Raw genomic sequence first — 57,671 nt, 5'->3', positions numbered from 1 at the left:
CAGGTTGTTGCACTGGGTTGTAGTCTTTTGTGCTGGCTGGTGCCGGTGTCTTCTTCTGTGGCGGGAATTCCACCCGTCTCTGCTCCGATTGTGCAAAGTATCAGCGTCTCGCAGAGTGCATCGCATATCAGCGGCTTGTTCTCTCAGGGGATGGCGCCGTTCTATCTGAAAAACCTTGCACCGTTGTATGCCAGTCGTGGCATGCAGCCAATGTGGCAGGATGAGCAGGCGGTAAAACAGTTCCAGCAACAGCTGGCTGAGGTCGCGATTTCCGGTGTTCAGCCGCAGTTCTCCCACTGGGTAAAACAGCTGACGGATCCGAATATTACTGGCATGGCACGTGATGTGGTGTTGTCTGATGCCATGTTGGGTTATCTGCAGTTTACTTCTGGCGTTCCCAGCAAAGGGGAAACCTGGCTGTACAGCAATGTACCTTATAAGATGGAGGCCCCGTCTGTCGCGGTGATTAATCTGTGGCAAAACGCGGTAGTTCAGAATCGTCTCAATGGTTTTGTTCTCTCACTGGCCCCGCAGCATCCGCAGTATGTGCGTATGCATCAGGCATTAAAAACGCTGCTGGCAGAAAACCGTCCCTGGCCACAACTGGTTGATAAGCAGACCCTGCGTCCTGGCCAGATCAGCAATGATGTGCCTGTGCTGCGCGATATTCTTAAACGTACCGGCATGATGTCGGCAGACAGCGAGCCACCAAAACCCACGGAAGAAGTGGTGGGCCCTATTGATGCGCCGTTGGTGCATGATGATGATAATGCCCAGCCTGATGCCCCTGTGCAGGCGAACGTTGATAACAATGTCGTGGTCAGCCCGTCTGCAATGCCGTCAGAAAATAATCCTCAGACTGCCGTTCCTCAGAATGTCGGTAATGTGCAGGGAACTGCCGCACCTATCAATGCTGATAATGTTTATACTCCGGACCTGGTCGCCGCACTGAAACGCTTCCAGACCTGGCAGGGGTTAGAGGCCGATGGTGCGATAGGTGCTCGCACCCGCGAATGGTTAAATGTTTCCCCACAACGTCGTGCATCGCTGCTGGCATTGAATATCCAGCGTCTGCGACTGCTGCCGGATGATATGCATAACGGCATTATGGTGAACATTCCTAATTACTCACTGGCCTACTATGTCAACGGTAATGAAATTCTCTCTTCCCGAGTGATTGTCGGCCGCCCTGACCGTAAAACGCCGTTGATGCGCAGCGCGCTGAATAACGTTGTCCTCAACCCGCCGTGGAATGTGCCCACCACCTTAGTGCGCAAGGATATTGTGCCGAAGGTCAAACAGGACCCGATGTACCTGTATAAGCACAATTATACGTTACTGTCGGGTTGGAGCAGTGATGCTCAGGTGGTTGATCCTTCGATGATTGACTGGAGCATGGTTTCTGCCGCTTCGTTCCCGTACCGCATTCGTCAGGCACCGGGCCCGACGAATTCACTGGGGCGCTATAAATTCAACATGCCGAGTTCGGATGCGATCTACCTGCACGACACACCAAATCACGGTCTTTTCCAGAAAGATATTCGTGCTCTCAGTTCTGGCTGTGTACGTGTGAACCGGGCATCCGATCTGGCTAATTTGTTGCTGCAGGATGTGGGCTGGAACGACACGCGGATTTCCAGCACCTTGAAAGAGGGGGATACACGCTATGTGTCCATCCGTCATCGTATCCCGGTTAACCTCTATTATCTGACCGCCTGGGTGGCAGATGATGGCCAGCCGCAATTTCGTACAGATATTTACAATTATGACAATACGGCACGTTCTGGTGCGCAGGTGCTAACGCAGGCTGGTCAATTATTGCTCTAATGATTGATTAATCAGCAGTTCCCGTGCAGGGAATAGTTATGCTAAAAAGCCGGTGTAAAGGGTGTGATGCCAATCTTTGCGCCGGTTTTACTTTTGTTGGGTTGACGTAGGTATTCTCCCCCGGTAAGGTTCAAAACGGTGTAATTAGTGCACTGTTCCGAATTCTTTAGCTGGGTAATACTGATTCATGGATAAATTCGACTCTCATCGCCGTAAGTGGCTGACGTTAGGCGGCGCGGCGCTCGGTGTGGCATTGCTCCCCGGGCAGGCCTTCGCCTCGCTTTCAACTTCCCGCCCGCGTGTATTAACGCTTAATAATCTCAATACCGGCGAAAACCTTAAAACGGAATTTTTTAACGGTAAAAGCTATGACAAGGATGAACTGGCACGACTGAATCATTTCTTCCGTGACTACCGGGCCAATAAAAGTAAAAGCATCGATCCCCATCTTTTTGACCAACTCTTCCGTCTGCAATCGCTGCTCGATAGTCGTAAACCGGTGCAGCTAATCTCTGGCTACCGTTCTCTCGGCACCAATAACTCATTACGGTCGCATACCCGCGGTGTAGCGAAACATAGCTACCACACGCTGGGGCAGGCGATGGATTTCCACATTGAAGGAATTTCGTTAAGCAATATACGCAAAGCCGCACTTTCGCTGCGGGCGGGTGGTGTAGGATACTACCCAAGTAGTAACTTTGTGCATATTGATACCGGGCCGGTTCGGAACTGGTAAAACGAAATTCCGGCACCCTGTGGTGACCGGTAACGGAGAGTTATGGACTATCATATTATCCCGGTCACTGCGTTCTCGCAGAATTGTTCGGTGATCTGGTGTACGGAATCAAATGAAGCTGCGCTGGTGGATCCGGGTGGCGACGCAGAGACAATTAAACGTGAAGTGGCTGCGCTGGGTGTTAACCTGACCCAATTACTGCTGACGCACGGTCACCTTGACCATGTCGGTGCCGCTGCTGAACTGGCCGCACATTATTCTCTACCGATTGTAGGGCCACATAAAGCCGATAAATTCTGGCTTGATAGCCTGCCGACACAAAGCCAGATGTTTGGTTTTGCCGAATGTCCTCCCCTGGTCCCCGATCGCTGGCTGGAAGAGGGTGAGACTGTGCAGGTAGGGCAGACCTCTCTGGAAGTGCTGCTTTGCCCGGGGCATACGCCGGGACACATTGTGTTCTTTGACCGTGCAGGGCGCCTGCTGGTCTCTGGCGATGTGATTTTCAGTGGCGGGGTAGGACGATCTGATTTCCCCCAGGGCAGCCACAGCGACCTGATAGCCTCTATTCATAACAAACTGTTGCCACTGGGGGATGACGTCACCTTCATTCCAGGCCACGGACCGATATCGACGCTGGGGCGTGAACGAATCAGTAACCCGTTCCTGCAATAAACGCATCTCGGCATTGGTGCCATAAAAAAGCCTGCTTAAGCAGGCTTTTTTGATCGCGATAAAGCTCAGCGGTGGGGCAACGAAAGACCCACCGGCTAAATTACAAAACCGCGACGATGGCTTCACACAGTGGAGACATATTGTCAGGTGTCATCCCCGCCACGTTCACACGGCCTGAATTTACCGCGTAGACGCCAAACTCATCTCGCAGGCGCACAACCTGATCTTTCGTCAGGCCGCTGAATGAAAACATCCCATTCTGATCGATGATAAAGCTGAAATCGCCTTTCGCGCCTTTCTCTTGCAGGGTATTCACAAACAGCTGACGCATCCGCTGAATACGCTCGCGCATGCTGGTCAGCTCCTGCTCCCACAAGGCACGCAGCGCGCTGTTGCCGAGAATGGTGGCGACGACGGCTGCACCGTGTGCGGGTGGGTTGGAGTAGTTGGCACGAATGGTGGCTTTCACCTGACTGAAGGCCGTATCCACGATGGCTGCATCAGCAGCGACCAGCGTGAAAGCACCGACGCGCTCATTGTAGAGGCCGAAGTTTTTAGAGTACGAGCTGCATACAATCAGTTCCTGATGGCTGGCAGCAAACGCACGCAGGCCTTCGGCATCTTCTTCCAGACCACGGGCAAAGCCCTGATAGGCAAAGTCGAACAGTGGCAACCAGCCTTTCGCCAGTGACAGTTCAGCCAGCTGGGCCCACTGAGTGGCCGTTGGGTCAATGCCGGTTGGGTTGTGGCAGCAGCCATGGAACAGCACGATATCACCCGCCTGTGCGGCGCTCAGGCTGTTTAGCAAGCCGTCAAAGTCCAGCGCATGCTGTGCAGCATCGTAGTAGTTGTATTCACACACTTCCAGGCCGGCAGCGGCAAAGACATTTTTGTGGTTTGGCCAGCTTGGGTTGCTCACCCAGATGCGTTTAGCGCTGGTCTGGGTGGCGATGAAATCGGCTGCTATGCGCAGTGCGCCAGTGCCGCCAGGGGTCTGTGCGGTACGTGCACGATGGTTGCTGATAAGGGCGCTGTCTGCTCCGAACAACAGCTCCTGGGTGCAGCGGCCAAAATCGGCGATACCATCAATGCTGAGATAGTTTTTGGTGGTTTCGTTTTCCAGCAGATACTGTTCAGCTTTTTTCACGCTGGTCAGTACCGGCGTTTTGCCGGTTTCATCTTTATACACGCCAATACCGAGGTTGATCTTATTTGTGCGGTCATCAGCGCGGAACAGATCGGCTAAACCAAGAATAGGGTCGGCGGGTGCAGCTGCAATACGTTCAAACATAGTCGAAGTCCGTTAGCTTAGTCTAAAGCGAAGTGAGGACTCAGGTTACCGCCACAAGTGGCAAATTACCAACCGTTTGCATCAAAAAAACAGCAGAAAGCGAGCGGGGAAGGGAGAAAAACAAAAAAGGGGCCGAAGCCCCTTTTTGATGCACATTTAATCGCGACCGGAGTCGCGATTAAATGGCAATTAGAACTGGTAAACCAGGCCCAATGCAACGGTATCACCTGAACCTATGCCCAGTTTGTTGTCATCACCGATCTGGTTGATGATGTAATCAACATAGGTGGACATGTTTTTGTTGAAGTAGTAAGTCGCGCCTACTTCGAAGTATTTGGTCAGATCAACATCGCCTACGCCTTCAATATCCTTAGCTTTGGTCTGTACATAGGCAATGGACGGACGCAGGCCAAAGTCAAACTGGTACTGCGCAACCACGTTGTAGTTCTGGGTTTTGTTAGCAAAGCCTTCGATACCAGTGGTTGTCACGCCAGCTGCATTGGTGATGCTTGCGCCAGTAATACGGGTGGCGTTACGACCTTCAGCATAAGATGCTGCCAGGTATACATTGTTCGCGTCATATTTCAGCGCAGTGCCCCAGAATTCAGCACGGTCACCACGACCCAGCACGGCTTCATTCTGGCCGTTAGTACGGTCCTGAGAGCTGTATGCGCCAGTGATACCTACACCAATTGGTGAAGTGTAAGTGGTAGAGAAGCCGTAGCCGTCACCGTTAGCACGGGTGATGTCATCAGCACGTTCGTTTTTGCCCTGGTATTGTACAGCGAAGTCCCAGCCGTCAACCAGACCAAAGAAGTTGGTGTTACGGTAGGTAGCCACACCGGTAGTACGGCTGGTCATGGTGTCAGACTGACCGAAGTCACCACCAAATTCTGGCAGCACGTCAGTCCATGCCAGAGCATCATAACCTACAGCATAGTTACGGCCGTAGTCGAATGAGCCGAAGTCTGCAAATTTCAGACCGGCAAAGCCCAGACGGGTTTTGTTACCGTCCTGCGCGTCGCTACCTTCAGAGTTGTTAGTCTGAACGTTATATTCCCACTGGCCGTAACCGGTCAGCTGGTCGTTAATCTGGGTTTCACCTTTAAAGCCGAAGCGCACATAAGACTGATCACCATCTGAAGCAAAACCGTCGTCATCAGAGAAATAATGCAGACCAACAGCTTTACCGTACAGGTCCAGTTTGTTGCCATCTTTGTTATAGATTTCTGCTGCGTTAGCGGCACCAGCAGCCAACAGTGCTGGGATCACTACTGCAAGAATGTTGCGCTTCATCATTTTGTTATTACCCTCATTGGAGTTATTTGGACACCTGCCACTGCCGTCAATAATTCTTTACAGAACCAAGATGAGAGTTTGGTGTCTTCCTGTGTCTGCACGCATCTTTCCATTCGCAGCCTGGTTAATCTAGCCCGAAAATGCTACTAATCTCTTATTCTGGTAACAAAGAGAAAATATGTATTACAAAATGTAAAATTTACGGAACTTTGTGAACCAACTCTAAATTTACAAAAATAAAAAAAGGTCAGCGAGGCTGACCTTAGTATATATATGAATTTCTTATATTTAATGCAGAAATCAGAACGTCGCGTTGCGTGGAGTACGTGGGAAGGCGATAACATCCCTTACATTTTGTACACCGGTGACATAGGCGATTAATCGTTCGAAACCTAATCCGAAACCTGAATGTGGGACCGTACCGTAACGACGCAGGTCGCGGTACCACCAGTAATCTTCTTTATTCAGGCCCATTTCGGCCAGACGCGCATCCAGCACATCCAGACGCTCTTCACGCTGAGAACCCCCGATGATTTCACCAATTCCTGGTGCCAGAACATCCATCGCGGCAACGGTTTTGCCATCGTCGTTCAAACGCATATAGAAAGCTTTGATATCTTTCGGGTAGTTCTTCACCACCACCGGTGCTTTAAAGTGTTTCTCTGCCAGATAACGTTCGTGCTCAGAGGAGAGATCAATACCCCAGGAGACGGCGTTTTCAAACGTCTGACCTGACGCCAGCAGGATCTCGACAGCTTCGGTGTAATCCACCTGCGCGAAATCGGTAGTCACAAAACGCTCGAGGCGCGAAATGGCATCTTTGTCTACGCGCTCGGCGAAGAAGGCCATATCATCAGCGCGCTCTTCAAGTACCGCTTTAAACGCGTACTTCAGCATGGCTTCTGCCAGGGCAGCGTTATCTTCCAGGTTGGCGAAGGCCATTTCCGGCTCCAGCATCCAGAATTCCGCCAGGTGACGGCTGGTGTGGGAGTTTTCCGCACGGAAGGTTGGGCCAAAGGTGTAGATTTTGGAAATCGCGCTGGCATAGGTCTCGCCATTAAGCTGACCTGATACGGTCAGAAACGCTTCTTTGCCGAAGAAATCTTCGTCGTAATTAACTTTACCTTCCGGCGTGCGCGGCAGATTTTCCAGATCGAGCGTCGATACACGGAACATTTCACCCGCGCCTTCGGTATCGGACGCGGTAATCAGCGGCGTGGACACCCAGAAGAAGCCCTGCTCATCGAAGAAACGGTGCAGTGCCTGTGCCAGCGTATGGCGCACACGGGCGACGGCGCCAATCAGATTGGTACGCGGGCGCAAGTGGGCCACTTCACGCAGATATTCAATGCTGTGGCGCTTAGCAGCCATTGGGTAGGTATCCGGATCATCAACCCAGCCGATGACTTCCACGTGGGTGGCCTGAATTTCAAAACTCTGACCTTCACCCGGAGATTCAACCACTTTGCCGGTAATAACCACCGAACAGCCGGTAGTCAGGCGCAATACTTCTTCCTGATAATTATTCAGAGAATTATTAACGACAGCCTGAACGGGATTAAAGCAGGAACCGTCATAAACGGCGATAAAGGAAATACCGGCTTTTGAATCTCTTCGTGTACGCACCCAACCACGTACGGTGACTTCGCTGTCAACCGCGACCCGGCCGTGCAGTACATCCGCTACAGGCACAACGCTCATATAAGTCTCTCACTATTAATCTGAATGAATTACCCCGAATTTAGGGTCTTGCTATGTTACTTGCCGGGCGATGATAAACAAGCGAAATTCCGGCAATAAAGGCAGATTTCTTTAGAAGAAGAGGGAATCTGGGGCCGACACGTGTGCCGACCCCTGAGGTATTCCTATAAATTAAGACAGGCATAAAGCGGAGTGGCCGACCTTCTGTTTCGGTCGGCCAGTGATGCTAGCTGGCTTTTTTGACCAGCGGCAGGTCGAAGGCTTTGCGCAGGGCGCGAACAAAGGCTTTATCCTGGCAAATGGTTTTACCCGGACTGTCCGACAGTTTAGCAACGGGTTTGCCGTTACACTCCACCAGCTTAATCACGATATTAAGCGGTTTAACCTGAGGAATATCGCAGGTCAGGCGGGTACCAATGCCGAAAATAACATTAATACGCTGACCGAAATGGCGGTAAAGCTCCACCGCTTTTTCCAGATCGAGGTTATCAGAAAATACCAGCGTTTTACTTAGCGGGTCGATACCCAGCTGTTGATAATGTGCGATGGCTTTTTCACCCCATTCCAGCGGATCGCCAGAGTCGTGGCGCAGTCCTTGATAAGCGCTGGCAAACTCAAGGCCGAAATCACGCAGGAAGGCATCCATAGTAATACAGTCTGTCAGGGCAATACCTAACTGGTCCGGGTACTCTTCAAGCCAGGATTGCAGTGCGGCGCGCTGGCAGTTAGCCAGCACCGGGCTAAGCTGCTGGTGGGCCTGGAACCACTCGTGTGCCTGGGTGCCCACCGGCATGATATCCAGCTGACGTGCCATCTCGTAATTACTGGAGCCAACCAGCCACGGGAAATCCTGTTTCAGCGTACTGACGATCGCCAGCTGAACATCGTGTGAGAAACGGCGACGCGTGCCGAAATCCATCAAACGAAAACGCGACATATCGAGATCGGCGGTCAGCGCTTTAAACTGTGCCAGTTTACTCTTCAACTGACTCACAGCCATTTCCGGCGTGACCTGCGGTGAACGATGGCGATGCACCACTTCGCTGATCAGCGCCAGCAGCGGCACTTCCCACATGATCACTTCACGCCACGGCCCGCTGATGCGGATATCCAGTTTTCCCTGGTGATTGCGCACGCGAACCTGAGCGGGGTCATAGCGGTAACTGCGCAGCCAGTTGAGGTAATCCGGGGTGAAAAAAGGCAGGCCAGAGAGATAAGTGAATTCATCTTCGGTCAGCGTTAATGCGGACATGGTTTCGATTTGTTGCTGTATTTCATCAACATAAATACCCAGCATGTCGTCACCCCGGCAGCGAAACTCGGCGGCCACAGTCACATCGTAATAACGATGGAATACCGCCTGCTGCATATGGAGTTTGTAGGCATCGGTATCGAGCAGCGTAGTCAAAATCGGGGAAGCGTGTCGTGTCATGGTGCGTTTCAGCATCCTCTGGCGAAGAGCGTTATCCCTGGTTCAAATGAAGAAAAAGTCGCAGGAGTATAACCCGAATAGATATTTAGTGAACCCAATCACAGCACAATTCAGGCTGAGAGGTCGAGGTAAATACGTGCGATTGTTAATGAAATGTCTTCTTTTATGGCAAAGGCCGCAATTGGCAGTGATTCAACGTGGCAACCTGGTGATAACAGGAATAGACTTGAAAAGGTTAACTAATTATCGACGTGAGAAGGACTTATGACGCAACTGCCACAAGCCAAAAATCGCCATGATTATCGTGCGCCTGACTACACTATTACCGACATCGATTTGACGTTTAATCTTGATGCCAGTACCACCCAGGTCACCGCCGTCAGCCAGATTAAACGGTTGGGAGCCAGTGGCGCCGAACTGCGCCTTGACGGCGAAGACCTGACGCTGATCTCGTTACATGTCGACGATCAGCCCTGGCCGCACTATCGGCAGGAAGAAGGGGCACTGGTGTTACAACAGCTGCCTGAGTCCTTCACGTTAAAAATCGTCAATGACATTCATCCGGATAAAAACACCGCGCTTGAAGGTCTGTACAAATCAGGCGAAGCACTATGTACCCAGTGTGAAGCGGAAGGTTTCCGCCATATTACCTGGTATCTCGACCGTCCCGACGTGCTGGCGCGTTTTACCACCACCATTATTGCAGAGCAGAAGCACTATCCCTTCCTGCTTTCAAATGGTAATCGCGTTGATGCCGGGCATATGGAAGATGGCCGCCACTGGGTTAAGTGGCAGGATCCATTCCCGAAACCTTGTTACCTGTTTGCCGTGGTGGCCGGTGATTTCGACGTGCTGCGCGACAGCTTCACCACCCGTTCCGGCCGTGATGTCGCGTTGGAAATCTTCGTTGATCGGGGCAACCTTGACCGTGCTGACTGGGCGATGACCTCGCTGAAAAACAGTATGAAGTGGGATGAAGAGCGTTTCGGCCTGGAGTACGATCTCGATATCTTTATGATTGTCGCCGTCGACTTCTTCAATATGGGGGCGATGGAGAATAAAGGGCTGAATGTCTTTAACTCCAAATACGTGCTGGCCAAAGCGGAAACCGCCACCGATAAAGACTATCTCGGGATTGAGGCGGTTATCGGTCATGAATACTTCCACAACTGGACCGGTAACCGCGTCACCTGCCGCGACTGGTTCCAGCTCAGTCTGAAAGAGGGACTGACGGTGTTCCGCGATCAGGAGTTCAGTTCTGACCTCGGTTCGCGTGCGGTCAACCGCATTGATAACGTGCGTGTGATGCGCGGTTCACAGTTTGCTGAAGATGCCAGCCCGATGGCGCACCCGATCCGCCCTGAGCAGGTGATCGAGATGAACAACTTCTACACCCTGACGGTGTATGAGAAGGGGTCTGAAGTGATCCGCATGTTGCACACCTTGCTTGGCGAAGAAAACTTCCAGAAAGGCATGCAGCTCTACTTCGAGCGCCATGATGGTAGTGCAGCGACCTGTGATGACTTTGTTCAGGCGATGGAGGATGCTTCCAATGTTGACCTGTCACAGTTCCGCCGCTGGTACAGCCAGTCGGGTACGCCCGTGTTGTCCATCCGTGATGACTACAATCCTGAGCTGGAACAGTACACGTTGCACGTGACACAGATGACGCCGCCAACCGCCGATCAGAAAGAGAAGCTGCCGCTGCATATCCCGCTGGATATTGAACTGTACGATGGGGAGGGGCAGGTCATTCCGTTACAGCACAATGGCCATCCGGTGCATCATGTACTCAATGTCACCGAGTCTTTCCAGACCTTCGTCTTTGATAAGGTTTACTTCCAGCCTGTGCCTTCCCTGCTGCGTGAATTCTCTGCGCCGGTGAAACTGGACTACAACTGGAGCGATGCGCAGTTAACCTTCCTGATGCAGCACGCACGCAATGATTTTGCCCGCTGGGATGCGGCACAAAGTCTGATGGCGAACTACATCAAAATTAACGTGGCCCGCCAGCAGCAGGGGCAACCGCTGTCGCTACCCTTGCACGTTGCGGATGCCTTCCGTGCGGTGTTGCTCTCTGAGTCCAGCGATCCTGCCCTGATGGCGTTGATCCTGTCGCTGCCGGGTGAGAATGAGATTGCCGAGCTGTTCGACATCATTGACCCGCAGGCAAATGCTGTTGTGCGTGAGGCGCTGGTTCGCACGCTGGCAACCGAGCTGGAAGATGAGCTGCTGGCGGTGTATTACGCCAGCCAGACCCCGGAGTATCGCATTGAACACGCGGATATCGGCAAGCGGTCGTTGAAAAATGTCTGCCTGAGTTACCTGGCCTTTGCGGATGTACCGCAAGCCGATAAGCTGGTCAGCGCACAGTATCACCATGCTAATAACATGACGGATACCGTGGCGGCTCTGTCGGCTGCCATGGCCGCACAGCTTCCTTGCCGTACGGCGCTGTTCGCTGATTTCGATGAGCGCTGGCATCAGGATGGTCTGGTCATGGATAAGTGGTTTGCCCTGCAGGCGACCAGTCCGGCAGCGGATGTGCTGGCACAGGTACGAGTACTGTTGAGCCACCGTTCGTTTACCCTGAGTAATCCGAACCGTATCCGCTCGTTGATTGGTGCATTCGCTTCGGCGAATCCGTCCGCATTCCATGCGGCAGACGGTAGCGGTTATCAGTTCCTGACGGAGATCCTTAGCGATCTGAATACCCGTAATCCACAGGTCGCGGCACGCATGATTGAGCCGTTGATTCGTCTCAAGCGTTATGATGCAGGCCGTCAGGCGCTGATGCGCCAGGCTCTGGAGCAGTTGAAAGGGCTGGATAAGCTGTCAGGCGATCTGTTCGAGAAGATCACCAAGGCACTGAACGCCTGATAAAAGCGGTCAGTGATAAACAAAAAAATGGGCGATATCTTCGCCCATTTTTATTTTTTAGCCATGTGCATAATGGCGGTCCTGTTGGACGGGTGAACGTTTCATCACGCGGTCGAGCACTTCCGCTTCCAGTTCCGCCAGTTTGACCGAGCCTTTACGGCGTGGACGTGGCAGCTCAACCAGCAGATCCAGTCCGATATTCCCTTCTTCAATCAGCAGAACCCGGTCAGCCATTGCTACCGCTTCACTGACATCATGGGTCACCAGCAACACGGTAAAGTGATGCTGTTGCCAAAGCGATTCAATCAGATCCTGCATCTCAATACGGGTTAAGGCATCCAGCGCACCGAGTGGCTCATCCAGCAGCAGCAAGCCCGGGCGATGAATCAGGGCTCGCGCCAATGCCACGCGTTGTTTTTGCCCGCCGGACAACGCAGCAGGCCACTCTTTGGCACGATCTGCCAGACCAACGGCATCCAGCGCCGCCAGCGCCTGTTCTTTCCAGGCTTTGCCTTTCAGGCCAAGGCCAACGTTATCGATCACGCTTTTCCACGGCAGCAGGCGCGCATCCTGGAACATCAGACGAATATCTTCCCGTGCTTCATTCAGTGATGCACTGCCGGCCAGCAGCTCGCCACTGCTGGCTTTCTCCAGCCCGGCCAGCAGTCGTAACAGGGTGCTTTTACCGCAGCCACTGCGGCCCACCACGGCGACAAACTGGCCCGAGGGAATATGCAGGTTGATGTTATTCAGTACTGTGCGCTGGTTATATTGCTTGCTGACACCATTGATCACCAGCGGCGTACCGGCATTAAGACGCGCCGGAGACGTGTTTAATTCGCTCATGCGTTTTCCTCTTTTAGTTGATACGCTGGATGCCAGCGCAGCCAGACACGCTCCAGCAGTTGAGCGCTGACGTCAGCCAGTTTGCCCAGCAGGGCATAAAGAATAATCGCCACCACCACCACATCGGTTTGCAAAAACTCGCGGGCATTCATGGCGAGGTAGCCGATGCCGGAGTTGGCTGAAATGGTTTCGGCAACGATCAGGGTCAGCCACATCAGGCCCAGCGCAAAACGCACGCCGACCATAATGGAGGGCAGGGCGCCAGGCAACACCACCTGGATAAACAGACTCCAGCCAGACAGACCATAACTGCGTGCCATCTCCACCAGCCCGCGATCGATATTACGGATACCATGGTAGGTATTCAGGTAAATCGGGAACAGCGTCCCCAGCGCAACCAGAAAGATTTTGGCCGATTCATCAATGCCGAACCACAGGATCACCAGCGGGATCAGCGCCAGATGGGGGACGTTGCGCAGCATCTGCACGGAGGTATCGAGCAGGCGCTCACCCAGACGTGACATTCCGGTGATTAACCCCAGTATCAGACCAATCGACCCACCGATGCTGAAACCAATCGCCGCACGCCAGCTGCTGATCGCCAGATGTTGCCATAGCTCACCGCTGGCAGACAGCTTCCAGAAGGTCACCACAATGGCTTCCGGTGACGGCAAAATGCGCGTTGAAAGCCAGCCCATTTGTGAGGCTAACTGCCATACCGCCACCAGCAGGATCGGCAGCGCCCAGGGCAGCAGGCCATTGCCGATACGATTAAGGGTCTTACTCATTCTCCACCTCTAACTTTGCGATACTTTTTGTGGGGCAAAATCATGCGCAACATGTTCCCCGTGCGCCTGAACGACCTGCGGTTGCGGTATCGAAGGGACATTAAGATCCAGATGTGGGAACAGCAGTTCGCCCACGCGATACGCTTCTTCCAGGTGCGGATAGCCGGAAAGAATAAAGGTCTCAATGCCGAGATCGGCATATTCCTGCATACGGGCTGCCACCGTCGGGCCATCGCCCACTAAAGCGGTTCCGGCACCGCCACGCACCAGGCCCACACCTGCCCACAGATTCGGGCTGATCTCAAGCTGGTCACGTTTGCCACCGTGCAGGGCAGCCATTCGCTGTTGGCCAACAGAATCTGTTTTCGCCAGTGCGGCCTGCGCTTTGGCAATGGTCGCATCATCAAGATGCGAGATCAGACGGTCAGCGGCCTGCCATGCCTCTTCATTGGTTTCACGCACAATCACATGCAGACGAATACCAAAACGCACTTTACGCCCTAATGCGGCGGCTTTCGCCTGTACCTGAGCAATTTTTTCTTTGACCTGCTCAGGCGGTTCCCCCCAGGTCAGATAGACATCAACCTGTTCGGCAGCCAGATCCTGCGCGACATCAGACGACCCGCCAAACCACAGTGGCGGACGGGGCTGCTGAACCGGCTTAAACATCAGACGCGCGCCACGCACATGAACATGTTTCCCTTCGTAATCAACCGTCTCGCCTTCCAGCACGCGGCGCCATACGCGGGTAAACTCGGCAGACTCTGCATAGCGCTCACGGTGATCGAGGAACACGCCATCTCCCGCCAGCTCTTCCGCATCGCCACCGGTGACCAGATTAAACAGTGCGCGGCCGTTAGAGAGGCGGTCGAGCGTGGCTGCCTGACGGGCAGCCTGCGTGGGCGAGATCACGCCGGGGCGCAGTGCCACCAGGAAGCGCAGACGCTGGGTGACCGGGATCAGCGAGGCGGCAACCAGCCAGGCATCTTCACAGGAGCGGCCGGTCGGGATTAGCACTCCGCCAAATCCCAGGCGATCGGCAGCCTGCGCGATTTGTTGCAGGTAAGCATGATCCACCGGGCGGGCACCTTCGTTGGTACCCAAATATTTCCCATCACCGTGAGTGGGAAGAAACCAGAATACGGAGAGACTCATTATGTTATTCCTCAATCAATGGGTTGACGGGCCATGCCAGATGCGGCTGGAAATATCGACTTTCACCGGCATCAGCTTGCTGGTGTAAAACAGATCGGCAGTTTGCTGCTGAGCCTTTGCTGTCTTCTCACTGACCAGGGTAATGGCGGTTGGCGGGCGATGATCGAAATAGGTTGAGATCACCGGTTTTGGCAGACCCATCGCCGTTGAAAGCAGGTCCACGCTCTGTTCACGATGGCTGCGCGTCAGGGCATCGGCCTGGCTGAAGGTGTCCAGTACCTGTTGCAGAAACACGCCATTCTTTTCGGTGAACGGGCGAGTTGCGAGGTAGAACGAGCCGGTCAGATTTAACGTGTCGCCATTTTTCAGTACGCGCACGCCGCCCTGCTGGATGGCCGCAGAGTAATAGGGATCCCAGATTGCCCAGGCGTCAACATCTCCCTGCTGGAAAGCGGCGCGGGCATCCGCAGGCGTCAGAAACGCAGGCTGAATATCATTGAAACCCAGTCCGGCCTCTTTTAATGCACGTAACAGCAGATTGTGGGAGCTTGAGCCCTTCTGGAAGGCCACTTTATGGCCCTTCAGGTCTGCCACGGTTTTCAACGGACTGTCTTCACGCACCAGAATCACTTCAGATCGTGGTTTTGGCGGTTCGGAACCGACATACAACAGATCCGCGCCAGCGGCCTGAGCGAAAATCGGCGGGATGTCGCCGGTGCTGCCAAGGTCAATGCTGTTGACGTTTAATGCTTCCAGCATCTGTGGCCCGGCAGGGAACTCTACCCATTTAATGGTGGTATGCGGGAAGCGCTTCTCCAGCAGCTGGTGGGATTTCGCCAGCACCATACTGACCGAGCCTTTTTGGTAACCAATACGGACCTGGTCGGGGGCCGGGATGGCGTCAGCAGCAATCGCCTGGCTGGCCAGCAGCCCGGTTATCAGCAGGGTGCTAAATATGCGAGCAAACAATGTCATAGACGGTCACCTTTTCAGACGGCAGCAGCCAGAGGTTGATGGCGGCGGGCAAGTGCATGCCAGAAGGTATCGATCGACTCTGCCAGCCGCTCAGCCAGAATCGGAGAGAGTTCAGGCGTCCGGTCGTAATGGCTGATCTGCGTATCGTCAGCGAATACCCCGTGCAGCACTTCCTGCGCTTTCAGTGCATTCAGAACGGGTTTCAGTGCGTAATCGACGGCCAGCAGATGGGCTACGGTGCCGCCTGTTGCCAGCGGTAACACCACTTTATGTTCCAGCGCACGTTCTGGCAGCAGGTCAAGCAGCGTTTTCAATGCCCCGGCAAACGATGCCTTATAGACAGGGGTTGCGACGATCAACCCGTCAGCCGATTCGAGGTCTTCCTTTAAGGCCAGCAGGGCGGGGGAATCGAAGCGGGCATACAATAAATCTTCGGGATTGAAGTTATGCAGATTCCACGGGATAACCTCGACGCCGCGTTTTTCCAGCGCATGCTGGCAAATGGTCAGTAGTGCGGTGGAGCGTGAAGGAAAACGGGGGCTTCCCGCCAGAGTAATAACGCGCATAACCTCTCCTTATAACCAAAAGTTATTGATAAACGAAATTCAAGAACCGATGGCTCATCCTGACAGAGCGCGTTTGGACGCTTAAATGATTTATCCGGCATATTTTTGCCAGTTTGCACATATAGCGCGGCATAACGGCCTTGATGAAGTAAAAAAACCGTCGATTCAGGCCCGCTTTTGCGCCAGGTCATTTCCCTTTACCCCATGAAACCCGGATAATACGACCCCGATTTTCCATCGGGACCTCAGGAGTGACCATGTATTACCCTTTCGTTCGTAAGGCGCTGTTTCAGCTCGATCCTGAGCGCGCGCATGACCTGACTTTGCAGCAGTTGAAGCGTATCTCCGGCACCCCGCTGATGGGTCTTATCCGTCAGTCGCTCCCTTTTAAGCCCGTAACCTGCATGGGACTGACCTTTAAGAATCCACTGGGCCTGGCCGCTGGTCTGGATAAAAACGGCGAATGCATTGATGCATTTGGTGCGATGGGGTTTGGTTCCATTGAAATTGGTACCGTGACGCCGCGCCCTCAGCCGGGCAATGATAAGCCGCGTATGTTCCGGATTGTGGCAGCGGAAGGGATCATCAACCGCATGGGCTTCAATAATATGGGCGTTGATAACCTGGTAGAGAATGTTAAAAAAGCCCATTTTGACGGTATCCTCGGCATTAATATTGGCAAGAATAAAGATACCCCGGTAGAGCAGGGTAAAGACGATTATTTAACCTGTATGGATAAGATTTATCCGTATGCTGGCTACATCGCCATCAATATCTCTTCACCTAACACCCCAGGCTTACGATCTTTACAATACGGCGAAGCGCTGGATGATTTGCTGGCGGCGATTAAAATCCGTCAAAACGATCTTCAACAGATCCATCATAAATATGTTCCTGTGGCGGTTAAGATCGCACCGGATCTTTCTGAAGAAGAATTGATCCAGGTGGCCGACAGTTTAGTGCGTCACAATATTGATGGCGTGATTGCGACCAATACCACCCTCGATCGTGAGCTGGTAAAAGGATTAAAGCACGCGGAAGAAGCGGGTGGGCTAAGTGGTCGTCCGGTACAGCTGCGCAGTACCGAAATCGTTCGCCGTCTGGCGCTGGAATTACAGGGGCGCATCCCAATTATTGGCGTTGGTGGGATTGATTCACTGGTTTCGGCGCGTGAAAAAATGACGGCGGGTGCTTCGCTGGTGCAAATATATTCTGGATTTATTTACAAAGGTCCGCCTTTGATAAAAGAAATTGTGACTCATCTCTAGGTTAATTTAGCGTTAAATATGCCAGGGGCTTTATTTTCGCTGCTCTCTCGTTTATATTTTGTGCTGTTCAGACAATATTCAAATTTTACAGAGCGAGCTGAGAGCGTTAACGAAGCCTCTGGTTTCCGGAAAGGGAATATGCTTTTCCGGCTACTTGTAACTAAGTATTAATACAGGAACCATCATGAGGATAAAACCAGACGATAACTGGCGTTGGTTTTTCGACGAAGAACATGACCGGATGATGCTCGACCTGGCGGACGGTATGTTATTTCGTTCCCGCTTTCCGCGCAAAATGTTAACGCCTGATGCTTTTGATGTTTCCGGTTTCTGTGTTGATGATGCTGCACTGTTTTTCACCTTTGACGAACGCTGCCGTGATACGCAATTGAATGCCGATCAGCGAGCTGAGCTGGTGCTGAATGCGCTGGTGGCCACGCGTTTCCTGAAACCATTGATGCCTAAAAGCTGGCATTTTGACAGCTATATTCAGGGAAACTGGCGTCCGGCTGACGGTGAACTGGTCAACGTCAAGGTCTCTGACAGCGGTGAATCGGCAAGTCTGCTGGTGGTAGAGTCTGGTGACAGCGCCGCACTGTGCCTGCTGGCGCAGGCGCAGTTAACTGTGGCTGGTCGTGGAATGGTATTGGGTGATGCAATTAAAATTATGCATGATCGCTTGCTTCCTCACGCCAGTGCAGATGGTATTCGCTTCGCACGCGCGGTGTAAGTCACCGCGCTTGCTATTAGCGCAGCACCACATCGCCCGCCGGAATACAGCTACAGCTTAATACGCTGCCGTCCTGACGTATCGCCCCTTTTTTCATCGCTTTCACTTCCCCACTGACCAGTGTGACTTTGCAACTTCCGCAGATACCTGAGCGGCAGGAATAAGGCACTTTAATGCCCTGAAGCTCCAGCTGTTCCAGCAATACCTGTTGATTGTTACCAGTAAAATGCTGGCCCTGCCAGTGGATGGTCACATCGCGGGCTGCAACGGTGGCAACCTCCAGCGTTTCTGTTACGCGTCCTGCACCGTAAGCGCGTGGCGTATGGCTGGTTAACACCTCAATTTTATCGCCCACGCGAACGACGCCGCTGCTGCGAGCCACCAGGTTAAGGCCAAAATCAATATCACCGCTTCCATCCAGCGCACTGCGAAACCCCTGTAAGGTATTCAGTGGCTCGCCGCCGGGATGTTTACGACCATATTGTGTGCTGACGGTGGTTAATACACAGCGGCTACAGGGTTTCGGCACATCGAAGATAATTTCCCCGATACGTAATGACGACCAGCTATCTTCCGCCCATGCACCCGCACCGCTAACCACCAGGTTGGGGCGAAACTGTTCCATTCTCACCCCCGCCGGACAACGTTGTTGCAGATCGTGCAAAGAGGCCTCATTGACCAGCAGAAACGGGTAACCGTCAGCAAATCCCAATGGGACCTCGTCAAAGCGTTTTACCCGGCGGGTCATCTCCGGGCCGACCCAGCGTAACTGCACCTGGCGCGGGAAAAAATCACTCAGCCATTGATTAATCGTGTCGGGAGCGATTAACGCGGTGAACTGGCTACCCCAGACTTCGGTTGGCGCGGGAGTCTTGAGGAAATCCTCAAAGCGCACGGTCGCACTGCTGCCATCCGGCGCGCTCAGGTGTAACCCGTCGACGATCAGCGCCGGGGTAAACAGCACCATTTCAGGATATTGCCGCGCGGTAATAAAGGTGCCATCGGGTTCGGTCAGCATAAAGATACGGTCGAAGGCCAGACCGCTGTTCAGCGCCTGCGCATGGGAAACCTGCATCCCTCGCATTGATTTAACCGGATGAACAAATAAACGAGACAGACTGATCATGGCGATTCTCCATTGCGCCCACCGCGGACCCTGTTATTTACAGGGTTTTTGCAGTAATAAACGCTAACTTTATGACATGACGTCATGATTAGCTATAATGCGCAGCAATTTCTGATGACGATAAGTGACGCTATGAATTCTCTGTTTGCCAGTACGGCGCGTGGGCTCGAAGAGCTGTTAAAAAGTGAACTGGAAGCGCTGGGGGCCGAAGGCTGCCAGGTGGTCCAGGGCGGCGTACATTTCCAGGGCGATGATCGTCTGATGTATCAGAGTCTGATGTGGAGCCGACTGGCTTCACGTATCCTCCTGCCGCTAACCGAATGCGGCGTTTACAGCGACCTCGATCTTTATCTCGGGGTGCAGGCGATTGACTGGCCAGCCATGTTTGGCAGCGACCAAACCTTCGTGGTGCATTTCAGCGGGTTGAATGAGGTGATCCGTAATAGCCAGTACGGCGCGTTGAAAGTGAAAGACGCTATCGTTGATAGCTTTACCCGTAAAAACCTGCCGCGCCCGAATGTTGACCGCGAGCAGGCGGATATTCGCGTTAACGTCTGGTTGAATAAAGATACGGCCAGTATTGCCCTGGATCTGAGCGGGGACGGCCTGCATCAGCGCGGCTATCGCCAACAGACGGGTCAGGCTCCGTTGAAAGAGAACCTGGCAGCGGCCATCGTGCAGCGATCCGGTTGGCAGGTGGGATCGCCGCTGGTGGATCCGATGTGTGGTTCCGGGACCTTGCTGATTGAAGCCGCAATGATCGCCAGCGATCGTGCGCCAGGACTGCAACGTAAACACTGGGGCTTTACGGGCTGGAGCCAGTTTAATCAGTCCCTGTGGAGCGATGTGACGCGCGAAGCACACGAACGCGCCCGTAAAGGGTTAGAGGAAACCACGTCGCGGTTCTACGGCTATGATAATGACTCCCGGGTGATCGAACGTGCCCGCGCCAACGCCCGTAACGCCGGGCTGACTGACCTCATTGAGTTCACGACCCAGGACGTGCTGAAGTTGACCAACCCGCTGGCGCAGGGAGTGACCGGGACGGTGCTGAGTAACCCACCGTACGGCGAGCGTCTGGACAGTGAACCTGCGTTGATTGCGCTGCACGGCCAGCTGGGCCGTATTATGAAAACGCATTTTGGTGGCTGGAACCTGTCTCTGTTCAGTGCTTCACCAGAGCTGCTGAGCTGCCTGCAATTGCGAGCCGACCGCCAGTTTAAAGCGAAGAACGGCCCGCTGGATTGCGTGCAGAAAAACTACCAGTTGGCGGAAAATCCGACCGGTGCCGCTGCGGGCCAGTTGGCAGAAGACTACGCCAACCGTCTGCGCAAAAATACCAAGAAACTGGATAAATGGGCGCGTCAGGAAGGGATTGAATGCTATCGCGTCTACGATGCCGATCTGCCCGACTACAATGTGGCGGTCGACCGCTACGGCGACTGGGTTGTGGTGCAGGAATATGCGGCGCCGAAAACCATCGAGCCAGCCAAAGCGCGTCAGCGCCTGTTTGATGTGATTGCCGCAACCCTCAGCGTGCTCGAACTGCCGGCTAACCGACTGGTGCTGAAAACCCGTGAAAAACAGAAAGGAAAAAATCAGTATCAGAAACTGGGCGAGAAGGGCGATTTCTTTGAAGTCGGTGAGTTTAACGCCAAATTATGGGTTAATCTGACGGACTATCTCGACACTGGCCTGTTCCTCGACCACCGTGTTGCCCGCAAAATGCTGGGGCAGATGAGTAAAGGGAAAGACTTCCTGAACCTGTTTGCTTACACCGGCAGCGCCAGCGTTCATGCTGGTCTGGGAGGCGCGCGCAGCACGACTACGATCGATATGTCGCGTACCTATCTCGAATGGGCCGAGCGCAATATGCGTCTCAACGGTTTGTCCGGGCGTCAGCACCGTCTGATGCAGGCAGACTGCCTGAGCTGGCTGCGTGATGCGGATGAACAGTTTGATCTGATCTTTATCGATCCGCCGACGTTCTCTAACTCCAAGCGTATGGAAGAGAGCTTTGACGTGCAGCGCGATCATCTTGATCTGATGAAAGATCTGAAGCGTCTGCTGCGTAAAGGGGGCACCGTAATGTTCTCCAACAATAAACGCGGCTTCAAAATGGATTCTGCCGGCCTGGAAGCTCTTGGCCTGGCTGCTACTGAAATCACTGCGAAAACACAGTCGCAGGATTTTGCCCGTAATCGTCAAATTCACAACTGCTGGCTGATCACTCACGCCGGTAAGGAATAAGTTTTTATGTCACTAATCAGTATTCATGGCGCTTACCTCTCATTCAGCGATGCGCCGCTGTTGGATAACACTGAACTGCACATCGAAGAAAACGAGCGTGTTTGTCTGGTTGGACGTAACGGGGCGGGTAAATCCACCCTGATGAAGATCATCAACCGCGAACAACCGCTGGATGATGGGCGCATTATTTATGAGCAGGACCTGGTGGTGGCACGCCTCCAGCAGGATCCGCCACGTAATGTGCAGGGCTCGGTGTATGATTTTGTCGCGGAAGGTGTGGAAGAGCAGGCGGAACACCTGAAAGCCTATCACGCGATCTCGCATAAAGTGATGGACGATCCGAGCGACAGAAACCTGAATGAGATGGCGCGCTTACAGGGCATTCTTGACCACCAGAATCTGTGGCAGCTGGAAAGCCGTATTCACGATGTGCTGCAACAAATCGGTCTGGATGGGGACGCCGAGCTGTCCTCATTATCCGGTGGATGGTTGCGTAAAGCTGCGCTTGGGCGCGCGCTGGTCAGCAATCCGAAAGTGCTGATGCTGGATGAACCCACTAACCACCTCGATATTGAAACTATCGACTGGCTGGAAACGTTCCTGAAAACATTCCAGGGCAGCATCATCTTCATTTCGCATGACCGTTCGTTTATTCGCAACATGGCGACGCGCATTGTTGATCTGGACCGTGGCAAGCTGGTTTCCTGGCCGGGCGATTACGATCTGTATCTGACCAGCAAGGAAGAAGCGCTGCGTGTTGAAGAAATGCAGAACGCCGAATTCGACCGCAAACTGGCGCAGGAAGAAGTGTGGATCCGTCAGGGCATCAAAGCGCGCCGTACGCGTAACGAAGGGCGTGTTCGTGCGCTTAAAGCGTTACGCCGTGAGCGTTCCGATCGCCGTGAAGTGATGGGTAAAGCCAATATGCAGGTCGAAGAGGCTTCTCGCTCCGGCAAGATTGTCTTCGAGCTGGAAAACGTCAGCTATGCGGTGGGTGGTAAACAACTGGTGCGTGATTTCTCCCGCCAGGTACAACGCGGTGATAAAATTGCCCTGATCGGCTCTAACGGCTGTGGCAAAACGACCATGCTGAAGTTGATGCTCGATGAGCTCAAGGCTGATAGCGGCCGCGTGCATATTGGCACCAAGCTTGAAGTCGCCTACTTTGACCAGCACCGCGCGGACCTGGACCCGGATCGCACGGTCATGGACAACCTGGCAGAGGGTAAACAGGAAGTGATGGTAAATGGTAAGCCACGCCACGTGCTGGGCTACCTGCAGGAGTTCCTGTTCCACCCTAAACGCGCGATGACGCCGGTGCGTGCTTTGTCTGGTGGTGAGCGTAACCGCCTGTTGCTGGCACGTCTGTTCCTTAAGCCAAGCAACCTGCTGATCCTCGATGAACCGACCAACGACCTCGATGTGGAAACGCTTGAGCTGCTGGAAGAGTTGGTTGATGGTTATCAGGGCACCGTTCTGCTGGTGAGCCACGATCGTCAGTTTGTTGATAACACCGTGACCGAATGCTGGATCTTTGAAGGCAATGGTGAAATCGGTGCGTTTGTTGGCGGCTACCACGATGCGCAGCTGCAGCGTAGTGCCTATAAACAAAACCGCGCCAGCGCAAAATCCACCAGTGCGCAGCCGCGTCAGGAAAACGCAAAAACTGACGCCGCAAAAAAACCTGCGGCTAAGTTAAGCTACAATTTGCAGCGTGAACTCGAACAACTGCCGAAGAAAATGGAAGAGCTGGAAGTCCGTCTTGAAACGTATCAGACGCAGGTTGCCGATGCTAACTTCTTCAACCAGCCCCATGATGTGACCCAGCCTGTACTGGATTCGCTCGCCAAGGCTGAACAGGAGCTGGAAGTCGCTTTCGAACGTTGGGAATACCTGGAGTCGTTAAGCAACGGCGCCTGATACTGCTGTTCTGAAATTATCGAGGGTCAGGTATGTGTTCGTCGCACCACGCGCATCAATGGATGCTTTGCCCACAGTGTGACCTGATGACACAGTTGCCAGATATCCGGCCGGGCAGCAAGGCAAGCTGCCCACGTTGTCATACCACACTTCAGTCTAACTGGGTTGAGCCGCGAAAGCGGCCAACGGCCTATGCGCTGGCAGCACTGTTTATGCTGCTGCTGGCTAACTTATTCCCTTTCATCAATATGCATGTTGCCGGACTCAGCAGTGAAATCACCCTGACCAAAATACCTCAGGTGATGATTTCCGATGACTACAGTAGCCTTGCGACGCTGTTTTTGCTGTTTGTTCAGGGGGTTCCGGCCTTCTGTATGCTGGTGATCCTGCTCTTAGTGAATGATATTACGTTGCCACAGGGGCTGAAACGCACTCTGGCACGCGTGCTGTTTCAGCTGAAAACCTGGGGCATGGCGGAGATCTTTCTCGCCGGTGTGTTGGTGAGCTTTGTAAAGCTTATGGCTTATGGTGATATCGGCATTGGCACCAGTTTTATCCCCTGGTGCCTGTTCTGCCTGTTACAGCTCAGAGCGTTTCAGTGTATTGATCGCCGTACATTATGGCTGCGGGTCGCCCCATTGCCTGTGCTTCCCTTCACGCCATTACCCGCCGTGAGTGGCTTGCGTCAGGGGCTGCGTTCCTGCAGTTGTTGTACTGCGGTACTCGCCAGCGATACGTTGGAATGTCCGCGCTGTGGGGTTCATGGGCATGTCAGACGAAAGCACAGCCTGCAATGGACACTCGCTTTATTGATGACATCAATCTTGCTCTATATCCCGGCCAATCTGATGCCGATCATGATTACCGAGGCGCTGGGCAATAAAATCACCTCAACCATTATGGCTGGCGTGATCCTGCTGTGGAGTGATGGATCCTACCCGGTGGCGCTGGTGATTTTTATCGCCAGTATCATGGTCCCAACGCTGAAAATGATGGCCATCGGCTGGTTGTGCTGGCATGCCAACGAGCGCGACAGCAACCGGGACGACAGTGATAAAATGCATAAAATATATGAGGTTGTTGAGTTCGTCGGGCGCTGGTCAATGATTGACGTATTCGTGATTGCCGTGTTATCGGCACTGGTGCGAATGGGGCAGTTGATGAGTATTTATCCAGCCAGTGGTGCGGTGCTGTTTGCCCTGGTGGTGATCCTGACGATGTTTGCCGCCATGACGTTTGATCCCCGTCTCACCTGGGACCGGATACAAGAAAAGAAGACTGAGGAGCCTGCAAGTGACGGACAATAACCACGGCGTAGCCACGGTAGATAAGATAAAGCGCTGGTCGCCGGTGTGGATCATCCCCATCGTCACCGTCTTGATAGGCGCATGGATTTTGTTTTATCACTTTAGCCATCAGGGCCCGGTAGTTACGTTGATTACGACCAACGCTGAAGGTATTGAAGGGGGGAAAACCCTGATTAAAAGCCGCAGCGTTAACGTCGGGGTGGTCGAAAGTGCCGTGCTAACTGACGATTTGCACCATGTGGAAATCAAGGCACGGCTTAATTCCGGCATGGAAAAACTGCTGCGTGAAGACAGCGCTTTTTGGGTGGTGAAACCCGCTATTGGTCGTGAAGGGATCACCGGGCTGGGAACGCTGCTGTCGGGTGCCTACATTGAACTTCAGCCGGGGGCCAAAGGTGAAAAAGCGGCGCAGTATGAACTGCTGGATTCACCCCCACTGGCGCCGCTGGATGCTAAAGGTATCCGCATTACCCTCGACAGTGAAAAAGCAGGCCAGCTTAATGCGGGTGACCCGGTGCTGTTCCGTGGTTATCGCGTGGGGTCTGTTGAAACCAGCGCCTTTGATGCGGACAAGCGCATGATGACCTATCAGTTGTTTATTTCCGCACCTTATGACCGCCTGGTGACCAGCAACGTTCGCTTCTGGAAAGACAGCGGAATAGCGGTGGATATGTCGGCTTCAGGAATGCGTGTGGAGATGGGATCGCTGACGACTCTGTTCAGCGGTGGTGTCAGCTTTGATGTACCAGAAGGCTGGGAGCGCGGCGAGCGGGTTGAAAACAAAGCGGAATACCGGCTGTTCAACGACCAGCGCAGCATTCAGGATTCACTCTATACCGAACACAAAGACTTCCTGCTGTTCTTTAACGACTCTATTCGTGGTCTGCAAAAAGGCGCGCCAGTCGAGTTCCGCGGTATCCGTCTGGGGACGGTCGCGGAGGTACCATTTACCATGCCAGGCCTTGCTCAGCGTCTGAATAATGATTACCGCATTCCAGTTCTGATCCGTATTGAACCGGACCGCTTCGAGAATCGCTTAGGTAATGATTTCAATATTGAGCAGCATCTGAAAGACGGTATCAAAAGTGGGCTACGAGCTTCACTGAAGTCTGCCAATCTGTTGACGGGCGCATTGTATGTCGATCTCGATTTCTACAACAACGCGAAACCTGTTAGCGGTCCGACAACGTTTGCTGACTATCAGCTGATCCCAACGGTCAGCGGTGGCCTGGCGCAAATTCAGCAGAAGCTGATGGAATCTCTGGATAAGATTAACAGTCTGCCGCTGAATCCGTTGCTGAACGAAGCGACCGGCACGTTGAAAGAGAGCCAGCGTACGTTGCGTGAAATGCAGAAAACGCTCGACAGTCTTAATCAGATCACTTCCAGCCAGTCGATGAAAGAGCTACCGGCGGATATGCAAAGCACGCTGCGTGAACTGAATCGCAGCATGAAGGGCTTCCAGCCAGGCTCACCGGCTTACAATAAGATGGTGGGAGATATGCAGCGTCTCGATCAGGTCCTGCGTGAATTGCAGCCTGTATTAAAAACGCTCAACACCAAGAGTAATGCGTTGGTATTCGAAGCCAAACCCGGTCAGGACCCACAGCCGAAGAGGGCGAAATAATGATGAAATGGATCCCCGTAGCTTTTGTGCTGGCACTGAGTGCTTGCAGCACCCCCAAAACGGCTTACTACCAATTGCCAACGGCGGGCAGCACGGCTGTTGTGGCCAGTCGGAACGTGGCGACGCCAGTATGGATAGAACGCGTATCGGTGCCGGATTACCTTGCCGGGAATGGTGTGGTCTACCAGAGCAATGATGTCCAGTTCGTGATAGCGGCGAATAACCAGTGGGCCAGCCCGCTGGATCAACAGTTGCAGCAAACGCTGGTGACCAATCTCAGCACGGCGTTGCCGGGAGCGCTGGTCTCGTCTTCTCCACTGGGACAGCAACACGATACGCTCAATGTCACCGTAACGGGTTTCCATGGTCGCTATGATGGACAGGCGGTGATCAGTGGTGAATGGATACTTGAACACAATGGGAAACTGCAAAAGCAGCCGTTTACGCTGGTACTACCGCAAAGCGAAGATGGTTACGATGGGTTAGTAAGAACCCTGGCTAAAGGATGGCAGCAGATTGCGGGGCAGGTCGCTAATGCGATAATTCGCGAACAATAAGAAAAAATTAACTAACGTACTAAGCCTTTGATTGTTGCAGAACCTGATTTCTGTGGCATCAAAGGCTTTTTTATTGCCATTCAGTCAGATAGCAGTGTTTTTTCAGCGAGCAGTGGCGAGAAATCATCATGGGTTTGATACACATTCATGACATTGGCGTGAAATTTGCGCGTTGATCTTTACTGAAAGTCGCGGTAGAACTTATGAGTGGTTGCGCGAAACGTAACCACTGTATCTTTCCACCAGATTCCACCAGACTAAATGAGGGAAACGCGGCATGAAGAGACAGAAACGAGATCGCCTGGATCGGGCACAATCACGGGGTTATCACGCAGGCATTACAGGACGCTCAAAAGAGATGTGTCCGTATCAAATGCTGGATGCTCGATCTCACTGGTTGGGAGGTTGGCGACAAGCCATGGAGGACAGGTCGGTTACCGCGTAACACCTGTCAGAGAAAGGGAAAAACCTCCGCTTATGCGGAGGTTTTCATTTTTATCCTTCATACTTCAAGTTGTCTCTGCGTTGGCTGCTTTCAGTCACCCGAATCACTGACTTCACTCAGCTCATCGGGATTCCTTCTTTTGCCGCCTTAATACAACTCGAATTATTTTGGATATCAGAAAGCAGTGAGAGACTTAGAACGCGGTGGTGTCTTTGAACAGGCCCACTTTCAGGTCAGTAGCGGTGTAAATCACGTTACCATCGACCAGTACTTCGCCATCTGCCACGCCCATCACCAGTTTACGGTTGATAACGCGTTTGAAATGAATACGGTAAGACACTTTCTTCGCGGTTGGCAGAACCTGGCCGGTAAATTTCACTTCACCCACGCCCAACGCACGACCTTTACCTTCAGCGCCTAACCAGCCGAGGTAGAAACCAACCAACTGCCACATAGCATCAAGGCCGAGGCAGCCTGGCATGACCGGGTCACCGATAAAATGGCAGCCGAAGAACCACAGGTCAGGATTGATATCCAGTTCAGCTTCAACGAAGCCTTTACCGTAGTTACCGCCGTCTTCGGTCATTTTAACCACGCGGTCCATCATCAACATATTGCCAGCTGGCAATGGCGGGCCTTCCGCGCCAAACAGTTCACCGCGACCAGAGGCAATCAGGTCTTCTTTTGTATAGGATTCGCGTTTATCTACCATGTTTTCAATAAGCCTTATTTTAATGAAGCAGGGAGTTTAGCTTACACGTGTACGCCGGACAAGTCCGATCAGCCGGGCGTAAACCAGTTTAACCAACGCAACGGCCACGGTCGATGGCGTGGTTCAGGGTGAAGTATCTGTGCGATACGGTCCTGAATCGAACGTAACAGGCACGCTCCTGTCTCTTTGTCCCACTCTACACCCGTTAACAGCGGCAGAGCTTCATCAACGCTGGAGACGGCCCACAGATGGAATTTACCTTCACGAACGGCATCAACCACCTCCTGCTGAAGCGAGAGGTGACGCACATTGGCCGCAGGAATAATGACCCCCTGGGTTCCGCTTAATGTGCGTTGATTACAGATGTGGAAGAAGCCTTCAATTTTTTCATTCAGCCCGCCAACAGGCTGCACGCGACCAAACTGATCGACGGAACCCGTCACAGCCAGCTGTTGATTGAGCGGCTGTGAGGCGAGGGCACTGATCAGTGCACACAGCTCAGCCAGGGAGGCGCTGTCACCATCGACTTCGGAGTAGGATTGCTCAAAAACGATTGAGGCAGAAAACGGCAGCTGTTGCTCAAGCTCCAGCTCTGCAATCAGCCATGCCTGCATGATCATCATACCTTTGGCATGAATATTACCGCCAAGCTCGGCTTTGCGCTCTACGTCGGTGAACTCACCATCGCCTACATGAACGACGCAGCTAATGCGTGAAGGTTCACCAAATGCGCGAGGATGGCCTGGGAACTCCATGACCGATAAGGCGTTGATCTGACCGATCATCTCGCCTTCTGTTTCAATCAGAATCTGATCAAGCAGGATCTCGTCACGAATGCGCTCAGGCAGGAAACCTTCACGCCATTCGCGCGTGCTGAGGGCATCCTGAAGATTTTCGGCAGTGAGCTGGTTGTCTTCGCTGTATAGTGCGGCTTCCTGTAACTGTCGGCCCAGCCATTGAGGATCCAGTGGAAGGGTATCCTGATCGCCGGTATAGCGTGCGGCCTCACGGATCAACACTGGCCAGAAATCAGGCGCAGGAGAGGGATAGCCAAGACTGTGGGCAACACTTTGCACCCACTGTAACCAGTGGTTGAATTCCTCTTCGTCCACGAGTTGAATATTGTCTTCGAACTCGCTGTACAGCGATAGCCCTGCCAGTTCAGGCTCCATATCCTGGAAATCTGCCAGCACATCGCGTTCACCCACCAGTACCAGGCGGAACTGCATTGGCATGGATGGGATCGCTAATGGCAGAGGACGGGTTTCATCCTGGGAATACCAGTCAAACCGTTGATTAACCATGATCTGTTTTAGCCGCAGCCACAGCAGCGGTTGCGCCATCAGGGCACGCATTGACAGGATCAATACTCCGCCATTGGCACGATGTACCAGACCTGGTGACAGCGTTATCGTAGACTGATGGATGCGTACACAGCCAAAGAGTTGTTCGGCTTCAATCCATTCAGCCTGATGAACTCCCCCTTCGCTGGCGAAATTATCCGCAGCGTTTTCCGCCGGACGCCAGTTTACCGCGTGTTCGCTGATGTCATATTGGCCACCAAATAAGGCCGGAACATCATCATCATCGACAGTAAGAGAGGAAAGAATATCCTGCAATAAAGCGAGATATTCAGCGCTCTCAGGGCTTTTGACCAGCATTAGCGGTACTTTGGCCGGGGTTTGCAGTAGCAGGCTCAAGCCATTAAACAGGCGTGCCTGCACGGATGCAAAGCACTCTGTATCGGCAGCATAGGCCTGCGAGAGGAGATGCTGGAAGCGTTCTGTATCGGGCTGTAGGGCGCGCCACTCTAATCGGTTGTTGGTCAAAGTTATCGTATTTTTCTTAGATGATTAAAAGCGGCATTATACAATATTTCAGCCGGTTAAGCACAGTGCACATGCACATCTGCGCTGCTTGCGTTAACATTGACGCTGATGTCCCTGTTTTCTTTACAGCCTGATGAAAAAAAGCTGTTATTCTTAATTCGTAATGTGGTCAGCATGAGATTCCGATGAAATACCAGCAACTGGAAAATCTTGAAAGCGGATGGAAATGGAAATACCTGGTCAAAAAACACCGTGAAGGTGAATTGATCACGCGTTATATCGAGTCAAGTGCAGCGCAGGCCGCCGTCGATGAGCTACTGGTGATGGAAAATCGACCAGTAGAGGTATTGAAATGGATCAGCCAGCATATTAATCCGCTGCTTGAAAATCGCATGAAGCAGACTATCCGTGCGCGTCGCAAACGTCATTTTAATGCCGAACATCAGCATACGCGTAAGAAATCTATCGATCTGGAATATCTGGTTTGGCAGCGGTTGGCTGGTCTTGCGCAGCGTCGAAATAGTACGTTGTCTGAGACGATAGTGCAGTTAATTGAAGATGCAGAACGTAAAGAGCAGTATGCCAGCCAGATGTCCTCGCTGAAGCAGGATCTAAAAGCGATTTTGGGCAAGCCTGAATAAAATCGACATATGCCTTATCCCTTCCTCTTTTTCACCTTATTCAGCCAATAAAAAACCCCGCCGGAGCGGGGTTTTTTTAACGAGATAACTTAAGCCTGTGGCTGAGTTACAACGTCTTTGATGCCTTTAACTTCGATTTCTACGCGACGGTCTGGCGCCAGGCAGTCGATCTGGGCGTTACGGCCTTTCACGCTGTCACAGGTGCTGCCGGTAACAGGGTTAGATTTACCCTCGCCACGTGCAGAGATCTTGTTAGCAGGGATGCCTTTAGACACGAGGTAGTCTACAACAGACTGAGCGCGTTTTTCAGACAGTTTCTGGTTGTACTGCTCTGAACCGATACGGTCAGTGTAGCCCAGAACGACAACAGAGCCGTCTTTAGGATCCAGATTGCTCAGCTGGGTATACAGCTGATCCAGAGCCTGCTGACCTTCTGGCTTCAGAGTGGCCTTGTTGAAGTTGAACAGAACGTCAGACTTCAGGGTGAAACGCTTGGTTTCAACAACTGGCGCTGGAGCCGGAGCCGGAGCAACAACTGGTGCTACTGCATCATCCTGACCGAAACGGTAGGAAACGCCAACACTCAGCATTGAGTTATCAGGACGCGCACCAACGGTACCTGCGTCACCGATGTTGTTAACCCACTGGTAATCCAGACGAGTTGCCCAGTTTTTGGTCACTGCGTATTCAACACCAACAGCAGCCAGCGGAGAAACGCCGGTGTCGTGGTCGCTGATACGAGTGCCGTTAGCGTTCTGGGTGGAGTCTGCACGCCATACCATGCCGCCCAGACGAGTGTACACGTCCAGATCGTCAGCAACTGGGTAGCTTAATTTAGCTGCCAGCTGAACGCCCTGCGCTTTGAAAGCGCCGTTGACGTTGTTGCCTTTGTTAGGCATGCGGCCTAACCAGTCGTAACCCAGCTCGAAGCCCAGGTACTGGTTTGCCTGATAGCCACCAAATGCACCAGCGCCGAGCTGGCTTTCATGTGATGGGCCGTCGTTATCTTGGTAACCGTTACCGTAGTAACCTTTGTCGTGGTACTGAGACCAGCCCAGTTTAGCACCGGTGTACCAGGTGTCATCTTTAGGGGCGGCCTGCGCTACGGTAGCGAAGCCAGCCAGTGCCACTGCAATTGCGATAGCTGTCTTTTTCATTTTTGCGCCTCGTTATCATCCAAATAGGCAATGAGCTTTAAATTAGCTCTTTGATTTAATCCTTCGCCGGGTTGAGAAGCTCGATTGTGACTCTTCCAAAAAATGGAGGTTATTGAGCACCCTGGCGAGCTAAAGTCTACAACGTACCAGCAAACTTACAAGTATGATGTGACGATGGTCAGCAAAAAAACAGCGTTTCATACACATTTTTTAACATTTGAGGGTGAATTCTTTGCTCAAAAACAGGTCTGAGAACCCAGCTAAACCGTTGTCGCACCGCGTCATAACATTATTAGCCTGTTAAGAAGGGTCTGGCAGAGATAAAGTCTGAGAAAAATCTTATTTTTACTTAATGATACAAAGATGAGTGAATTCTTAATCCATTAAGCGGTCTGGCTGAGGAGTAAATGCTATTTTCTGAGCGCATAATTAACCCCAGTGCCTGCCCTGAACTTGCTGCTTCTTGCAAGCGTTGACGATCCACTTCTGATACTTCTTCATCCAGCCAGCCTAAAACCACACTGTAATTCCCTGTCTGCAATGCTTTGATCATGGCTTCTACCGTGGTGATCGTACCGCAGTAGGGAGACTGCATGACTTTATCAAGGGGTAACCCGGAGCGCTGTAACCAGTCGCGGCTGAGCTTCTGTTGCGGTGTCAGCCATAACTGCCAGCGAGACTGCATCCCCAGCTGCTGCAACAAAGGCAGCAGCAGCAATTGAGTCATGTCAGGTTGATTCTCACTGTAAATCAGTTCGCTGATCAGGCCATTCGCACAAGTCGAGCCAGAGGACGCAGATGCGGAAGCATGCATGTTACGACTAACAGACTGAGATTTCAGGAAATGAGTACGCATAATGTCTTCGCTCACTAGGTTACTGTATGGATATACAGTATATGTGTGGTGAACAAAGATCAACCTTTAATCTGACTTCCTGACACATGTCGGCTCAGAGGCTGGTGTACTGAGAGTCTGTGTACACATGGCGAATGTATTAAGGCTTTTTTTCAGGTCTGACGGGTGTCGTTCCAGAGCTTCCTGACATTTCAAGCATTCTTGTTCTTACGGTTAAGAATTTAAACATTTGAGGTACATGGCAATCATTTATCAATGATAAGTGTCCGCACTTTGTATCGCAATTAACGATTACATCAGAAAGGAATAAAAGATAATATCGCTGCGAGTACCTATTTTCATATTCTATTTCCCGCCCTGGAAAGTAACGATACTTAACTTGTTTCTCATCGGGGGGATTAACGTTTACTCAGTCATGGTCGAGTAGGTGCTCGGGGCTTTCTGAACATTTGGTGGATGGCGATGAAAACATGAAAACTTCACCCATACATCCGCAGGATAAAAATTGTGGAATACATCCATTTTGGATCTCATTGGAACAGAATATCAGCATGTTTATTTTTCATGGTAACCCAGCCTTAACGGGCTGCAGAGGGATTCGATAGGGGGAGAATCGTGGTTTTTTTTTGATGAAGGGCCGTGAAACGCGGTTTGTACAGTATCTTCTTGCTTAACTTCCTCTGGTTAGCATGCCCGTTTGGTTGACCGGCTTTGTCGCGTTACTGTTATCCCGCTGGACGAAAAAATATTTAAGACTGAATTTTAACGAAGTGTGTTTTATTGAGTTTTTAACCGGATGCAGATATTGTGGTTTTTAATGCTATTTTTTTCTAAGGAGAAAATGCCGTCCTTGAATGTATTCTTATGAGCGATTTTTTTCGTAACGCCTCGCAAAATTACAATGTAAACACATGAAATAAAAATTAGTCGTTGAACCTGTAATGAGTATTGCCTATTTTCTAATATGTTTTACCGAGACCTTATGAGTTATTTCTTAACTAACTTGGGATGAGAATATGGATCGTTCGAAACGTAAAATTGCAGAAGCGAAACAACGACTGGCTCAGCTTGGAGAGGTGCAGTCCCGTACACAGTTTGGCGGTTATTGCCTGGCAGTGGAAAAAACTGTGTTTGCCGTGGTGGCTCAAGGAGAGCTTTATCTTCGCGCCTGTGAAGAGGTTCAATCCTATATTGTTGAGCGTAAGATGACACCGCTGAGCCTTAGTAAGCGTGGTGTGCCAGTAGAACTCAATTACTATCGTGTTGATGGTGCCTTGTGGTCTGATGGTGAACAGCTGGTAGCCATCTCCCAGCTTTGCCTGCAGGGAGCGAAGCAACAGCAGAGAGAGCGTCAGAATAACCGCCGTCTGAAGGACCTGCCCAATATGGGCATCAGAATGGAAATGTTACTACGGCAAGTGGGTATTTCAACCATCGAGATGCTGGTTCAACAGGGAGCAAAACGAAGCTGGCTGCTGCTACGTAACAACAACAAGAATCTGGGGTTAACGGTGCTCTTCGCTTTGCAAGGGGCCATTGTCGGTCGCCACTATGCCGCGCTTCCACAAGAGATGAAAGAAGAGCTGCGCCTTTGGTTTAACTACAATACGCAGCGAGAGCGTAAAAAGCCGCGTGAAGAAGATTAACCACGTAAGGCTATTTGTTTTTTAAGGCGCGTAATTTCAGGTAAAAGAGCCACCAGTAAACCAACCTGCTGCAAGACCAGTGGTTCTTTTGTTTCGGCATTGGCTTCGCTGTGCTGTAAGCGTAGCGCCAGACTGTCGATCATACGCTGTGCTTTCGCCTCATCGACGATGTCAATATGCAGTACATCGTCGACATAACAGACGGCATCATCCATGAGCTGCAGCATGGCATCGTTTTCCAGCTTCTCACGATGCGCGCCTAAAGCAGAAATGTAGCTCAAAAATGAATGGTTAAGGCACAGCAAACGGAAAGCCGCTTCTCGCAATGCCAGATCAGATTTATTTTCGACCGAGAGATTAGAAACAACGGATGCCAGTTCTGCATCACCGTTATGGGCATCGCGGCGAGCAATACGATAATCCAGTCGGTTATCTTTACCCTGGTGATACTGCACCAGAATAGCATCGAGATAGCGGCAGTTCGCATTCAGGGTGCGTTCAGCAACGGCAGGAAGCCGGCGAAAACGCCAGTCAGGCCAGATAAATGTCACCGCCAGCCAGGCAATACCGCAGCCAACCAGCGTATCAACAATACGCGGTATCGCGACTTCAAATCCTTCGCCCAACAGGTTGAAGCACAGTAACACCAGCAAGGTAATAAACATGGTGGCATGCGCATACTGAACGTTGCGGAAAGCGAAGAACAGCACGCCCGTAACCACAATCAGCATCAATTGTCCTTCAACAGAAGGAACCAGCCACAGCAACGGCAGACCCAGTACAATCCCGGCGAGTGTACCGATAATACGTAATGCCAGGCGACGACGCGTCGCACTGTAATTGGGCTGGCAGACAAACAGACTGGTCAGCAATATCCAGTAACCGTGTTGCACCCCGGTAGCCTGAATAATGCCATAGCCAACGCACAGCAGAAGCGACATGCGGACTGCATGACGAAACAGCGGAGACTCCGGGCTGAGATGGCGGCTCAGGCGAAGAAGAATATCGCTCCAGCCAGTTAGCCCCTCGCTGGATAGCGTCTGGTCATGCGGGGCATCGCCCTCTGTCAGAACTTGCTCTGATTCAATAGTCGCCAACTGGGCATCAATCGCTTTAAGGTTGTTCAGCAGGTAGGCCATGGCTTTGACCTCCGTGCTGTCAGGCTGCGCGGTTTCAAGGCGATGCAGCGCAGCATGCAGGTTTATAAAGACTCGTTCGAAGCGCGCATCATGCTGATAAGGCTCTCGCAGTAAGATTGAGCGCGAGAGCCGTCGGCAAGCTTGTGCCTGTAAAGATAAAAGACGCTGAAAGCGGAACAGAATATCGCTCTCCCCCCATGCTTTACGCAGTGCGTGATACTGCACATGGGAAGAGCTGGCTCGTTCATGGATATCCTGCGCAACAAAATAGTAGTGTAGCGTTCTGCGAGTACCACGCTGACCACGGTCACCGCGCAGTCGTGACTGAATCGATGCTTTGGCCTGATTAAGCAGTTGAACCAGTTGACTGTTCGCCATTGCCACGTCGACCAGCGTTTGGTGGTCATCCCCTTCAATATCGGGATCAAACAGGTTGGCTTTGGCTTCCAGATAGCGCGCCAGTTGCGCAAAGCAGCGAGATATATTTTCCTGCAACGGCCGGATAGGGAACAGCAGATGTCCGGATAAGGTCAGAAGGTTGTACCATACTGCACCCAGCAGTAGCAGCACCGGTTGCAGATACCATTGCGGAAATAAATGAATGCCCAGCATGGTATAAATGGCGATCAGTAATGCGCCAAAGGCGATTGTTGCGTAACGAGGCCCCAGTGCGCCGAGCAAAATGAAGCCCCAACTGGACAGCGCTAGCCCGGCAACAAATAGCCACGGATGCGGGAAGAGTAATTCGACTGAAACGGAAGCAATACAAAAACAGACCAGCGTGATCAGCAGGTTACGTAATCGTCCGGCAAGACGATCGTCAAGATCCGCCAGCGCAGCAGCCACGACTCCCAGCGTTAGTGGGATCGTCCAGGTAATCTGATGCAGCCACCAGGGTACGGCAGTGGTGCCTGCCAGCGCCAGAGTGATGCGGATATTGTACAACCAGGTACTGTTAAAGGCGTAGCGGCGTACATTGCCGATCATGGTCTTGTTCATTATCGTAACTTAGCGGAAACGCGCACGTGCGTTGGCTTCACGAGCGGCCTGAGCAACTTCGACGGAAACCACGCGGCGGCCAACCGGCCACAAGGCAATAGCAGCAATTTTAAAATTAGCGATACCAACGGGAATGCCAATAATCGTCACACACTGTGCGATGCCTGCCATGATATGCATCACGCACAGCCACCAGCCAAACAGTACCAGCCAGAAAATGTTCAGCAGAGTGCCGCCAGAATTCAGAAGCGCATTTTTACCTGATGGGTTCAGCTCATCAACATGCACTGCTTCATTACCATAAGGGAGGAGAGACAGTTTGGTTATCTCCCAGCAGGAGCGGGTGAGTGGCAGGGTAAAGATAAAAATAATGCTCACAACCGTGGCCACCAGCCAGGAGAATGTGGTCAGGAATCCACCCAGCACAAAATTCAGAACATTTAATACGGTGCGCATAAAAGAGTTTCCCTTCAGCAGATAACGGTGATTAACCGACAATACCTTGATTGTAACGTGTTTTAGCGCTGGAGAGGTACACGTCAGCCAGTTAAACTGTCTGATGATGAAAATAACCTCAGCCAGGGTCACCGGAATGGAACTGAAAGCAACAGCGTTGGGTAAACATCTGGCACAGCATCCTTATAATCGGGTGCGTCTTCTGACCGCAGGTGTAGAAGTTAGCGGTGAAAAGCATGAGTATTTGATCCCGTTCAATCAGTTACTTGCAATTAAATGTAAGCGTGGGCTGGTATGGGGTGAGCTTGAGTTTACGCTGCCTGACGAAAAGGTCGTGCGCCTTCACGGCACCGAATGGAGTGAAACACAGCGCTTTTTCCACTATCTCAACCAGGAATGGCAGCAGTGGAGTAAGGAAATGAGCGATGTTTCAGCCAGCGTTCTGTTAGCACAGCAGCAGCAAATTTATGAGGCGGAACAACAGGACAAATGGCTGCGTCGTAGTGATATCAGTGCCTGGCAACTGGCGATCCGTAAAGCGTTTGACGCCGTGCCGTTGCCCGCAGAACGATTGGGGGAATTTGATAATTGTCGCGAACCCTACCTTTACTGCCAGCAGTGGCTCCATAACAGCGATGCACGCCGTGTTCAGCGCAACAATGAATGGACCAACCGTATGCTGGAACAGCATGCGGATTTCTTTAATCAGGTGGAAACCTCACCGCTGAATCTTTCCCAGGCACGCTCCGTTGTTAACGGAGAGGATGCCGTGCTGGTTCTGGCGGGGGCAGGCAGTGGTAAAACATCCGTGCTGGTGGCGCGGGCAGGTTGGTTGATGATGCGTCGGCAGGCCAGTGCGGGGCAGATTCTATTGCTGGCGTTTGGTCGCCAGGCGGCCAAAGAAATGAACGAACGTATCCAGGAACGTTTGCATACCGAAGACATTCAGGCGCGAACCTTCCATTCTCTGGCATTACACATTATTCAGCAGGGCAGCAATAAAGCCCCCACGATCAGCAAACTGGAAACCGATCATGGTGCGCGTCAGGCGCTACTGATTGAGATCTGGCGACAGCAGTGTAATGAGAAAAAAGCGCATGCGAACGGCTGGCGGCAGTGGCTGACAGAGGAGCTGGAGTGGGAACTGGAGGAAGGCAGTTTCTGGCAGGACGATCGCCTGGCGCGGCGCCTAGCCAGTCGGCTTGAGCGTTGGCTTGGACTGATGCGTATGCACGGCGGAGCACAGGCTGCGATGATCGAGAGTGCACCTGACGAAGTCCGCGATCTTTTCAGCAAACGGGTCAAATTAATGGCACCGATGATGAAAGCGTGGAAGGGTGCGCTGAAAGAAGAGGGAGCGGTTGATTTCGCCGGGCTGATTCATCAGGCGGTAAATATCCTTGATAAAGGGCGCTTTATCAGCCCCTGGAAACATATTCTCGTCGATGAGTTTCAGGATATCTCTCCGCAGCGTGCCGCTTTGCTGGCGGCACTGCGCCGTCAGAATAAACAGACCACACTGTTTGCGGTGGGGGACGACTGGCAGGCTATCTATCGCTTCAGTGGCGCTGAAATGAGCTTAACAACGGCCTTCCATCACCATTTTGGTGAAGGCGACCGTTGTGTGCTGGATACCACCTACCGTTTTAATCAGCGTATTGGCGAAATCGCGAATACCTTTATTCAATGCAACCCTCATCAGTTAAAAAAACCACTTAACAGCCCGATTAAAGGCCATAAAAAAGCCATCTCTTTGTTGCCTGAAGAGCAGTTGGAAGCACTGATGAACAAGCTGAGTGGCTATGCCTCTGCTGGCGAGAGAATTCTGGTTCTGGCGCGTTATCACCATCTGCGACCGGAAATACTGGATAAAGCCGCAACGCGCTGGCCGAAGCTCAATATTGATTTTATGACTATTCATGCCAGCAAAGGGCAGCAGGCAGATTATGTCATTCTTCTGGGGTTGGCAGAGGGCAAAGAGGGCTTCCCGGCAGCAGCCAGAGAGTCAGTGATGGAAGATGCGCTGTTACCTGCCCCGGAAGACTTTCCGGACGCCGAAGAGCGAAGACTTGCGTATGTTGCAATCACGCGTGCGAAGCAGCAGGTGTGGTTAATGTATGATCGTGATCATCCCTCGGTGTTTGTTGCCGAGTTCAGCCGTCAGGGCGTACCGGTATTACGTAAACCCTGACGGCCAGCGCCTGAGTTACTTCAGGCGCTGTTGCAGGTAGCGTTCGTAATCCGGGATCTGGATTTCAACCTGGCGGGCGAACAACGGTGACTGAATAATGAAGTCAGCGGTGGCACGGTTCGTTGCAACAGGAATATTCCACACGGTGGCCAGACGCAGCAGCGCTTTCACATCGGGGTCATGTGGTACCGCATTCAGTGGGTCCCAAAAGAAAATCAGTACATCAATTTTCCCCTCCGAAATCAGCGCACCGACCTGCTGATCGCCGCCCATTGGGCCACTCAGCATCGCCGTTACCGGTAATCCGGTGGCGCGTTGTACCAGATTGCCGGTTGTTCCGGTGGCGTAAAGCGTATGATGCTGCAACTGCTCTTTATGAACATCCACCCACTGCATTAAAGCATTCTTACAGTGGTCGTGGGCTACCAGCGCGATATGTTTCTGTGGCTGGAGAGTGCGGGTTGTCTGATCCATTCAGTATCCTGGTTGGGTAGGGCAAGAGGAATAAGCAAACAGAGGATTGAGTGTAGCGCCGGGTATCTGCCGATATCAACTGGTATGCAGGGCCTTCATCAACATCACAAAACGCTGACGGGTGGCTGAATCGACCTGCAAGTACCAAAGACGCAGCATGCGTTCGGCCGGATGCTGGCTGGTTGAGGGATCGGGAAGAACAGAAGCCGATTGAGAGGTACGGCGCATTGGCTGAGCAAAGCGTGGCACCGAGGCGACTTTGTTATCGAGGTTATACTGTATCATTGCCTGTTCGAGATCGTCCTGCGTCTGCAAACGAAGCGCATCCCGTTGGCTCTCAATCTCGACGCCGTGTTCATTCACCAGCGTAAACTGCGGATTTTTGTCGAAGTGCTTTCCGTCATGCAACGTTTGCAACGCGGGTAACTGAATCACGACCGACTGAGTGCTGGCAGTAAATTTGACAATCTGAGGCGCTGAAACCCAGTTGATCGGCGTCTGCGCGTTGCGTGTGACCGTTCTTTCTACACGAAAGAGCAACTGGTGTTCCCCGCGCTCGAGTTCCAGACCTTCTGCGCCTTTGAGCAGCGAACCCGAAATCTTGTGTCCATCCAGTACCAGCAGGTCAATATCGGCTGAAAGCTTCAGCGTTGTCGCCTGCACGGTTGCGGCAACCAGCATCGCTATCAGTCCGGTGATGACCATACGCAGCTTCATTCTTTCTCCAGCAGGGTAAAGGATATAAGGGGGTGTGAATGTATCAAAGTCTTTCAGTATGGCAGCATATTAACATTTAAAAATACTTAATCGTGCTATAAATCGAGAATCGCATGAGTTGCATTTTTTAATGTGGTGAATAAGCCACACTTAGCGGCAATAGAGCCAGTAAGGCAAATGGAGGCAACAATGAGTGATAAAACCATCGCTGATGTTCTGACATCGACAAAAACCATTGCACTGGTCGGCGCCAGTGATAAACCCGGGCGGCCAAGTTACGGTGTGATGGCTTACCTGTTGTCACAAGGTTATCAGGTCATCCCGGTTAGCCCCAAACTGGCAGGCAGTACTTTGCTGGGGCAAACCGTTTACGCTGAACTGAGTGATATTCCCCACAGCATTGATATGGTCGATGTCTTTCGCAATACGGAGGCTGCGTGGGGTGTGGCGCAGGAGGCGATTGCTATTGGCGCAAAATCGCTGTGGTTCCAGATTGGCGTGATCAACGAACAGGCCGCTGTTCTGGCTGGAGAAGCCGGGTTGAAGGTGATCATGGACCGCTGCCCGAAAATTGAAATTCCCCGCCTGGGGCTGGAAAAATAACAAAAAAACCCCGTGTTAACGGGGTTTTTTTAATGCCTGAGGCTGGGGGCCTGGAGCTGCTGGCGGATTGATGCCGCCAGTTCATCTAGAGAGGGCTGTTCAGGATGCTCACCAGGTGATTCCCATGCGATTTGCGCTTCTGCCAGGTAGGTTTGCACCCGCTGACCATCATCATCTTCCATCACCACGTGATACCAGGGTGAGGAGCGAAGCGTTTCGGCGCCGTCAACCTCGTCTATAGCGGGCTCGGTTAATGAGTATTCCGGGTCGACATCAACAATAACCCCGAGAAAACCGAGTAGCTGGTGGCGTACCTGTTGTCCGATACCATATTTGCTGGCAATCATCGTAACCTCCTGAGAAAAGTTGCCCTTATCTCTATATATATGGAGGCAAAGGCAGCGTTTTCAAGTTACAACACGCGGCAGGCAAATCCTTTCAGATACATTCCTTCCGGATAGCTGGCGATAACCGGGTGATCGGCAGCCTGACGGAACTGCTCAATAAATTGAACGTCGCGCTGTGCATCAAGGGCGGCATCGGCAATGATTTTCTGGAACAGGTCAGTCGCCATCAGGCCTGAGCAGGAGAAGGTCATCAGCATCCCGCCAGGATTGAGTAACTGCATCGCCAGCATATTGATGTCTTTATAACCACGGCAGGCACCCATCAACTGGTTTTTGTTCTCAACAAATTTCGGCGGATCCATGATGATCAGATCGAATTTTTCGCCTTCCTCGCGATAACGGCGCAGCAATTTAAAGACATCGTCACGCTGGAACTTCGCTTTGCTCACATCCAGACCGTTCAGCTCCACGTTCTGGCGGGCCACATCCAGCGCAGCCTGTGAGGTATCTACACTGATCACTTCTGAGCAGTTACCCATCAGCGCCGATACCGCAAACCCACCGGTATAAGAGAAGCAGTTGAGCACACGACGGCCTTCCGCGTAGCGGCGGGTTGCCAGGCGGCTGTCACGCTGATCAAGGTAGTAACCGGTTTTATGCCCGGTCTGAATGTCGACCAGCAGTTTCATACCGTGTTCGGTAATCGGCAGCAGCTCAGGCGGAGTATCACCCAGCACTACGCCCTGGGTCAGTTCCAGACCCTCTTTTTTACGCACGCTGACATCAGAGCGGTCATAGATAGCACAATCCGGGTAGCAGGTCTGCAGAGCGGTAATCAGCGGTGCTCGCTGATACTCAGCACCGGCAGAAAGCAGTTGCAGCACCAGGAAGTTGCCGAAGCGGTCGATGGTGATACCCGGTAAGCCATCAGACTCACCGGCAATCAGTCGGTAACTGTCAAGGTTATCGCGCTGCGCCAGCCAGTCACGCAGCTGCTGCGCGGCCTGTAAACGGCGTACGAAGAAATCGATATCAATCGACTCATCCTGCTGCCAGCTCCACACGCGGGCGCGGATCTGCGATTCCGGTGACCAGGCGGCACGTGCCAGCCATTTACCCTGGCTGTCACAGACATCAATAGTTTCACCCGACTGGGCTTTGCCTTCCATACGGGCAACTGCCCCTGAGAAAACCCACGGATGGCGACGAAGTAAGGACTTTTCACGTCCTTTGGCAAGAATCAAACGAACAGTCATATTTTGCTATGCTTACACTCAGAGAATCAGTCGATATTGTCCGGTGCCGACCACGAAAAAGCAATCGGTGTTGGCAAGAGGAGAGAAAATGGCAATCATCTGCATCCGCGTATGGGTCCACGGTAGTGTTCAGGGCGTCGGGTTTCGTTACAGCACTCAGCGGGAAGCAAAAGCGCTGGGCGTGAAGGGGTATGCCAAAAATCTGGATGACGGCAGTGTTGAAGTGCTGGCCTGCGGTGAGGCGCAGCAGGTTGAGGCCCTGCTGGCGTGGCTAAAAGCAGGTGGGCCACGCAGCGCCCGCGTGGAGAAGGTGCTGGCGGAGCCACACCATCCCGCACACCTTCCGCACGGATTTAGCACGATTTAATGTTTACAGGCACTTGGCAGGTTTTGGTAGTCCGGCAATTTTTGTTGCCTGCTTCGCAGGGCCTTTTGGGAACAGTCGGAACAGATAGCGGCTGTTACCTTTCTCTTCGCCGTACTTTTGTGCCATCGCTTTCACCAGCATTCTCACCGCCGGGGAGGTATTGAACTCCAGATAGAAGGCGCGCACAAAGTGCACCACCTCCCAGTGGGCCTCACTTAATTCAATCCCTTCCTCTGCGGCTAACAGCGGGGCCAGCCCTTCGCTCCACGCGGCAGTAGATTTCAAATATCCCTGAGCGTCACGTTCAATCTCTTTCCCGTCAAACTGCACTGTCATTGCCTCACACTAAAAATCGGCGATCAGTTTACCAAACTTTTGGCCCAGCAAAAATAAAGCCCCGCAGTGCGGGGCTTTAATAACGTTGTTTGTATGACTTAGTTACTGCGTGACATACCCAGCAGGCTCAGCAGACTGACAAAGATGTTGTAGATAGAAACATACAGACTGACGGTGGCGCGGATATAGTTGGTTTCGCCACCGTGAATGATGTTGCTGGTTTCCCACAGAATGGCCCCGGTAGAGAACAGCACAAACAGCACGCTGATCGCCATATGCAGGGCAGGGATGTTAAGGAAGATATTGGCCACGACGGCAATCAACAGCACCACAAAGCCCGCCATCAGCATCCCGGAAAGGAAAGACATGTCCTTACGGGTGGTCAGCACATAGGCTGAACAGCAGAAGAAGACTAATGCTGTGCCCCCTAATGCCAGCCCGATCACATCACCCATTCCAGCAGACAGGAAGCTGTTCAGGATTGGGCCCAGGCAATAACCCAGGAAACCGGTAAAGGCAAAGGCCGCCAGAATACCCGCCGGGCTGTTAGCCAGGCGATGGGTCAGGAACATCAGACCATAAAAGCCGACCAGCATCAGTATTAAACCGGGTGCCGGCAGCGCGTACACAGTACTTAGCGTGGCAGTCACCGCTGAGAACGCTAAGGTCAGGCCGAGCAGAAAATAAGTATTACGCAGGACTGTGTGCGTGCTCAGTAACGAGCTGTCGCGCGTGGACGAAACAATGCGATCCATAAATCACCTCTTAGGGTCACGAAAGTAAGACTCAGACTATCATGCAGAATAAGGAGCAGATGGCGGTGGGGAAAGGCGTTTTACCCTTCTTTACGCGCTAATCCGCTGATTCTTTAAACAAGATGGCGATATTAGCGACAATCAAACCGTTTGAGGCTTTTTTTTTGGCAGTTGATACAAAACTCACTTTACAAGCAGAACAGGGATGTTTATAGTGCGCCCCATTGTGGAAGCGTGGCCGAGTGGCTGAAGGCACCGGTCTTGAAAACCGGCGACGGGAAACCGTTCTAGAGTTCGAATCTCTACGCTTCCACCATCAAATCCAACGGGTCAGCGTAAGCTGGCCCGTTTTGCTATGCGCGAAATAAAAAAGCGGGTGATGTGCTGCTGCGGCTTTTTACTCCTTTTTGATCTCTATTGCTGAAATTTACAGCAAACAATCACAAATGCTCACAAAATCAACAAAGTAGCGAAAAATAGTGTTGGCAAAGTGAAAAACATCTCCTATACTGCGCTCCATCAGTTAGCGAGAGTCTTCTTAAGCAAAGCTGATAACCGTGTGGAAGCGTGGCCGAGTGGCTGAAGGCACCGGTCTTGAAAACCGGCGACGGGAAACCGTTCTAGAGTTCGAATCTCTACGCTTCCACCATCAAATCCAACGGGTCAGCGTAAGCTGGCCCGTTTTGCTATGCGCGAAATAAAAAAGCGGGTGATGTGCTGCTGCGGCTTTTTACTCCTTTTTGATCTCTATTGCTGAAATTTACAGCAAACAATCACAAATGCTCACAAAATCAACAAAGTAGCGAAAAATAGTGTTGGCAAAGTGAAAAACATCTCCTATACTGCGCTCCATCAGTTAGCGAGAGTCTTCTTAAGCAAAGCTGATAACCGTGTGGAAGCGTGGCCGAGTGGCTGAAGGCACCGGTCTTGAAAACCGGCGACGGGAAACCGTTCTAGAGTTCGAATCTCTACGCTTCCACCATCCATTCTGACCCCGTGCTGGCAACAGCGCGGGGTTTTTCGTTTTATCGCATCCCAGATAACCCGTGTTCAACAGTCGCCAGATAAATACAAAAATAATCTTTTACCATATCAATAAATTCCTGAGAAAGTGCGAGTTGCTGTGACTCGTCCTGTATCTTCAGCAGATTGACCTGCTCTGCTGCCTGTAGGCAGCGCCGAATATGTGACCTTGAGACGCCACAGAAAAAAGCGGCTTTGAGAATATTGTAATGAATGATCGGTGATTTCTGTTTGATGCTCTCAAGATAGATATTAAACATAATCATATGACCGCCATCCCGACTCAAAAACTCGCCGCTGCCTGGCACCAAATCATGCAGAAATAACCGATTCAGGGTGATCTCTGAGTAAGTGCGGAAGAATTCCGGCACAAAATTTGGATGTTTTTGATAAAAGTTCAAATCAAAATCATCTATCAACATGGCACAAGGAATCAGCATCGTGTTAATCATGCGCCGGGTTTCTGCCAGCGCTTTCGTTGTCGGTTTATAGTTGAGCTTACGTTTATCTTTTGCATCGCGATAAACCTCCAGTCTTCCCCCCACGCGCAAAAAAAGCAAAAAAGAATCCAGTGAATTACTGCTAAACAGGTCATTTCCAATACAAAATCGTTTAATGTCTTTAAACGTACTACCTGAACGTGTGTAGTAAATACCTAATATGGCTGAGCCGACAATAAATCTGTTTGCCTTGAACAGAGTCTTGAAATAGAGCGGATTAGTTAAGTACTGTTTAAGTAAAAGATCATAGTGGCATTGAATGGCATCATCAATCTTACTCCTCTCCCTGAATTCCCTGGACATACTTTTTAGCTTAACTTCCAGCGCTAACTTCTTCCTACTAACAAAAGGCATACGTAAATATCTTATTTTCTTATTTTAAAATTGGTAAGAATTATCTTATTTGCCACAGGTGATTGTGTCAACCAACTAAGATATTTTGCTTTGCGTTTTTCTCTATGGATTCGATAGCTGGATAATAAACACCTTGTTTTACATGTATTTAGTTGTTGTTGAATATATCGCTCCACTTAAAAATGCTATCACAATGTTAATAATATATTTAACTTTATGTTTTTTAAGGTTTTTAAATTAACAACAAAAATGGACAGTGACTTGATGAAAGATCGGATTAGTATTGCGGCACTTCACAACGGAATACCCGAGATGAGTCTGGCTGTCATTTAAGTAAACTAAAGCCGGAGCTTTTGTGAGGATGGATCATTCTGCAAGACAGATAAAACTCAAGGATATCTAAATGGAAATTAAAAAAATCGCTGCTATTTCACTTTTCACTATCGCAGTGTCAGGTGCAGTTAATGCCGCCGATGAAGGAAGTGGTAAAATTACTTTTTACGGTTCAATCGTCAATGCACCTTGCTCAATTGCACCCAATGTTGACGACCAGAAAATCCCTCTGGGGCAGGTGTCGAATACATTGCTGGCTAACGGCGGAGAGCAGACTGCGATCCCTTTTACCATTGATTTACAGAACTGCGATAACAGCACGAAAAAAACGGTAACCGCGACCTTTACCGGTAAATCCGGTGTGGATGGCCGACTGGGTATTACCGGAGAAGCAAGCGGTGCCAGTATTCTTTTGCGCGATGGTAGCGGCAAGAAAATCGAGCTGGGTACAGCAACTACAGCACAGAATATTAATGGTGGTGCGAACACTCTGCAATTCACCGCAGCACTGAAAGGTGATGGTACAACCGATGAACCTGTTGCTGTAGGCACGGGTGCATTCACCGCGGTCACAAATTTCACCCTGGCTTATCCCTGATATCCTTTTTGCCGGATGAACATGGCGTCCGGGATCCCGGGCGCTATTTATTTGTTTATCAGACGAAAACGGATCCTCCGCCTGCTTAATTATGGAAAAAGTAACATTAAAAATAAAATTTCCAGGGATATTGTCTATTTCCATTTTTCTGGGGTTGGCGGTATGGGGTGGTCGTGTTCATGCTGATGATATTCAGTTCAATACCGATCTGTTTGATGTGGAAGACCGTCAGAATATTGATGTATCGAATTTTACCCATAAGGGCTACATCATGCCGGGTCGTTACCCCATGAATATCCGTCTGAATAACGATCCGCTGGCAGAACGCGCCATCAATTTTTATTTAGCGGAAGACCATCCTGAGACGAGCCTGCCGTGCCTTGATGCGCAACTCGTCAGCGAGCTGGGGCTGCGATCCGAATCTGTCAGTACGTTGAAGTGGTGGCATGAGGGGCAGTGCCTCGATATTCGCAGCCTGAAAGGAATGCAGGCAAGGGGCGATCTTTCCACCACAACGCTGGCGATTAGTGTGCCACAGGCATTCCTCAACTATCAGTCCGCCAACTGGGATCCTCCCTCGCGTTGGGATGAGGGGATCCCTGGCGTGCTGTTTGATTACAACCTGAATAGCCAGGTCCGTTTTACCCCTCATGCCGGTGAGCAGCGAACCACCGCCGGAACAGGCGTCGCCGGTGCCAACCTCGGTCCCTGGCGGCTACGTGCAGACTGGCAGGGGCGTCGCGACACACTCAATGGTATTACGCGCAATACCTTCGACTGGACGCGTTACTCTGCCTCACGCGCGCTGCCGGAAAGCGGAGCCAGGCTGGTAGTCGGTGAGGACTATCTGGTCTCTGATATTTTCGACAGCTTCCGCTTTGCTGGTGTCAGCCTGATCACCGATGACAATATGTTACCTCCCAACCTCCGTGGCTACGCACCGGAAATTACCGGTGTGGCGCGTACCCACGCCAGAGTCGTCGTGATGCATCAGGGACGTGTCCTTTATCAGACTCAGGTGGCCGCAGGGCCGTTCCGCATCCAGGATATTGATGATTCAGTGCTGGGGGAATTACAGGTTCGTATCGAAGAAGAGGATGGGTCGGTTCAGACTTTCACCCTTAACACCGCGACGATCCCCTATCTGACGCGTCCCGGACAGTTGCGTTACAAAATGGCGCTGGGGCAGCCGATAAACGGGCAGCACAGTATGAGTGGGCCGCAGTTTGCCAGCGGCGAATTCTCCTGGGGAGTGAATAACGGCTGGTCGCTGTATGGCGGAGCGATCGGCAGTGAGCACTATCAGGCGCTTGCCAGCGGGATTGGTCGCGATCTGCTGGTGTTCGGTGCCATGTCTTTTGACGTGACTCATTCGGTGGCCCGACTTCCGTGGGGAGATACCCGTCAGGGGAATTCATACCGACTGAGCTATTCCAAACGCTTTGACGATTATGGCAGTCAGGTCACCTTTGCCGGCTATCGCTTTTCTGAACGCGAGTTTATGACGATGGATGCATTTCTCGATGCCGAACGTCACGGTAACGGGCAAAGCAACAGCCGTGAAATGTACACCGTCACGCTGGCTCAGGATTTGCGGGCACTGGGAACCAGCGCACAGCTCAGTTACAACCGTCAAACCTATTGGGACAGGCCGGAAAGCGAACGCTATAGCCTGGCATTGTCGCGCTACTTCGACATTCTGCAGTGGAAAAATGCCAGCCTTTCATTCTCTGCCTGGCAGAACCGTTATAACCAACTGAGTGATAAAGGGCTTTATCTCTCTTTATCATTACCTATTGGTCATCAGGGCACTCTCAGCTATAGCGGTTCGAGTGGGCGCAATAATAACAGCCAGCAGGTTAATTATTACAACCAGATAAATAATAACGACAGTTACAGTCTCAGTGCCGGAACCACCAATAGCAGTAATACCCTGTCCGGATATTATCTGCATGATGGCAGTAGTGCACAGCTGACCGGAAGCGTCAATGTGCAGCAAGATAATTTTCAGGCCTTTGGCGCCTCGTTGAAAGGTGGAATAACCGCGACAGCAAAAGGGGTAGCGGCGCACCGTCAGAACTCTCCTGGGGGAACGCGTTTATTACTGGATACCGACGGTGTTGCCAATATTCCAGTGCGGGCCAACGGCGGAATTGTTTACAGCAATAGTCGCGGGAAATTAGTGATTTCCGATATCAGCAGCTATTACCGAAATCAGGTGGGCATTGATATTAATAAACTGCCGGAAAACGCCGAAGTTACCTCATCCATTGTGCACGCCACGCTCACCGAAGGGGCGATTGGTTATCGTCATTTTCCGGTACTGGCGGGATTGAAAGCGATGGCCGTTATCCGTCTTGAAGAGGGGACATCCCCGCCGTTCGGAGCACAGGTGATGAATGCACGTCAGCAGGCGGTGGGGTTGGTGGCGTATGGCGGCAGCGTTTATCTCAGTGGCATGCAGTCAGGAGAACATTTGAGCGTCTCCTGGGATGGCAGACAACAGTGCCAGATTACGCTGCCGCTATTGAATAAAGACAGGCTGGATAATCTTCTACTGCCGTGTATCGGCGACCACGCGATGTCGGGTAAGCCCCAGAATCAAATCAAGGAATAAATGTAATGAAACAGTCAACAAGCACGGGGGTGCTGAATACCCTTGCCGCCGGTATAGTCTTTTTTTCATCCTGGTCGCAGGCGGCTCTTTCTCTCGATCGTACCCGTATTATTTTGGATGCAGGAAACCCGTCGGTCAGCCTGACCATTGCCAATGAAAATCCCCGGCTTCCTTATCTTGCTCAGGGCTGGATTGAGAATGAACAAGGTGAAAAAGTGAATTCACCGTTAACGGTACTGCCGCCAGTACAGCGCATAGAGGCCGGTGATAAAAGCCAGATAAAGATACAGTCGCTTTCTTCGGTGAATTTACTTTCCCAGGATAAAGAAACGTTATTTTATTTTAACCTGCGCGAAATTCCACCGCGCTCCGATCAGCCAAATACGCTGCAAATCGCGTTGCAGACGAAAATAAAATTATTCTATCGCCCGGAGGCGCTGCAGATTTCGTCCGCGCAATATGCCTCACCGATTCAACAGCAGGTGCAGCTGGTCCGCAAAGGAGGGCGCTACCGTTTGCACAATCCCACGGGTTACTACATCACGATTATTGAAGCCAGCCACGGCAAGGGAGAGGAGCCTCTTAAGGACTTCACCCCGGTGATGGTTGCCCCGCGTGCTGACGTGGAGCTGAATGTCAGCCCCGCTGCGTTGGGGGACGCGCCGGTACTCCAATACGTCAATGATTTTGGTGGCCGATCCAGCCTGATATTCCGCTGCCATGGGATGACCTGTAAGGTCATCACACAAGCATGAAACGTTTGATGCTCTGGCTGATCGTAATGCTGCTGCCGCTAAAGGCGCTGGCCTTCTCCTGCATTGATAAACGCGATGGTAAAGCGTTTGATGCTGTCGGACAGCGCAATATTGATGTCACCGTTAACCTGTCGCCGGAAATTATGATCGGTGACGTAGTGGTGTTCGATCTGTCCCAATACTTTACCTGTCAAAACACCATCCCTGCCCGCTACGTCGACTATATGCGCATCAATGCCGGGACCTATCAAACCTCGCTGGATGCCTCTTTCAACAGCGGTCTGGAGATTAACGGTAAGCGCTATCTCAACCCGATAACCTCAGCGCTGACGATTTATGAGCTGCGCGATGGTAACTGGCATGATCTGCAGGTTAAAGCGTTCTATCAGTTGAAAGATAATCCAGGGCGCGGCGTGTATATCAAGGCCGGTACCGTTGTGGCCAGTATGCAGATGTATAAATGGAGCGCGCCCGCCGGCGGCGTGTTTACCGCTAACTGGCGGGTGATTGCTGCCAATGATGCTTACTACACCTCCGGTACCTGTGCGATCAACAACGGGCAGGATATTGATGTGAGTTTTGGCTATATCGCGCGTAATCAGTTAAGCCAGAGCGCGACCCTGTCGCCGTTCCGCCGTGAAGTGCACATTCCCTATCAGTGTAAAGATACCAGTAGCTGGCCGATAAAAATGACGCTATCAGCGGATGTCAGCAGCTTCTCGGGCAACGCGATTAAAACCACCAATCCTGACCTGGCGGTACAGATTTACCATCAGGGCAAACTGGTCCGTCCGTTCGACAGCATCAGTAGCCGGATTACCCATGGTGTGGGCGGCGATGATTTCAGCTTCGTGCTGCTCAGATCCTCCAATGCGGCGGTGGCTACCGGGCCATTCAACGCCACGGCGGTATTGGTAATGAGTCTGCAATAAAGCCAGTTGCTATTCGGGTCAAGGAGAAAAGATGTCCGATCCACGCTGTTTAACGCTGGTAATGTTCGATCATGACCGTTTCTTTGTCGAGGGGGTTCTGCGCTTTCTACAGTCTCAGTATCCGCATACTGTCAGGAGGCTATCGACCAGGCCGGTCAAAAAAGTGGACCTGTTACTGACGGGACTGGATGCCGTTTCACTCTGTGCCTCGCTGCAGTTCGGGCGGATGATGACAGCAGAAAGCCAGCTAGTCGTGGTTCATCATTCGTTTGAAGAAAGCTGCAGAGGATTACCGCCAGGCCTGCAACGTTACCCCACACGGCATCTTCACCCCAGGCAGTCACTGGAACAACTGGGCAAGGTGTTTAAGCAACTGATACCGGATAAAAATCGGCTGATTACCCTTATCGACCCGCGGGCGGTCAAAGAAGATGTCCTTACGCCACGCGAGAAAATGCTCATTGCACATTTGCGCAGCAGCTTAACACCGCGCCAGATTGCAGCCAGCATGGCTTTACATCCTAAAACCATCAGTACTTACAAACGTTCGGTGATGTTGAAACTGGGGATGCAAAAAAATCTGGAACTTTATCACTGGTTATTTTATTCCTCATTATCAGAAGGGGAACGATCATGACACGATACGGGTCAGCGTGGTTGTGCCTGGCGGTTGCTTTTAGCTGTGAAGGCGCGGATAACGGCTATGGAAAAATTAATATTTCTGGCGTGGTGGTGGATGCCCCATGCTCTATCTCTCCGGGGGCCGATAATATCCAGGTCAACTTTGGTGATGTCAGTGCTTCTGCGCTGCAGAACGGGCATGAGTCCGCAGCGGTGGACTTTTCGCTGGATCTGCTGCGCTGCAGTACCTCGCTGAAAAATCGGGTACGCGTGACTTTCCAGGGTACGGCGTTTCCTGATGGTTTATTTTCGGTCGGGCAGGGTAACACTACCGTGGGTATTGCCGTTCGTGACCGCTTCGGGCAGCAGGTATTCAATAACCAGCCTGTTGCATGGCAGCGCATTAATAATGGCGATAATCAGCTCCGTTTTTCCTCGGTACTGAAAGGACGTGCAGCGGTGGTGAGCAGCGGCAGCTTTCAGACTCAGGTACTGTTTACGGTGGAATACCTCTGAGCCATAAGAAACAGGGCGTAACCGGGACGAACACCCTTCTGTTTTCCCCGGCTTCCTGTTATTTTCTTCACGGGTGGGCGATTAGATCATTCCTAAAAACATCTTGTTTCTTTTCAAACTCCTGAAGCCACTAAACCGCCGGGTGCAGAGTCTGCTATATTCTCACTATTCATCTTTCTATGAGCATCTGGCTTGTACTCTGGAGAGCGGTTGTGGTGAGTCAGTGCCGATGCGCTGATTTATTTCTGCGCTGCATGTTAGGCCAGCCAGCCAGTTTACCCCTTTGAATCAATGGAATACACACATGATCAACAAGTATAGTCTTTGTGCGTTAGCCGTTTGCTCCGCACTTTCCGGGGTTCCTGCCTGGGCTGCTGATAGTGATTACCAGCTGGAACAAGTGCTGATGATGAGCCGCCACAATCTGCGTGCTCCCTTAGCGGATAACGGCAGCGTACTGGCACAGGCGACAAAAAAAGCCTGGCCGAAGTGGGATGTAGCGGGTGGACAGCTGACCACCAAAGGCGGCGTGCTGGAAGTGTATATGGGGCGCTATACCCGTGAATGGCTGGCACAGCAGGGCTTGGTAAAAGACGGTGAGTGTCCGGCACCTGATGACGTCTATGCTTATGCAAACAGCCTGCAACGCACCGTTGCTACCGCCCAGTTCTTCGTGGCGGGGGCTTTCCCTGGCTGTGATGTTGCCGTTTCTCATCAGGATGAGATGGGATCGATGGACCCGGTGTTTAATCCGGTGATCACCAACGGCAGTGAAGATTTTAACAAACAGGCGCTGACCGCGATTAACGGCGAAGGCGAGAAGCTGGCATTGAAACCCGCTTTCCAGCGTCTGGAAAAAATCATCGACTATAAAAATTCACCTGCCTGTGACGGTAAAAAGCAGTGTGATCTTTCCAGCGATAACCAGAACAAATTCAGTGCCGATAACGGTAAAGAACCGAATGTGTCTGGCCCGCTGAAGGTGGGGAACTCACTGGTTGATGCCTTCACCCTACAATATTACGAAGGCTTCCCGATGGAGCAGGTCGCCTGGGGGCAGATCAAAACGCCTGAGCAGTGGAAAGAACTGGCGGCGATCAAAAATGGTTATCAGGACACGCTGTTCACCTCTCCGATTGTCGCACGTGAAGTGGCTGCCCCGCTGGTGGACTACATCCGCAGCTTGCTGGTCGATCAGGATCAAGCCACTGCGCCTAAAGTAACCTTAATGGTTGGCCATGATTCGAATATCGCGTCACTGCTGACAGCCCTTGATTTCAAACCTTATGATCTGCCAGGACAAAACGAGCAAACGCCGATTGGCGGTATGGTGCAGTTCCAGCGCTGGCATGATAAGAAAAATGACCGTGAGTTGGTGAAGGTGGAATACGTCTACCAGACGTCCAGCCAGCTGCGTGATGCGGAAGCTCTGTCCCTGGATAACCCACCGAAGCGTGTCACTCTGCAAATGGCTGGTTGTCCGACCGATGCTAACGGTTTCTGTTCATGGGATCAGTTCACTCAGGTTCTGAACAAGTCGTTGCAGGGAACGCCGTTACAGGTGGCTGAACAGGCACCGGCTGCTGCGCCAGCTACCCCGGCGACCAAACCGGCTGACGAAAAAGCCGTCGTCAATAAGACACTGGCGGACAAAGCGGCCGCAGACCAGGCCGCAGCGGATAAAGCGGCTCAGGCCAAAGCCTCTGCGGAGAAAGCGGCTGCTGATAAAGCCGCTGCAGATAAAGCAGCGAAAGAGAAAGCCGCTGCAGATAAGGCCGCCGCTGAACAGGCCGCAAAAGATAAAGCGGCAGCAGACAAAGCCTCCGCAGACAAAGCGGCTGCCGATAAAGCCGCAGCGGATAAAGCGAAAGCGGACAAAGCAAAAGCAGAAAGCGCGCCAGACGCGAAACCTGCAGCTAACTGATCTGGGGGGAGGCATTGACGTCTCCCCACGTTCAGAGATGAAAAGGGGCGACCTGGTTAACAGGTCGCCCCTTTTTTAATGGCGATATTTTGATGAGCGGGAGCGGCTAAAGAAGACGACTCCCGACACATCCTTAATCCTTACTGATCACCACCAGTTTCTGGTTCACAAACTCTTTAATGCCGAGGTCGGAAAGTTCACGACCATATCCTGACCGTTTCACGCCCCCGAAGGGCAGTTCTGCCGCGGTATTGCTCGACGAGTTGATGTACACCATCCCGGTTTCAATCCGCGAAGCCAGTGCTTTGCCACGGGCGATATCTTTCGTGAACACGGCGCCACCCAGTCCGTAGTGCGAATCATTGGCCAGTTTCACCACGTCATCGTCATTTTTCACCACATAGATCTGAGCCACCGGTCCGAAGAACTCTTCAAAGTACGCCGGATTGTCGCGTGTGATGCCGGTCAGGATGGTGGGCTGATAGAAACAGCCGTCACCCGGTACGGGCGCACCACCGAGCAGCACGTTAGCGCCTTTCTCTTTCGCCTGCTGAACCTGCTTATGCAGACGATCGCGTGCCTCAGCGGAGGAGAGTGGGCCGAGAGTGGTGCTGGCATCAAGTGGATCGCCAATTTTCACCGCCTTAAATGCCTCGGTCATTTTTTCCAGGAAGCGATCGGCCACCTTCTCATGCACCAGGAAGCGTTTGGCGGCGGTACACACCTGGCCGCAGTTGCTCAGGCGGGCACCAACACCGGCCTTCACGGCTTTCTCCAGGTCGCTGTCGTCCAGTACCACAAACACATCGTTGCCGCCCAGTTCGAGCGTGGTCTTTTTCAGATATTTCCCCGCCTGCTGTGCCACTGCGCTGCCGGCACGCTCGGAACCGGTGAGAGCGGCACCCTGCACACGGTCATCAGCGATCAGCGCTGCCACCTGATCGTTACTGGCGAAGATATTGGTCCACGCTCCCGCTGGCGCACCGGCTTCGGTCACCAGAGCCTCGAATAACACGGCACAGTGCGGAACATTTTGCGCATGTTTTGCCAGTACCGGGTTTCCGGCAGCGAGGTTAGGCGCCAGCACACGCATTAGCTGATAAAACGGGAAGTTCCAGGGCTCAACGGCCACCAGAACGCCAATCGGATGGTTCTCTACCCAGGCCTCGCCAAGTTCACTGGGGTAGGGCGTTGGCGCAAGAAAACGCCCGGCATTCTCGGCATAGTAGCGGGCAATCTGTGCACAGAGTTGCACTTCACCGCGACTTTGCTCAATCAGTTTTCCCATCTCAATACTGGCCGCTTCGGCCAGTTCGTCAACACGGCTATCAATCAAATCTGCCAGTTTTTTCAGCACCTGCACTCGGGGCTGGAGATCGCCTTTGGACCAGTCAGAGTGATACAGCGCATCGGCGGTGGCCAGCGCCTGTTCAATCTGGCTGTCGCTATGGTCAGGCCAGGACTTGATCAGCTTATTACTTGCGGGATTAATCGTCTGGTACGGCATTACGCCTCCTTTGGATAGTGTCAGTAATCAGCCGGGTTCTGGCTGTCAGTATGTCAACCCAGCATTAAGCGTAGACGACATGACGGCAGGTTGGTGGGTTCTCAGAGGAGTCTCAGTTGCAAAATGTAAGCGTTGAAACGGCGGGCGCAGATACCCGCCGATGGGGTATCAGACGTTCCTGCGCTCAACCACCTTATTATCCCAGGTGAGCACATCTGCACCGGTCTTATCAAAGGCGCGCAGCAGGACCTCATCGCTACCCTGTTGCTGCCAGATAGCTTCGGCCAGACGCTCATCGTAATTCGCGACCTCAAAGATAGCTTCGGCGATTTCGGGTGACGTTCCGCGCAGACTTGCCCATTCGCCAACGTGATGCGCTTTCGATTGTTGTGTTGCCATAACGCTCTCCTGTGGTTGATGTTGTCCGTTCAATGCCTGATTCGTCAGTATAGAAGAGTGCGCGTTGCCTGCTCGTGGTGCAATCAATGTTTGCTTAAAAAAACAGCGCGTTCACATTTTTTGCCACAATGCATTAATAAAAATTAAGGGGATAAATCAGTGCATTCGGGGCTATCTGGCACAGGAAATGTCGAGTCAGCGATGCATCCTTAGTTGAATACACTATGCTTAACAACGCGGCAGGCCAGCGTTTGCCGCCATTGTTGCCGGGAAACGCCAGCTGAGCACGGGCACAATGCAGTATGATGTCTTAACTATTCGGAGGTAAGAAATGGCAGAACATCGTGGTGGATCTGGAAATTTCGCTGAAGACCGTCAAAGAGCATCAGAAGCCGGGCGTAAAGGCGGCAAGGTCAGCGGGGGGAATTTTAAGAACGATCCTCAGCGCGCCTCTCTGGCAGGAGAAAAAGGTGGCCGCAACAGTCGCGGGAGCAAAAGTAAGACCGATGACGGTAACTAAGCAGCCATGCCGCCCGCCGCCGGGTTCTCCGGCGGCATAAACATCCCCCCATTTTCAACGCTTGACCCCCCGCAGCGAACGCAGCACACTGACGCCAAATTTCCAGCAGAGTGCGCCAATGTCCGGTTTTTTATCACGTTATAAATTTGCAGTGAACCCCCAGGAAGGGGTGCTGATCCTGATCACGATGGTCTGGGGCGGCACCTTCCTCGCCGTGCATCATGCCATGACGGTCAGCGGCCCCTTCTTTTTTATCGGCGTGCGCTTTGCTACAGCGGCCGTGTTGCTCGGGCTGATTTCATGGCGGGTTCTGCGGGGTGTCACCTGGTATGAGGTGAAAGCGGGGGCGCTGATTGGTCTGGCGATTGGCCTTGGCTATGGTTTGCAAACCTACGGCATGCAGACGATTACCAGCAGCAAATCGGCGTTTATCACGGCGCTCTATGTGCCGCTGGTGCCGCTGTTACAGTGGGTTTTTCTTGGCCGAATGCCCGGGCTGATGTCGTGGGTGGGTATCGTGCTGGCTTTTGGCGGTCTGCTGCTGTTGGCGGGGCCGGAAAGCGGTGAGATGGCGTTCAACGCCGGAGAGATTGCCACGTTGTTGAGCACGCTGGCTATCGCGGCGGAGATCATCCTGATCAGCGCCAGTGCAGGAAAAGTCAATGTGCAGCGCGTCACCGTGATCCAACTGGCGGCGGCTTCTCTTTTTGGCTTCGTAATGATGGTCCCGAATGGCGAGTCGGTGCCGCCGTTCAGTCCTTATCTGCTCTACAGCGCCATCGGGCTGGGCATCGCCAGCGCACTGATCCAGGTGACCATGAACTGGGCACAGCGCAGCGTGTCGCCCACGCGAGCCACGGTCATCTATGCGGGTGAGCCGGTTTGGGCCGGGATTGTCGGGCGTATTGCCGGGGAGCGATTGCCGGGTATCGCCCTGCTGGGCGGGGCACTGATCGTACTGGGCGTGCTGATCAGCGAGCTGAAGCTGAAACGGAGAAAAGCTGCCCCTGAAAAGCCTGCGTAAAACGGATGGCATGCCTCATCTCTACGAGATGAATGAAGTGTTCAGCTGTGGATGGGACATGTGGACCGAATTGTTTCGTAGGGGTCGGGCATGGGTACAGACCGACCACATGGGTAACACTTTAGACTGACCACATGGGTAACAGTTATAAACGGCATAGCGGAGGAGA

General features: G+C 52.2%; 51 protein-coding genes and 3 tRNA genes (1 of these 54 running past the window's edge). 29 read left to right on the top strand and 25 right to left on the bottom strand.

The features are described from left to right. The 3 genes from ldtD to FVB43_RS23195 form a co-directional block, all read left to right on the top strand. A protein-coding gene (ldtD, locus tag FVB43_RS23205; RefSeq protein ID WP_133841023.1) for a L,D-transpeptidase crosses the window boundary here: on the top strand, nt 1–1,827 show its 3' portion. Its footprint begins 27 nt before the window's first position; 1,827 of the gene's 1,854 nt are visible here — the last part of the coding sequence; its start codon lies off the left edge, out of view; it ends in the stop codon at nt 1,825–1,827. 187 nt (nt 1,828–2,014) lie between these two features. Beyond that, a complete protein-coding gene (gene mepK / locus FVB43_RS23200; protein ID WP_133841022.1) occupies nt 2,015–2,563 on the top strand; it encodes a peptidoglycan L,D-endopeptidase MepK in 549 nt (182 codons plus the stop codon). 42 nt (nt 2,564–2,605) lie between these two features. Further along, on the top strand, nt 2,606–3,235 hold the full coding sequence (locus FVB43_RS23195) for an MBL fold metallo-hydrolase (RefSeq protein WP_167864855.1): 630 nt from the start codon (nt 2,606–2,608) through the stop codon (nt 3,233–3,235). A 100-nt stretch (nt 3,236–3,335) separates the two neighbouring features. On the opposite strand, the gene FVB43_RS23190 is transcribed toward FVB43_RS23195, so the two are convergent. The 4 genes from FVB43_RS23190 to pncB all read right to left on the bottom strand — a co-directional run bounded on the left by FVB43_RS23190 (nt 3,336) and on the right by pncB (nt 8,958). Continuing rightward, on the bottom strand, nt 3,336–4,526 hold the full coding sequence (locus FVB43_RS23190) for an amino acid aminotransferase (RefSeq protein ID WP_167864854.1): 1,191 nt from the start codon (nt 4,524–4,526) through the stop codon (nt 3,336–3,338). A gap of 189 nt (nt 4,527–4,715) precedes the next feature. Further along, on the bottom strand, nt 4,716–5,825 hold the full coding sequence (ompF, locus tag FVB43_RS23185) for a porin OmpF (RefSeq protein WP_277950377.1): 1,110 nt from the start codon (nt 5,823–5,825) through the stop codon (nt 4,716–4,718). Between the two features lie 300 nt (nt 5,826–6,125). Continuing rightward, the gene (gene asnS, locus FVB43_RS23180) at nt 6,126–7,526 is read right to left on the bottom strand and encodes an asparagine--tRNA ligase (RefSeq protein WP_133841019.1); all 1,401 of its coding nucleotides are present in this window, start codon (nt 7,524–7,526) and stop codon (nt 6,126–6,128) included. Between the two features lie 226 nt (nt 7,527–7,752). Beyond that, the gene (gene pncB, locus FVB43_RS23175) at nt 7,753–8,958 is read right to left on the bottom strand and encodes a nicotinate phosphoribosyltransferase (protein WP_159337126.1); all 1,206 of its coding nucleotides are present in this window, start codon (nt 8,956–8,958) and stop codon (nt 7,753–7,755) included. A 264-nt stretch (nt 8,959–9,222) separates the two neighbouring features. On the opposite strand from pncB, the gene pepN reads away from it, so the two are divergent. Then, nucleotides 9,223–11,838 carry an aminopeptidase N gene (gene pepN / locus FVB43_RS23170; RefSeq protein ID WP_167864853.1) on the top strand — a complete coding sequence of 872 codons (2,616 nt, stop codon included), beginning with the start codon at nt 9,223–9,225 and terminating at the stop codon, nt 11,836–11,838. Nucleotides 11,839–11,895: 57 nt separating this feature from the next. Here the strand turns inward: pepN and ssuB are convergent, their stop codons facing one another. Genes ssuB through ssuE form a run of 5 tightly spaced genes read right to left on the bottom strand, consistent with a single transcriptional unit; the run spans nt 11,896 to nt 16,168 of the window. Then, nucleotides 11,896–12,684: an aliphatic sulfonates ABC transporter ATP-binding protein gene (gene ssuB / locus FVB43_RS23165; RefSeq protein WP_133841016.1), complete on the bottom strand. Its 789-nt coding sequence runs from the start codon at nt 12,682–12,684 to the stop codon at nt 11,896–11,898. Next, a complete protein-coding gene (ssuC, locus tag FVB43_RS23160; protein WP_133841015.1) occupies nt 12,681–13,472 on the bottom strand; it encodes an aliphatic sulfonate ABC transporter permease SsuC in 792 nt (263 codons plus the stop codon). Before ssuC ends, ssuB begins: the two co-directional genes overlap by 4 nt. A gap of 9 nt (nt 13,473–13,481) precedes the next feature. After that, nucleotides 13,482–14,627, bottom strand: coding sequence for an FMNH2-dependent alkanesulfonate monooxygenase (gene ssuD, locus FVB43_RS23155; RefSeq protein WP_133841014.1), 1,146 nt, complete (start codon nt 14,625–14,627; stop codon nt 13,482–13,484). Between the two features lie 15 nt (nt 14,628–14,642). After that, nucleotides 14,643–15,602 (bottom strand): sulfonate ABC transporter substrate-binding protein, encoded by a 960-nt coding sequence (locus FVB43_RS23150; protein WP_159337124.1) that lies wholly within the window; start codon nt 15,600–15,602, stop codon nt 14,643–14,645. 14 nt (nt 15,603–15,616) lie between these two features. Further along, a complete protein-coding gene (gene ssuE, locus FVB43_RS23145; protein WP_133841012.1) occupies nt 15,617–16,168 on the bottom strand; it encodes an NADPH-dependent FMN reductase in 552 nt (183 codons plus the stop codon). 257 nt (nt 16,169–16,425) lie between these two features. Between ssuE and pyrD the strand changes: the two genes are divergently transcribed. Both pyrD and FVB43_RS23135 read left to right on the top strand, forming a co-directional pair. Beyond that, nucleotides 16,426–17,436 (top strand): quinone-dependent dihydroorotate dehydrogenase, encoded by a 1,011-nt coding sequence (pyrD, locus tag FVB43_RS23140; protein WP_133841011.1) that lies wholly within the window; start codon nt 16,426–16,428, stop codon nt 17,434–17,436. Between the two features lie 184 nt (nt 17,437–17,620). Then, complete coding sequence (locus FVB43_RS23135) at nt 17,621–18,166, top strand: cell division protein ZapC (protein WP_133841010.1); 546 nt, start codon at nt 17,621–17,623, stop codon at nt 18,164–18,166. Nucleotides 18,167–18,182: 16 nt separating this feature from the next. On the opposite strand, the gene FVB43_RS23130 is transcribed toward FVB43_RS23135, so the two are convergent. Next, nucleotides 18,183–19,292 carry a YcbX family protein gene (locus FVB43_RS23130; RefSeq protein WP_133841009.1) on the bottom strand — a complete coding sequence of 370 codons (1,110 nt, stop codon included), beginning with the start codon at nt 19,290–19,292 and terminating at the stop codon, nt 18,183–18,185. A gap of 132 nt (nt 19,293–19,424) precedes the next feature. On the opposite strand from FVB43_RS23130, the gene rlmKL reads away from it, so the two are divergent. The 6 genes from rlmKL (at nt 19,425) to rmf (ending at nt 27,398) form a co-directional block, all read left to right on the top strand. Next, a complete protein-coding gene (gene rlmKL, locus FVB43_RS23125; RefSeq protein ID WP_133841008.1) occupies nt 19,425–21,542 on the top strand; it encodes a bifunctional 23S rRNA (guanine(2069)-N(7))-methyltransferase RlmK/23S rRNA (guanine(2445)-N(2))-methyltransferase RlmL in 2,118 nt (705 codons plus the stop codon). 6 nt (nt 21,543–21,548) lie between these two features. Next, complete coding sequence (locus FVB43_RS23120) at nt 21,549–23,462, top strand: ABC transporter ATP-binding protein (RefSeq protein WP_159337123.1); 1,914 nt, start codon at nt 21,549–21,551, stop codon at nt 23,460–23,462. Nucleotides 23,463–23,494: 32 nt separating this feature from the next. Then, nucleotides 23,495–24,769: a membrane integrity-associated transporter subunit PqiA gene (gene pqiA, locus FVB43_RS23115; RefSeq protein WP_133841006.1), complete on the top strand. Its 1,275-nt coding sequence runs from the start codon at nt 23,495–23,497 to the stop codon at nt 24,767–24,769. Then, nucleotides 24,756–26,396: an intermembrane transport protein PqiB gene (pqiB, locus tag FVB43_RS23110; protein ID WP_167864852.1), complete on the top strand. Its 1,641-nt coding sequence runs from the start codon at nt 24,756–24,758 to the stop codon at nt 26,394–26,396. The genes pqiA and pqiB overlap by 14 nt, the downstream gene beginning before the upstream one ends. Next, on the top strand, nt 26,396–26,953 hold the full coding sequence (pqiC, locus tag FVB43_RS23105; protein WP_133841004.1) for a membrane integrity-associated transporter subunit PqiC: 558 nt from the start codon (nt 26,396–26,398) through the stop codon (nt 26,951–26,953). Before pqiB ends, pqiC begins: the two co-directional genes overlap by 1 nt. A gap of 277 nt (nt 26,954–27,230) precedes the next feature. Further along, complete coding sequence (rmf, locus tag FVB43_RS23100; RefSeq protein WP_072277417.1) at nt 27,231–27,398, top strand: ribosome modulation factor; 168 nt, start codon at nt 27,231–27,233, stop codon at nt 27,396–27,398. Nucleotides 27,399–27,591: 193 nt separating this feature from the next. On the opposite strand, the gene fabA is transcribed toward rmf, so the two are convergent. Together fabA and FVB43_RS23090 are read right to left on the bottom strand one after the other, a co-directional pair. Next, entirely contained in the window at nt 27,592–28,110 is a 519-nt protein-coding gene (gene fabA / locus FVB43_RS23095) for a bifunctional 3-hydroxydecanoyl-ACP dehydratase/trans-2-decenoyl-ACP isomerase (protein WP_133841003.1), read from the bottom strand. A gap of 68 nt (nt 28,111–28,178) precedes the next feature. Continuing rightward, nucleotides 28,179–29,939: an AAA family ATPase gene (locus FVB43_RS23090; protein ID WP_159337122.1), complete on the bottom strand. Its 1,761-nt coding sequence runs from the start codon at nt 29,937–29,939 to the stop codon at nt 28,179–28,181. Nucleotides 29,940–30,124: 185 nt separating this feature from the next. Between FVB43_RS23090 and matP the strand changes: the two genes are divergently transcribed. After that, the gene (gene matP, locus FVB43_RS23085) at nt 30,125–30,580 is read left to right on the top strand and encodes a macrodomain Ter protein MatP (protein ID WP_133841001.1); all 456 of its coding nucleotides are present in this window, start codon (nt 30,125–30,127) and stop codon (nt 30,578–30,580) included. A gap of 89 nt (nt 30,581–30,669) precedes the next feature. Here the strand turns inward: matP and ompA are convergent, their stop codons facing one another. Together ompA and sulA are read right to left on the bottom strand one after the other, a co-directional pair. Next, nucleotides 30,670–31,737, bottom strand: coding sequence for a porin OmpA (gene ompA, locus FVB43_RS23080; RefSeq protein ID WP_159337121.1), 1,068 nt, complete (start codon nt 31,735–31,737; stop codon nt 30,670–30,672). Nucleotides 31,738–32,086: 349 nt separating this feature from the next. Further along, nucleotides 32,087–32,593, bottom strand: a complete 507-nt coding sequence (sulA, locus tag FVB43_RS23075) for an SOS-induced cell division inhibitor SulA (protein ID WP_133840999.1) — start codon at nt 32,591–32,593, stop codon at nt 32,087–32,089. Nucleotides 32,594–33,609: 1,016 nt separating this feature from the next. Here sulA and FVB43_RS23070 point away from each other — a divergent pair. Next, the gene (locus FVB43_RS23070) at nt 33,610–34,239 is read left to right on the top strand and encodes a TfoX/Sxy family DNA transformation protein (protein WP_133840998.1); all 630 of its coding nucleotides are present in this window, start codon (nt 33,610–33,612) and stop codon (nt 34,237–34,239) included. Here FVB43_RS23070 and yccS read toward each other — a convergent pair. Together yccS and FVB43_RS23060 are read right to left on the bottom strand one after the other, a co-directional pair. Further along, nucleotides 34,236–36,377 (bottom strand): YccS family putative transporter, encoded by a 2,142-nt coding sequence (gene yccS / locus FVB43_RS23065; protein ID WP_159337120.1) that lies wholly within the window; start codon nt 36,375–36,377, stop codon nt 34,236–34,238. The two genes, FVB43_RS23070 and yccS, sit on opposite strands and share 4 nt — an antisense overlap. Nucleotides 36,378–36,386: 9 nt before the next feature. Beyond that, a complete protein-coding gene (locus FVB43_RS23060) occupies nt 36,387–36,833 on the bottom strand; it encodes a YccF domain-containing protein (RefSeq protein ID WP_133840996.1) in 447 nt (148 codons plus the stop codon). A gap of 136 nt (nt 36,834–36,969) precedes the next feature. Between FVB43_RS23060 and helD the strand changes: the two genes are divergently transcribed. Next, nucleotides 36,970–39,024, top strand: coding sequence for a DNA helicase IV (gene helD, locus FVB43_RS23055; RefSeq protein WP_167864851.1), 2,055 nt, complete (start codon nt 36,970–36,972; stop codon nt 39,022–39,024). 15 nt (nt 39,025–39,039) lie between these two features. Here helD and FVB43_RS23050 read toward each other — a convergent pair whose 3' ends face one another. Beyond that, on the bottom strand, nt 39,040–39,498 hold the full coding sequence (locus FVB43_RS23050) for a methylglyoxal synthase (RefSeq protein ID WP_133840994.1): 459 nt from the start codon (nt 39,496–39,498) through the stop codon (nt 39,040–39,042). Between the two features lie 75 nt (nt 39,499–39,573). After that, nucleotides 39,574–40,215 carry a DUF2057 family protein gene (locus tag FVB43_RS23045; RefSeq protein WP_133840993.1) on the bottom strand — a complete coding sequence of 214 codons (642 nt, stop codon included), beginning with the start codon at nt 40,213–40,215 and terminating at the stop codon, nt 39,574–39,576. Between the two features lie 189 nt (nt 40,216–40,404). Between FVB43_RS23045 and FVB43_RS23040 the strand changes: the two genes are divergently transcribed. After that, nucleotides 40,405–40,818 carry a CoA-binding protein gene (locus tag FVB43_RS23040; protein ID WP_133840992.1) on the top strand — a complete coding sequence of 138 codons (414 nt, stop codon included), beginning with the start codon at nt 40,405–40,407 and terminating at the stop codon, nt 40,816–40,818. A gap of 29 nt (nt 40,819–40,847) precedes the next feature. Here the strand turns inward: FVB43_RS23040 and hspQ are convergent, their stop codons facing one another. Both hspQ and rlmI read right to left on the bottom strand, forming a co-directional pair. Further along, on the bottom strand, nt 40,848–41,165 hold the full coding sequence (gene hspQ / locus FVB43_RS23035; protein WP_133840991.1) for a heat shock protein HspQ: 318 nt from the start codon (nt 41,163–41,165) through the stop codon (nt 40,848–40,850). A 65-nt stretch (nt 41,166–41,230) separates the two neighbouring features. Beyond that, nucleotides 41,231–42,421 (bottom strand): 23S rRNA (cytosine(1962)-C(5))-methyltransferase RlmI, encoded by a 1,191-nt coding sequence (rlmI, locus tag FVB43_RS23030; RefSeq protein ID WP_133840990.1) that lies wholly within the window; start codon nt 42,419–42,421, stop codon nt 41,231–41,233. 88 nt (nt 42,422–42,509) lie between these two features. Between rlmI and yccX the strand changes: the two genes are divergently transcribed. Then, complete coding sequence (gene yccX / locus FVB43_RS23025) at nt 42,510–42,788, top strand: acylphosphatase (protein WP_133840989.1); 279 nt, start codon at nt 42,510–42,512, stop codon at nt 42,786–42,788. A gap of 3 nt (nt 42,789–42,791) precedes the next feature. Here yccX and tusE read toward each other — a convergent pair whose 3' ends face one another. Both tusE and yccA read right to left on the bottom strand, forming a co-directional pair. After that, nucleotides 42,792–43,118 (bottom strand): sulfurtransferase TusE, encoded by a 327-nt coding sequence (tusE, locus tag FVB43_RS23020; RefSeq protein WP_133842087.1) that lies wholly within the window; start codon nt 43,116–43,118, stop codon nt 42,792–42,794. A 104-nt stretch (nt 43,119–43,222) separates the two neighbouring features. Beyond that, nucleotides 43,223–43,879 carry an FtsH protease modulator YccA gene (gene yccA / locus FVB43_RS23015; RefSeq protein WP_133840988.1) on the bottom strand — a complete coding sequence of 219 codons (657 nt, stop codon included), beginning with the start codon at nt 43,877–43,879 and terminating at the stop codon, nt 43,223–43,225. A 228-nt stretch (nt 43,880–44,107) separates the two neighbouring features. Here yccA and FVB43_RS23010 point away from each other — a divergent pair. The 3 genes from FVB43_RS23010 to FVB43_RS23000 all read left to right on the top strand — a co-directional run bounded on the left by FVB43_RS23010 (nt 44,108) and on the right by FVB43_RS23000 (nt 44,861). Then, nucleotides 44,108–44,195 (top strand) — tRNA-Ser (locus FVB43_RS23010). Between the two features lie 245 nt (nt 44,196–44,440). Further along, nucleotides 44,441–44,528: transfer RNA gene (locus FVB43_RS23005), tRNA-Ser, on the top strand. Nucleotides 44,529–44,773: 245 nt separating this feature from the next. Then, nucleotides 44,774–44,861 (top strand) — tRNA-Ser (locus FVB43_RS23000). 43 nt (nt 44,862–44,904) lie between these two features. On the opposite strand, the gene FVB43_RS22995 is transcribed toward FVB43_RS23000, so the two are convergent. Beyond that, a complete protein-coding gene (locus FVB43_RS22995) occupies nt 44,905–45,756 on the bottom strand; it encodes a hypothetical protein (RefSeq protein ID WP_133840987.1) in 852 nt (283 codons plus the stop codon). A 403-nt stretch (nt 45,757–46,159) separates the two neighbouring features. Between FVB43_RS22995 and FVB43_RS22990 the strand changes: the two genes are divergently transcribed. The 7 genes from FVB43_RS22990 to agp all read left to right on the top strand — a co-directional run bounded on the left by FVB43_RS22990 (nt 46,160) and on the right by agp (nt 54,052). Continuing rightward, nucleotides 46,160–46,687: a fimbrial protein gene (locus FVB43_RS22990; protein ID WP_167864850.1), complete on the top strand. Its 528-nt coding sequence runs from the start codon at nt 46,160–46,162 to the stop codon at nt 46,685–46,687. 130 nt (nt 46,688–46,817) lie between these two features. Next, the gene (locus FVB43_RS22985; RefSeq protein WP_242462177.1) at nt 46,818–49,304 is read left to right on the top strand and encodes an outer membrane usher protein; all 2,487 of its coding nucleotides are present in this window, start codon (nt 46,818–46,820) and stop codon (nt 49,302–49,304) included. A 5-nt stretch (nt 49,305–49,309) separates the two neighbouring features. Continuing rightward, nucleotides 49,310–50,059, top strand: coding sequence for a fimbria/pilus periplasmic chaperone (locus FVB43_RS22980; RefSeq protein ID WP_133840984.1), 750 nt, complete (start codon nt 49,310–49,312; stop codon nt 50,057–50,059). Then, the gene (locus tag FVB43_RS22975) at nt 50,056–50,991 is read left to right on the top strand and encodes a fimbrial protein (RefSeq protein WP_133840983.1); all 936 of its coding nucleotides are present in this window, start codon (nt 50,056–50,058) and stop codon (nt 50,989–50,991) included. The genes FVB43_RS22980 and FVB43_RS22975 overlap by 4 nt, the downstream gene beginning before the upstream one ends. 31 nt (nt 50,992–51,022) lie before the next feature. After that, nucleotides 51,023–51,628, top strand: coding sequence for a LuxR C-terminal-related transcriptional regulator (locus FVB43_RS22970; RefSeq protein WP_133840982.1), 606 nt, complete (start codon nt 51,023–51,025; stop codon nt 51,626–51,628). After that, nucleotides 51,625–52,128 carry a fimbrial protein gene (locus FVB43_RS22965; RefSeq protein ID WP_133840981.1) on the top strand — a complete coding sequence of 168 codons (504 nt, stop codon included), beginning with the start codon at nt 51,625–51,627 and terminating at the stop codon, nt 52,126–52,128. The genes FVB43_RS22970 and FVB43_RS22965 overlap by 4 nt, the downstream gene beginning before the upstream one ends. 304 nt (nt 52,129–52,432) lie before the next feature. Then, the gene (gene agp / locus FVB43_RS22960) at nt 52,433–54,052 is read left to right on the top strand and encodes a bifunctional glucose-1-phosphatase/inositol phosphatase (protein WP_159337115.1); all 1,620 of its coding nucleotides are present in this window, start codon (nt 52,433–52,435) and stop codon (nt 54,050–54,052) included. Nucleotides 54,053–54,185: 133 nt separating this feature from the next. Here agp and FVB43_RS22955 read toward each other — a convergent pair whose 3' ends face one another. Together FVB43_RS22955 and FVB43_RS22950 are read right to left on the bottom strand one after the other, a co-directional pair. Beyond that, nucleotides 54,186–55,559, bottom strand: coding sequence for an NAD-dependent succinate-semialdehyde dehydrogenase (locus tag FVB43_RS22955; protein ID WP_133840979.1), 1,374 nt, complete (start codon nt 55,557–55,559; stop codon nt 54,186–54,188). A gap of 168 nt (nt 55,560–55,727) precedes the next feature. Further along, nucleotides 55,728–55,958 carry a YccJ family protein gene (locus FVB43_RS22950; protein ID WP_133840978.1) on the bottom strand — a complete coding sequence of 77 codons (231 nt, stop codon included), beginning with the start codon at nt 55,956–55,958 and terminating at the stop codon, nt 55,728–55,730. A gap of 331 nt (nt 55,959–56,289) precedes the next feature. Between FVB43_RS22950 and FVB43_RS22945 the strand changes: the two genes are divergently transcribed. Together FVB43_RS22945 and FVB43_RS22940 are read left to right on the top strand one after the other, a co-directional pair. Beyond that, the gene (locus FVB43_RS22945; RefSeq protein WP_133840977.1) at nt 56,290–56,478 is read left to right on the top strand and encodes a con-10 family general stress protein; all 189 of its coding nucleotides are present in this window, start codon (nt 56,290–56,292) and stop codon (nt 56,476–56,478) included. 118 nt (nt 56,479–56,596) lie between these two features. Further along, nucleotides 56,597–57,502, top strand: coding sequence for a DMT family transporter (locus tag FVB43_RS22940; protein ID WP_167864848.1), 906 nt, complete (start codon nt 56,597–56,599; stop codon nt 57,500–57,502). The last annotated feature ends 169 nt before the right edge of the window (nt 57,503–57,671 follow it).

The organism is Erwinia rhapontici (assembly GCF_012271765.1).
GTDB lineage: Bacteria > Pseudomonadota > Gammaproteobacteria > Enterobacterales > Enterobacteriaceae > Erwinia > Erwinia rhapontici.
This window is presented reverse-complemented; position numbering and strand designations above follow the sequence as displayed.

Bases quoted from the DNA above. Each gene is read 5' to 3' on its own strand.
- mepK (WP_133841022.1), top strand. From the start codon at position 2,015: ATGGATAAATTCGACTCTCATCGCCGTAAGTGGCTGACGTTAGGCGGC.
- FVB43_RS23195 (WP_167864855.1), top strand. From the start codon at position 2,606: ATGGACTATCATATTATCCCGGTCACTGCGTTCTCGCAGAATTGTTCG.
- FVB43_RS23190 (WP_167864854.1), bottom strand. From the start codon at position 4,526: ATGTTTGAACGTATTGCAGCTGCACCCGCCGACCCTATTCTTGGTTTA.
- ompF (WP_277950377.1), bottom strand. From the start codon at position 5,825: ATGATGAAGCGCAACATTCTTGCAGTAGTGATCCCAGCACTGTTGGCT.
- asnS (WP_133841019.1), bottom strand. From the start codon at position 7,526: ATGAGCGTTGTGCCTGTAGCGGATGTACTGCACGGCCGGGTCGCGGTT.
- pncB (WP_159337126.1), bottom strand. From the start codon at position 8,958: ATGACACGACACGCTTCCCCGATTTTGACTACGCTGCTCGATACCGAT.
- pepN (WP_167864853.1), top strand. From the start codon at position 9,223: ATGACGCAACTGCCACAAGCCAAAAATCGCCATGATTATCGTGCGCCT.
- ssuB (WP_133841016.1), bottom strand. From the start codon at position 12,684: ATGAGCGAATTAAACACGTCTCCGGCGCGTCTTAATGCCGGTACGCCG.
- ssuC (WP_133841015.1), bottom strand. From the start codon at position 13,472: ATGAGTAAGACCCTTAATCGTATCGGCAATGGCCTGCTGCCCTGGGCG.
- ssuD (WP_133841014.1), bottom strand. From the start codon at position 14,627: ATGAGTCTCTCCGTATTCTGGTTTCTTCCCACTCACGGTGATGGGAAA.
- FVB43_RS23150 (WP_159337124.1), bottom strand. From the start codon at position 15,602: ATGACATTGTTTGCTCGCATATTTAGCACCCTGCTGATAACCGGGCTG.
- ssuE (WP_133841012.1), bottom strand. From the start codon at position 16,168: ATGCGCGTTATTACTCTGGCGGGAAGCCCCCGTTTTCCTTCACGCTCC.
- pyrD (WP_133841011.1), top strand. From the start codon at position 16,426: ATGTATTACCCTTTCGTTCGTAAGGCGCTGTTTCAGCTCGATCCTGAG.
- FVB43_RS23135 (WP_133841010.1), top strand. From the start codon at position 17,621: ATGAGGATAAAACCAGACGATAACTGGCGTTGGTTTTTCGACGAAGAA.
- FVB43_RS23130 (WP_133841009.1), bottom strand. From the start codon at position 19,292: ATGATCAGTCTGTCTCGTTTATTTGTTCATCCGGTTAAATCAATGCGA.
- rlmKL (WP_133841008.1), top strand. From the start codon at position 19,425: ATGAATTCTCTGTTTGCCAGTACGGCGCGTGGGCTCGAAGAGCTGTTA.
- FVB43_RS23120 (WP_159337123.1), top strand. From the start codon at position 21,549: ATGTCACTAATCAGTATTCATGGCGCTTACCTCTCATTCAGCGATGCG.
- pqiA (WP_133841006.1), top strand. From the start codon at position 23,495: ATGTGTTCGTCGCACCACGCGCATCAATGGATGCTTTGCCCACAGTGT.
- pqiC (WP_133841004.1), top strand. From the start codon at position 26,396: ATGATGAAATGGATCCCCGTAGCTTTTGTGCTGGCACTGAGTGCTTGC.
- rmf (WP_072277417.1), top strand. From the start codon at position 27,231: ATGAAGAGACAGAAACGAGATCGCCTGGATCGGGCACAATCACGGGGT.
- fabA (WP_133841003.1), bottom strand. From the start codon at position 28,110: ATGGTAGATAAACGCGAATCCTATACAAAAGAAGACCTGATTGCCTCT.
- matP (WP_133841001.1), top strand. From the start codon at position 30,125: ATGAAATACCAGCAACTGGAAAATCTTGAAAGCGGATGGAAATGGAAA.
- ompA (WP_159337121.1), bottom strand. From the start codon at position 31,737: ATGAAAAAGACAGCTATCGCAATTGCAGTGGCACTGGCTGGCTTCGCT.
- sulA (WP_133840999.1), bottom strand. From the start codon at position 32,593: ATGCGTACTCATTTCCTGAAATCTCAGTCTGTTAGTCGTAACATGCAT.
- FVB43_RS23070 (WP_133840998.1), top strand. From the start codon at position 33,610: ATGGATCGTTCGAAACGTAAAATTGCAGAAGCGAAACAACGACTGGCT.
- yccS (WP_159337120.1), bottom strand. From the start codon at position 36,377: ATGAACAAGACCATGATCGGCAATGTACGCCGCTACGCCTTTAACAGT.
- FVB43_RS23060 (WP_133840996.1), bottom strand. From the start codon at position 36,833: ATGCGCACCGTATTAAATGTTCTGAATTTTGTGCTGGGTGGATTCCTG.
- helD (WP_167864851.1), top strand. From the start codon at position 36,970: ATGGAACTGAAAGCAACAGCGTTGGGTAAACATCTGGCACAGCATCCT.
- FVB43_RS23050 (WP_133840994.1), bottom strand. From the start codon at position 39,498: ATGGATCAGACAACCCGCACTCTCCAGCCACAGAAACATATCGCGCTG.
- FVB43_RS23045 (WP_133840993.1), bottom strand. From the start codon at position 40,215: ATGAAGCTGCGTATGGTCATCACCGGACTGATAGCGATGCTGGTTGCC.
- FVB43_RS23040 (WP_133840992.1), top strand. From the start codon at position 40,405: ATGAGTGATAAAACCATCGCTGATGTTCTGACATCGACAAAAACCATT.
- hspQ (WP_133840991.1), bottom strand. From the start codon at position 41,165: ATGATTGCCAGCAAATATGGTATCGGACAACAGGTACGCCACCAGCTA.
- rlmI (WP_133840990.1), bottom strand. From the start codon at position 42,421: ATGACTGTTCGTTTGATTCTTGCCAAAGGACGTGAAAAGTCCTTACTT.
- yccX (WP_133840989.1), top strand. From the start codon at position 42,510: ATGGCAATCATCTGCATCCGCGTATGGGTCCACGGTAGTGTTCAGGGC.
- yccA (WP_133840988.1), bottom strand. From the start codon at position 43,879: ATGGATCGCATTGTTTCGTCCACGCGCGACAGCTCGTTACTGAGCACG.
- FVB43_RS22995 (WP_133840987.1), bottom strand. From the start codon at position 45,756: ATGCCTTTTGTTAGTAGGAAGAAGTTAGCGCTGGAAGTTAAGCTAAAA.
- FVB43_RS22990 (WP_167864850.1), top strand. From the start codon at position 46,160: ATGGAAATTAAAAAAATCGCTGCTATTTCACTTTTCACTATCGCAGTG.
- FVB43_RS22980 (WP_133840984.1), top strand. From the start codon at position 49,310: ATGAAACAGTCAACAAGCACGGGGGTGCTGAATACCCTTGCCGCCGGT.
- FVB43_RS22975 (WP_133840983.1), top strand. From the start codon at position 50,056: ATGAAACGTTTGATGCTCTGGCTGATCGTAATGCTGCTGCCGCTAAAG.
- FVB43_RS22970 (WP_133840982.1), top strand. From the start codon at position 51,023: ATGTCCGATCCACGCTGTTTAACGCTGGTAATGTTCGATCATGACCGT.
- FVB43_RS22965 (WP_133840981.1), top strand. From the start codon at position 51,625: ATGACACGATACGGGTCAGCGTGGTTGTGCCTGGCGGTTGCTTTTAGC.
- agp (WP_159337115.1), top strand. From the start codon at position 52,433: ATGATCAACAAGTATAGTCTTTGTGCGTTAGCCGTTTGCTCCGCACTT.
- FVB43_RS22955 (WP_133840979.1), bottom strand. From the start codon at position 55,559: ATGCCGTACCAGACGATTAATCCCGCAAGTAATAAGCTGATCAAGTCC.
- FVB43_RS22950 (WP_133840978.1), bottom strand. From the start codon at position 55,958: ATGGCAACACAACAATCGAAAGCGCATCACGTTGGCGAATGGGCAAGT.
- FVB43_RS22945 (WP_133840977.1), top strand. From the start codon at position 56,290: ATGGCAGAACATCGTGGTGGATCTGGAAATTTCGCTGAAGACCGTCAA.
- FVB43_RS22940 (WP_167864848.1), top strand. From the start codon at position 56,597: ATGTCCGGTTTTTTATCACGTTATAAATTTGCAGTGAACCCCCAGGAA.